The 54,313-nt window shown below is 60.0% G+C and carries 63 protein-coding genes (2 of these 63 only partly in view); 49 read left to right on the top strand and 14 right to left on the bottom strand.

Annotated features, from left to right (window positions below):
- The 4 genes in view from AB7M33_RS19285 to AB7M33_RS19270 are tightly spaced (at most 56 nt apart) and all read right to left on the bottom strand, a layout consistent with a single transcriptional unit that may run on beyond the window.
- Positions 1-360, bottom strand: the 5' end (the start) of a protein-coding gene (locus tag AB7M33_RS19285) for a 3-ketoacyl-ACP reductase (RefSeq protein WP_138736146.1). Its footprint begins 426 nt before the window's first position; the window shows 360 of its 786 coding nt (coding positions 1-360); the start codon lies at positions 358-360; the stop codon falls past the left edge of the window.
- A gap of 56 nt (positions 361-416) precedes the next feature.
- On the bottom strand, positions 417-2,015 hold the full coding sequence (locus AB7M33_RS19280; protein ID WP_454243338.1) for an aldehyde dehydrogenase family protein: 1,599 nt from the start codon (positions 2,013-2,015) through the stop codon (positions 417-419).
- Positions 1,930-2,712, bottom strand: a complete 783-nt coding sequence (locus AB7M33_RS19275; RefSeq protein WP_138736145.1) for an enoyl-CoA hydratase/isomerase family protein — start codon at positions 2,710-2,712, stop codon at positions 1,930-1,932. The genes AB7M33_RS19280 and AB7M33_RS19275 overlap by 86 nt, the downstream gene beginning before the upstream one ends.
- Positions 2,709-4,295, bottom strand: coding sequence for an acyl CoA:acetate/3-ketoacid CoA transferase (locus tag AB7M33_RS19270; protein WP_138736144.1), 1,587 nt, complete (start codon positions 4,293-4,295; stop codon positions 2,709-2,711). The genes AB7M33_RS19275 and AB7M33_RS19270 overlap by 4 nt, the downstream gene beginning before the upstream one ends.
- 247 nt (positions 4,296-4,542) lie before the next feature.
- Here AB7M33_RS19270 and AB7M33_RS19265 point away from each other — a divergent pair, with 247 nt between their 5' ends.
- A complete protein-coding gene (locus tag AB7M33_RS19265) occupies positions 4,543-5,820 on the top strand; it encodes a LacI family DNA-binding transcriptional regulator (protein ID WP_238341795.1) in 1,278 nt (425 codons plus the stop codon).
- 210 nt (positions 5,821-6,030) lie between these two features.
- Here AB7M33_RS19265 and AB7M33_RS19260 read toward each other — a convergent pair whose 3' ends face one another.
- A complete protein-coding gene (locus AB7M33_RS19260; RefSeq protein ID WP_138736143.1) occupies positions 6,031-6,900 on the bottom strand; it encodes a helix-turn-helix domain-containing protein in 870 nt (289 codons plus the stop codon).
- Between the two features lie 328 nt (positions 6,901-7,228).
- On the opposite strand from AB7M33_RS19260, the gene AB7M33_RS19255 reads away from it, so the two are divergent.
- The 9 genes from AB7M33_RS19255 to AB7M33_RS19215 all read left to right on the top strand — a co-directional run bounded on the left by AB7M33_RS19255 (position 7,229) and on the right by AB7M33_RS19215 (position 16,554).
- A complete protein-coding gene (locus AB7M33_RS19255; RefSeq protein WP_138736142.1) occupies positions 7,229-8,527 on the top strand; it encodes a sugar MFS transporter in 1,299 nt (432 codons plus the stop codon).
- Positions 8,528-8,549: 22 nt separating this feature from the next.
- Positions 8,550-9,542: a Gfo/Idh/MocA family protein gene (locus tag AB7M33_RS19250; protein WP_138736141.1), complete on the top strand. Its 993-nt coding sequence runs from the start codon at positions 8,550-8,552 to the stop codon at positions 9,540-9,542.
- Positions 9,543-9,557: 15 nt separating this feature from the next.
- Positions 9,558-11,099 carry a GMC oxidoreductase gene (locus tag AB7M33_RS19245; RefSeq protein ID WP_454243337.1) on the top strand — a complete coding sequence of 514 codons (1,542 nt, stop codon included), beginning with the start codon at positions 9,558-9,560 and terminating at the stop codon, positions 11,097-11,099.
- Positions 11,100-11,694: 595 nt separating this feature from the next.
- A complete protein-coding gene (locus tag AB7M33_RS19240; protein WP_138736139.1) occupies positions 11,695-12,432 on the top strand; it encodes a hypothetical protein in 738 nt (245 codons plus the stop codon).
- A 113-nt stretch (positions 12,433-12,545) separates the two neighbouring features.
- Positions 12,546-12,761 carry an AlpA family transcriptional regulator gene (locus AB7M33_RS19235; protein ID WP_138736138.1) on the top strand — a complete coding sequence of 72 codons (216 nt, stop codon included), beginning with the start codon at positions 12,546-12,548 and terminating at the stop codon, positions 12,759-12,761.
- Positions 12,762-12,764: 3 nt separating this feature from the next.
- Positions 12,765-13,640, top strand: coding sequence for a ParA family protein (locus AB7M33_RS19230; RefSeq protein ID WP_138736137.1), 876 nt, complete (start codon positions 12,765-12,767; stop codon positions 13,638-13,640).
- Positions 13,641-13,653: 13 nt separating this feature from the next.
- On the top strand, positions 13,654-15,192 hold the full coding sequence (locus AB7M33_RS19225; RefSeq protein WP_454243336.1) for a ParB family protein: 1,539 nt from the start codon (positions 13,654-13,656) through the stop codon (positions 15,190-15,192).
- A 16-nt stretch (positions 15,193-15,208) separates the two neighbouring features.
- Positions 15,209-15,760, top strand: a complete 552-nt coding sequence (locus tag AB7M33_RS19220; protein ID WP_138736135.1) for a DUF2857 domain-containing protein — start codon at positions 15,209-15,211, stop codon at positions 15,758-15,760.
- Entirely contained in the window at positions 15,754-16,554 is an 801-nt protein-coding gene (locus AB7M33_RS19215) for an STY4528 family pathogenicity island replication protein (RefSeq protein WP_454243335.1), read from the top strand. Before AB7M33_RS19220 ends, AB7M33_RS19215 begins: the two co-directional genes overlap by 7 nt.
- Before the next feature lie 86 nt (positions 16,555-16,640).
- Here AB7M33_RS19215 and AB7M33_RS19210 read toward each other — a convergent pair whose 3' ends face one another.
- Positions 16,641-17,135, bottom strand: a complete 495-nt coding sequence (locus AB7M33_RS19210; protein WP_454243334.1) for a hypothetical protein — start codon at positions 17,133-17,135, stop codon at positions 16,641-16,643.
- On the opposite strand from AB7M33_RS19210, the gene AB7M33_RS19205 reads away from it, so the two are divergent.
- Genes AB7M33_RS19205 through AB7M33_RS19195 form a run of 3 tightly spaced genes read left to right on the top strand, consistent with a single transcriptional unit; the run spans position 17,124 to position 18,803 of the window.
- Positions 17,124-17,879, top strand: coding sequence for a PFL_4669 family integrating conjugative element protein (locus AB7M33_RS19205; protein WP_454243333.1), 756 nt, complete (start codon positions 17,124-17,126; stop codon positions 17,877-17,879). The two genes, AB7M33_RS19210 and AB7M33_RS19205, sit on opposite strands and share 12 nt — an antisense overlap.
- Positions 17,876-18,370 (top strand): DUF3158 family protein, encoded by a 495-nt coding sequence (locus AB7M33_RS19200; RefSeq protein ID WP_454243332.1) that lies wholly within the window; start codon positions 17,876-17,878, stop codon positions 18,368-18,370. Before AB7M33_RS19205 ends, AB7M33_RS19200 begins: the two co-directional genes overlap by 4 nt.
- A 4-nt stretch (positions 18,371-18,374) precedes the next feature.
- Complete coding sequence (locus AB7M33_RS19195; RefSeq protein WP_454243331.1) at positions 18,375-18,803, top strand: single-stranded DNA-binding protein; 429 nt, start codon at positions 18,375-18,377, stop codon at positions 18,801-18,803.
- 94 nt (positions 18,804-18,897) lie between these two features.
- Here the strand turns inward: AB7M33_RS19195 and AB7M33_RS19190 are convergent, their stop codons facing one another.
- Positions 18,898-19,125 carry a hypothetical protein gene (locus tag AB7M33_RS19190; RefSeq protein ID WP_454243330.1) on the bottom strand — a complete coding sequence of 76 codons (228 nt, stop codon included), beginning with the start codon at positions 19,123-19,125 and terminating at the stop codon, positions 18,898-18,900.
- 140 nt (positions 19,126-19,265) lie between these two features.
- On the opposite strand from AB7M33_RS19190, the gene AB7M33_RS19185 reads away from it, so the two are divergent.
- From AB7M33_RS19185 to AB7M33_RS19120, 14 genes are all read left to right on the top strand, one after another.
- Positions 19,266-19,610 carry a helix-turn-helix domain-containing protein gene (locus AB7M33_RS19185; RefSeq protein ID WP_138736258.1) on the top strand — a complete coding sequence of 115 codons (345 nt, stop codon included), beginning with the start codon at positions 19,266-19,268 and terminating at the stop codon, positions 19,608-19,610.
- A 98-nt stretch (positions 19,611-19,708) separates the two neighbouring features.
- Positions 19,709-21,676 (top strand): DNA topoisomerase III, encoded by a 1,968-nt coding sequence (locus AB7M33_RS19180; protein ID WP_454243329.1) that lies wholly within the window; start codon positions 19,709-19,711, stop codon positions 21,674-21,676.
- 742 nt (positions 21,677-22,418) lie between these two features.
- Positions 22,419-22,946 carry an STY4534 family ICE replication protein gene (locus AB7M33_RS19175; RefSeq protein ID WP_454243328.1) on the top strand — a complete coding sequence of 176 codons (528 nt, stop codon included), beginning with the start codon at positions 22,419-22,421 and terminating at the stop codon, positions 22,944-22,946.
- 67 nt (positions 22,947-23,013) lie between these two features.
- On the top strand, positions 23,014-23,271 hold the full coding sequence (locus AB7M33_RS19170; RefSeq protein ID WP_454243327.1) for a hypothetical protein: 258 nt from the start codon (positions 23,014-23,016) through the stop codon (positions 23,269-23,271).
- Between the two features lie 68 nt (positions 23,272-23,339).
- Positions 23,340-23,834, top strand: a complete 495-nt coding sequence (locus AB7M33_RS19165) for a JAB domain-containing protein (RefSeq protein ID WP_454243326.1) — start codon at positions 23,340-23,342, stop codon at positions 23,832-23,834.
- A gap of 90 nt (positions 23,835-23,924) precedes the next feature.
- Positions 23,925-24,578 carry a DUF5983 family protein gene (locus AB7M33_RS19160; RefSeq protein ID WP_454243325.1) on the top strand — a complete coding sequence of 218 codons (654 nt, stop codon included), beginning with the start codon at positions 23,925-23,927 and terminating at the stop codon, positions 24,576-24,578.
- Between the two features lie 131 nt (positions 24,579-24,709).
- A complete protein-coding gene (pilL2, locus tag AB7M33_RS19155) occupies positions 24,710-25,219 on the top strand; it encodes a PFGI-1 class ICE element type IV pilus protein PilL2 (RefSeq protein WP_454243324.1) in 510 nt (169 codons plus the stop codon).
- Positions 25,216-25,884, top strand: coding sequence for a hypothetical protein (locus AB7M33_RS19150; RefSeq protein WP_454243323.1), 669 nt, complete (start codon positions 25,216-25,218; stop codon positions 25,882-25,884). The genes pilL2 and AB7M33_RS19150 overlap by 4 nt, the downstream gene beginning before the upstream one ends.
- A gap of 10 nt (positions 25,885-25,894) precedes the next feature.
- The gene (locus AB7M33_RS19145; protein WP_454243322.1) at positions 25,895-26,614 is read left to right on the top strand and encodes a TIGR03759 family integrating conjugative element protein; all 720 of its coding nucleotides are present in this window, start codon (positions 25,895-25,897) and stop codon (positions 26,612-26,614) included.
- On the top strand, positions 26,596-27,150 hold the full coding sequence (locus tag AB7M33_RS19140) for a transglycosylase (RefSeq protein WP_454243321.1): 555 nt from the start codon (positions 26,596-26,598) through the stop codon (positions 27,148-27,150). The genes AB7M33_RS19145 and AB7M33_RS19140 overlap by 19 nt, the downstream gene beginning before the upstream one ends.
- The gene (locus tag AB7M33_RS19135; RefSeq protein ID WP_454243320.1) at positions 27,147-27,566 is read left to right on the top strand and encodes an integrating conjugative element protein; all 420 of its coding nucleotides are present in this window, start codon (positions 27,147-27,149) and stop codon (positions 27,564-27,566) included. Before AB7M33_RS19140 ends, AB7M33_RS19135 begins: the two co-directional genes overlap by 4 nt.
- Positions 27,567-27,575: 9 nt before the next feature.
- A complete protein-coding gene (traD, locus tag AB7M33_RS19130; protein WP_454243319.1) occupies positions 27,576-29,702 on the top strand; it encodes a type IV conjugative transfer system coupling protein TraD in 2,127 nt (708 codons plus the stop codon).
- Between the two features lie 26 nt (positions 29,703-29,728).
- Positions 29,729-30,457 carry a TIGR03747 family integrating conjugative element membrane protein gene (locus AB7M33_RS19125; protein ID WP_454243318.1) on the top strand — a complete coding sequence of 243 codons (729 nt, stop codon included), beginning with the start codon at positions 29,729-29,731 and terminating at the stop codon, positions 30,455-30,457.
- Positions 30,458-30,825: 368 nt separating this feature from the next.
- Positions 30,826-31,812 carry a LysR family transcriptional regulator gene (locus AB7M33_RS19120; RefSeq protein ID WP_454243317.1) on the top strand — a complete coding sequence of 329 codons (987 nt, stop codon included), beginning with the start codon at positions 30,826-30,828 and terminating at the stop codon, positions 31,810-31,812.
- A gap of 19 nt (positions 31,813-31,831) precedes the next feature.
- On the opposite strand, the gene AB7M33_RS19115 is transcribed toward AB7M33_RS19120, so the two are convergent.
- The gene (locus AB7M33_RS19115) at positions 31,832-32,293 is read right to left on the bottom strand and encodes a RidA family protein (protein ID WP_003256717.1); all 462 of its coding nucleotides are present in this window, start codon (positions 32,291-32,293) and stop codon (positions 31,832-31,834) included.
- 206 nt (positions 32,294-32,499) lie between these two features.
- Between AB7M33_RS19115 and AB7M33_RS19110 the strand changes: the two genes are divergently transcribed.
- Together AB7M33_RS19110 and AB7M33_RS19105 are read left to right on the top strand one after the other, a co-directional pair.
- Positions 32,500-33,186, top strand: coding sequence for a hydrolase (locus tag AB7M33_RS19110; protein ID WP_454243316.1), 687 nt, complete (start codon positions 32,500-32,502; stop codon positions 33,184-33,186).
- A 160-nt stretch (positions 33,187-33,346) separates the two neighbouring features.
- The gene (locus AB7M33_RS19105) at positions 33,347-33,727 is read left to right on the top strand and encodes a helix-turn-helix domain-containing protein (protein WP_454243315.1); all 381 of its coding nucleotides are present in this window, start codon (positions 33,347-33,349) and stop codon (positions 33,725-33,727) included.
- Between the two features lie 14 nt (positions 33,728-33,741).
- Here AB7M33_RS19105 and AB7M33_RS19100 read toward each other — a convergent pair whose 3' ends face one another.
- Complete coding sequence (locus AB7M33_RS19100; protein WP_454243314.1) at positions 33,742-33,975, bottom strand: hypothetical protein; 234 nt, start codon at positions 33,973-33,975, stop codon at positions 33,742-33,744.
- 158 nt (positions 33,976-34,133) lie between these two features.
- On the opposite strand from AB7M33_RS19100, the gene AB7M33_RS19095 reads away from it, so the two are divergent.
- Together AB7M33_RS19095 and AB7M33_RS19090 are read left to right on the top strand one after the other, a co-directional pair.
- Entirely contained in the window at positions 34,134-34,475 is a 342-nt protein-coding gene (locus tag AB7M33_RS19095) for a hypothetical protein (RefSeq protein ID WP_454243313.1), read from the top strand.
- Positions 34,450-34,686, top strand: coding sequence for a hypothetical protein (locus tag AB7M33_RS19090; protein ID WP_454243312.1), 237 nt, complete (start codon positions 34,450-34,452; stop codon positions 34,684-34,686). Before AB7M33_RS19095 ends, AB7M33_RS19090 begins: the two co-directional genes overlap by 26 nt.
- A 27-nt stretch (positions 34,687-34,713) precedes the next feature.
- Here the strand turns inward: AB7M33_RS19090 and AB7M33_RS19085 are convergent, their stop codons facing one another.
- Entirely contained in the window at positions 34,714-35,004 is a 291-nt protein-coding gene (locus tag AB7M33_RS19085; protein ID WP_454243311.1) for a hypothetical protein, read from the bottom strand.
- 331 nt (positions 35,005-35,335) lie between these two features.
- On the opposite strand from AB7M33_RS19085, the gene AB7M33_RS19080 reads away from it, so the two are divergent.
- The 14 genes from AB7M33_RS19080 to AB7M33_RS19015 all read left to right on the top strand — a co-directional run bounded on the left by AB7M33_RS19080 (position 35,336) and on the right by AB7M33_RS19015 (position 47,783).
- A complete protein-coding gene (locus AB7M33_RS19080; protein ID WP_454243310.1) occupies positions 35,336-35,824 on the top strand; it encodes a helix-turn-helix domain-containing protein in 489 nt (162 codons plus the stop codon).
- Between the two features lie 128 nt (positions 35,825-35,952).
- A complete protein-coding gene (locus AB7M33_RS19075) occupies positions 35,953-36,288 on the top strand; it encodes an integrative conjugative element protein, RAQPRD family (protein WP_454243309.1) in 336 nt (111 codons plus the stop codon).
- Positions 36,275-36,514 carry a TIGR03758 family integrating conjugative element protein gene (locus AB7M33_RS19070; RefSeq protein WP_454243308.1) on the top strand — a complete coding sequence of 80 codons (240 nt, stop codon included), beginning with the start codon at positions 36,275-36,277 and terminating at the stop codon, positions 36,512-36,514. Before AB7M33_RS19075 ends, AB7M33_RS19070 begins: the two co-directional genes overlap by 14 nt.
- Positions 36,515-36,529: 15 nt before the next feature.
- Positions 36,530-36,907 carry a TIGR03745 family integrating conjugative element membrane protein gene (locus AB7M33_RS19065; protein ID WP_454243307.1) on the top strand — a complete coding sequence of 126 codons (378 nt, stop codon included), beginning with the start codon at positions 36,530-36,532 and terminating at the stop codon, positions 36,905-36,907.
- Positions 36,908-36,914: 7 nt separating this feature from the next.
- Entirely contained in the window at positions 36,915-37,316 is a 402-nt protein-coding gene (locus AB7M33_RS19060; RefSeq protein WP_454243306.1) for a TIGR03750 family conjugal transfer protein, read from the top strand.
- Positions 37,313-37,951, top strand: coding sequence for a PFL_4703 family integrating conjugative element protein (locus AB7M33_RS19055; RefSeq protein WP_454243305.1), 639 nt, complete (start codon positions 37,313-37,315; stop codon positions 37,949-37,951). The genes AB7M33_RS19060 and AB7M33_RS19055 overlap by 4 nt, the downstream gene beginning before the upstream one ends.
- A complete protein-coding gene (locus tag AB7M33_RS19050) occupies positions 37,951-38,757 on the top strand; it encodes a TIGR03749 family integrating conjugative element protein (protein WP_454243304.1) in 807 nt (268 codons plus the stop codon). The genes AB7M33_RS19055 and AB7M33_RS19050 overlap by 1 nt, the downstream gene beginning before the upstream one ends.
- Positions 38,747-40,255 (top strand): TIGR03752 family integrating conjugative element protein, encoded by a 1,509-nt coding sequence (locus tag AB7M33_RS19045; RefSeq protein ID WP_454243303.1) that lies wholly within the window; start codon positions 38,747-38,749, stop codon positions 40,253-40,255. Before AB7M33_RS19050 ends, AB7M33_RS19045 begins: the two co-directional genes overlap by 11 nt.
- Complete coding sequence (locus AB7M33_RS19040) at positions 40,218-40,637, top strand: TIGR03751 family conjugal transfer lipoprotein (protein WP_454243302.1); 420 nt, start codon at positions 40,218-40,220, stop codon at positions 40,635-40,637. The genes AB7M33_RS19045 and AB7M33_RS19040 overlap by 38 nt, the downstream gene beginning before the upstream one ends.
- Positions 40,637-43,378: a conjugative transfer ATPase gene (locus AB7M33_RS19035; protein WP_454243301.1), complete on the top strand. Its 2,742-nt coding sequence runs from the start codon at positions 40,637-40,639 to the stop codon at positions 43,376-43,378. The genes AB7M33_RS19040 and AB7M33_RS19035 overlap by 1 nt, the downstream gene beginning before the upstream one ends.
- A 222-nt stretch (positions 43,379-43,600) precedes the next feature.
- Positions 43,601-44,578, top strand: a complete 978-nt coding sequence (locus AB7M33_RS19030) for a TIGR03756 family integrating conjugative element protein (protein ID WP_454244236.1) — start codon at positions 43,601-43,603, stop codon at positions 44,576-44,578.
- Complete coding sequence (locus tag AB7M33_RS19025) at positions 44,578-45,933, top strand: integrating conjugative element protein (RefSeq protein ID WP_454243300.1); 1,356 nt, start codon at positions 44,578-44,580, stop codon at positions 45,931-45,933. Before AB7M33_RS19030 ends, AB7M33_RS19025 begins: the two co-directional genes overlap by 1 nt.
- Positions 45,930-46,235, top strand: a complete 306-nt coding sequence (locus AB7M33_RS19020; RefSeq protein WP_454243299.1) for a hypothetical protein — start codon at positions 45,930-45,932, stop codon at positions 46,233-46,235. The genes AB7M33_RS19025 and AB7M33_RS19020 overlap by 4 nt, the downstream gene beginning before the upstream one ends.
- A 9-nt stretch (positions 46,236-46,244) precedes the next feature.
- Positions 46,245-47,783, top strand: coding sequence for a conjugal transfer protein TraG N-terminal domain-containing protein (locus AB7M33_RS19015; protein WP_454243298.1), 1,539 nt, complete (start codon positions 46,245-46,247; stop codon positions 47,781-47,783).
- Between the two features lie 4 nt (positions 47,784-47,787).
- On the opposite strand, the gene AB7M33_RS19010 is transcribed toward AB7M33_RS19015, so the two are convergent.
- On the bottom strand, positions 47,788-48,150 hold the full coding sequence (locus tag AB7M33_RS19010) for a hypothetical protein (protein WP_429422664.1): 363 nt from the start codon (positions 48,148-48,150) through the stop codon (positions 47,788-47,790).
- A 462-nt stretch (positions 48,151-48,612) separates the two neighbouring features.
- Between AB7M33_RS19010 and AB7M33_RS19005 the strand changes: the two genes are divergently transcribed.
- From AB7M33_RS19005 to AB7M33_RS18995, 3 genes are all read left to right on the top strand, one after another.
- The gene (locus AB7M33_RS19005; protein ID WP_429422666.1) at positions 48,613-48,978 is read left to right on the top strand and encodes a DUF3085 domain-containing protein; all 366 of its coding nucleotides are present in this window, start codon (positions 48,613-48,615) and stop codon (positions 48,976-48,978) included.
- Between the two features lie 295 nt (positions 48,979-49,273).
- Positions 49,274-49,594 carry a hypothetical protein gene (locus tag AB7M33_RS19000; protein WP_429422669.1) on the top strand — a complete coding sequence of 107 codons (321 nt, stop codon included), beginning with the start codon at positions 49,274-49,276 and terminating at the stop codon, positions 49,592-49,594.
- An 88-nt stretch (positions 49,595-49,682) separates the two neighbouring features.
- Entirely contained in the window at positions 49,683-50,621 is a 939-nt protein-coding gene (locus tag AB7M33_RS18995; protein WP_454243297.1) for an ArdC family protein, read from the top strand.
- An 85-nt stretch (positions 50,622-50,706) separates the two neighbouring features.
- Here the strand turns inward: AB7M33_RS18995 and AB7M33_RS18990 are convergent, their stop codons facing one another.
- Entirely contained in the window at positions 50,707-51,069 is a 363-nt protein-coding gene (locus AB7M33_RS18990; protein ID WP_454243296.1) for a histone-like nucleoid-structuring protein, MvaT/MvaU family, read from the bottom strand.
- Positions 51,070-51,194: 125 nt separating this feature from the next.
- Entirely contained in the window at positions 51,195-51,389 is a 195-nt protein-coding gene (locus AB7M33_RS18985) for a DUF7740 domain-containing protein (RefSeq protein WP_258641862.1), read from the bottom strand.
- Positions 51,390-51,611: 222 nt separating this feature from the next.
- On the opposite strand from AB7M33_RS18985, the gene mobH reads away from it, so the two are divergent.
- Positions 51,612-53,336, top strand: coding sequence for a MobH family relaxase (gene mobH, locus AB7M33_RS18980; RefSeq protein WP_454243295.1), 1,725 nt, complete (start codon positions 51,612-51,614; stop codon positions 53,334-53,336).
- A 265-nt stretch (positions 53,337-53,601) separates the two neighbouring features.
- On the opposite strand, the gene AB7M33_RS18975 is transcribed toward mobH, so the two are convergent.
- Positions 53,602-54,313, bottom strand: the 3' portion of a protein-coding gene (locus AB7M33_RS18975) for a UvrD-helicase domain-containing protein (RefSeq protein WP_454243294.1). The gene runs 467 nt beyond the window's last position; only the last 712 of its 1,179 coding nucleotides appear in the window; the start codon falls outside the window, past its right edge — the gene reads right to left on this strand; its stop codon occupies positions 53,602-53,604.

Below are 54,313 nucleotides of genomic sequence, written 5' to 3'. Positions count from 1 at the left end.
AGTCTCGAGCACCAGGTCGAAAGCCTCCGGCTTCATGACCAGCAGATCGCCGCGGGAAGGCGAGCCGATGCCCGCGTTGTTGACCAGGCAGTCGATGCTGGCGCCCCATCCCTGAATCTGCTCCAGAAGATCGGTGTGAGCTTCGAGGCTCTGCAATTCGCTTGCTACTGCCAAGCCACGGCCACCGAGCGCTTCAATTTCAGCGCACAGCTCACGGGCAACTTCGTCTTCGTTACGGCAGGTGAACGCTACATCAAACCCGTCTTGAGCCAGGCGCAGAACAATCGCGGCACCAATGCCGCGACGTCCTCCAGTTACCAGCGCAATGGGTCGTTCTTTGCTTTTGTAGTTATTCGTCATGGCTGCATCACTCAGCGATTGGAACGTTCCAATTTTTAATCAAATGCTTCTCGCCGTTACTTCGGCAGCCACCAGTTTTGACGCTCACCGATGTGAAGCTGGATGGTTTTCTGCTCGGTATAGTCTTCGACTGCATGCAGGCCGAGCTCACGACCCAGGCCGGAATCACGGAAGCCACCGAACGGCAGTTCTGGGAAACCATCCAGGAAGGTGTTCACCCAGACCGTGCCGGCGTCGATGCGACGAGCAGCCTTCAGGCAGGTGTCGATATCCTTGCTCCACACAGCAGCCGACAGGCCGTAGCAGGTGTTGTTGGCCAGGTCGATGGCTTCATCAACGGTGTCAAAGGTCAGCACTGCCAGCACTGGGCCGAAGACTTCGTCGCGAGCGATGGCCATTTCTGGAGTAACGTCGGTGACGATGGTCGGCTGCAGATACAGGCCACGGTCGGTCTCATGACGACCGCCACCCAGGGCAATGGTCGCGCCGGCACTGAATGCGCTGTCGATTGCTGCCTGGATATCGCCCAGCTGGGTTTCGCTGATGATCGAGCCAACCTTGACTTCTGGGTGCAGTGGATCACCCACGGGTACCTGACGAGCACGCTCGATAACTGCTTCAGTGAAACGAGCAGCGATGTCCTTGTGAACCAGAATGCGACTGCCGCTGTTGCAGCATTCGCCGGCGTTGAAGTACACGCCGAAGACAACAGCATCGACTGCAGCCTCCCAGTCGCAATCAGGGAAGATGATCTGTGGGTTTTTGCCGCCCAGCTCCAAGGAGACTTTTTTCAGTGCAGCGCCCGCTTCGGAAGCGATCATGCGACCAACTTTGGTGGAACCAGTGAAGGACACCATGTCGACTTTCGGATGGGCAACCAGAGGACGGCCAACAACAGAACCTGGGCCGGTCACGATGTTGACGACGCCTTTCGGCAGGCCTGCTTCAACCAGGATCTCACCGAGAATGACGGTGGTGCCGGTGGTCAGCTCGCTTGGCTTGATGACCGCAGTACAGCCGGCAGCCAGAGCAAACGGCAGTTTCTGGCTCAGAATCCAGATCGGGAAGTTCCATGGAGTAATCATGGATACGACACCTACCGGCTGACGCAGCACCACGCCCAAGTGAGCATCGCCCAGGGTGTTGTAGCTCTCACCGTGAAGGGTACGAGCAAGGGAGGCAGCGTAGCGCCACAGATCGATGCAGCCGCTGACCTCACCACGTGCTTGGGTCAGTGGCTTGCCAGTTTCCAGGCTCTCGATCAGCGACATCTCTTCGACGCGAGCAGCGATACCATCTGCAACTTTCAGCAGGAAGTCAGCGCGCTCACGGCCGGACAGGTTCGACCAGGTGCCGGCGTCGAAAGCAGCACGGGCAGCTTCGACTGCGCGCTCTGCATCGCCCTGAGCTGCTTCGGGATAAACACCAACGAGCACATCGTGAGCCGGGCTGCGGCGTTCGCGTTTGCTGCCACTCGCTGCTTCACAAAAAACACCATCAATGAGCATCTTGCCGTGGTATGGCTTGCCGATGATTTCTGCTGCGTTGTCTACGGTCAAAAACTTCATATCAGACTCCGTTGTAATTCGCTGGACGACGTTCAGAAAAGCTGGCCAAGCCTTCTTTGGCGTCGAGAGTGGTGGCGGCCAGGGCACCTGCCATGCCTTCGAGTACGGCGGCAACGTTGATCCCCGTGCCGGCGTCGATCAGTTGTTTGGTGAGCTGCACCGAGATAGGTGCCTGCTTGCTGATCTGCTTCGCAATGTCCAAGGCATGCGCCAGTGCACCGCCTGCCTCACTGATGTCCTGAACCAGGCCAACACGTTGCGCCTCGAGCGCATCAATCCGGCGACCAGTCAGAGCCATGAGCTTGACCTGGCTTGGGCCGATCAACTTGACCAAACGCTGAGTGCCCGACCAACCTGGGCAAGTAGCGATTCCGGCCTCGGGGAGGGCGAATGTGGCAGCAGGCTCAGAGACGCGAATGTCCGCAGCCGCTAGCAGCTCCAAGCCGCCGCCGAACGCGTGGCCGTTGATGGCAGCGATAACAGGCAAGCGAAGATTGGCCCAGGCATCAAAGACTCGATGCCCATCGCGAACCCACTGACGCCACATATCAAGAGGCTGCAAGCCCGACCAAACCCGGATGTCTGCGCCAACGCAGAATGCGCGTTCGCCACTGGCGGTCAGCACTACAGCCCGCAGGTCAGTGCACTTGTCGAGATCACTCGCAACATTACCCAGCGCAGTGATCATTTCAGGTGTCAGGGCGTTCAGCTTCGCTGGACGCTCGAGGGTGACGATTGCCACGTGACCCTGGATCTCAAGGGAGACGATGCCTTCAGCACTCATGCTTGACGCTCCTTCAGTTGCAGGCCCATCAGGGCGTCGGTGAACAGGGCTGGGTGCATGACACCCACCTTCTCGGCGACCAGCAGTGGGAACTCGGCTTGGGCGAGTACATCCTTCTCAAGGTCGATACCGGGTGCGAGCTCAGTAACCATGAGGCCTTCAGCAGTGAGCTTCATTACGCAGCGTTCAGTCACGTAGGTCACATCCTGACCACGCTCAAGCGCCATGCGGCCGCTGAATGTGACGTGATCCACTGCCTCGACCAGTTTGCGCGACTTACCTGGCTGCAGAATTTGCAGTTCGCCGTTGCCCACTTCGAGCTTGGCGCCAGCAGTGAAGAAGCCGGAGAACACGATCCGCTTGGCGTGCGTGGTGATGTCCACGAAGCCACCACAACCTGCAGTGAGGTACGGTTTGCCCGGCAGCTTCGAAACGTTAACGTTTCCATGGCGGTCGATCTGCAGGAAAGACAGAAGCGTCATGTCGAAGCCGCCGCCCTGGAAATAGGTGAACTGAGCCGAAGACGGCATGATGGCGTCTGCGTTGGCTGCGCAACCGAAGGCGAAGCCCAGCAGAGGCATGCCGCCGACGGCACCCTGCTCGATGACCCATGTAGCAGCACCGTTGTGGCCTTCTTCTAGCAGGATCCGTGGTACGTTCGCAGAGATGCCGAAGCCGAGGTTGACGGCCATGCCCTTCTCCACCTGCATGGCTGCACGGCGAGCAATAACTTTTTCCGCGCCCCAGGCAGCGAAGTCGAACGAGGAGTCCGGCTGCTGGATCTCGCCGCTGATTGCCGGGTCGTAGACGACTTGAGTGGTTTGCATTTGATCCGCAGCCACAACAATGTGGTCGACCAGGTTGCATGGCACGTGGACATCGTGAGGTTTTAACGAACCAGCGCGGACAACCCGCTTCACTTGGGCGATGACAATACCGCCGTTGTTACGCACGGCCAGTGCCTGATCCAGTGCACCCAGCAGCCCGCCTTCATGCTCGTAGGAGAGATTGCCTCGTTCATCCGCGGTGGTTGCTCGGATGATGGCCACCTTCGGAACGATGGTTGGGAAGAACAGCCACTCTTCACCAGCGAAGTTCACCTTCTGGACGATGGGGCTCTCTGCACCCAGTGCGTTCATCGCACAGCCTTCACGAGCCGGATCAGCGAAGGTGTCCAGACCGACCTTGGTCAGAACGCCTGGGCGCTTGGCTGCTGCATCTTTGTGAAGGTCGAACAGAATGCCGCTAGGCACGTTGTATGCCGCGATCTCGTTGTCGGTGATCATCCGCCAGATCTCAGGCATTGGCAGCGACGACGGCCCACTCGGGTAAGAGCCAGCCATCACTTTGCTGATCAGCCCAGGCTGAGCCAGATGCTCGATACCTTTGATGCCGTACATGTCACCCGCGGCAATGGGATGAACCATCGTCAGCCCAGCGGGATGAGCAGTGTCATGATACCGCTGCCCCAAAGCCGCCAGTACCGAATCTGGGCAACCTAGGCCGCTGGAGGAACTGACGGTTACGGTATCACCGTCGTTGATCAGGGTTGCGGCTTGTTCCGCAGTGATGAGCTTTTTCATAAATCCTTACGCCGTGTTGGGTTCGAATTGCAGCTCCCGAGTCTGTGACTCAGTACCGGGGGCTGACGCTTGCGGGACTAGCCAGGAATGCCAAGCCCAAGGCGCCCGTGAAGGGGTCGGCCAATTCGAGACACTGGGCGGCGAGATCAGGCTTAGAAGATCCATCGGGGATCGAAGAGGGTGACGTGACGGTCGCGTCGAAACGCGAACGGAGCATGGCTAGCAGAGAGTGGAGAGTTTTCATGGCATGCACCATTTTTTGTTATTGGATCGTTCCATATTGTTTTTGGAACGTTCCAAAAATGTAAAACGTGCGATTTCTCATGTCAATACACTTCGTCAACACATCTCAGACCATGTAGGAATGACTGGCGGAGACATCCAAACGGATCCGCACAGGCCGCAAGGCTTGACTGACATCACATCCGACTGGCGGAACGGTCAGAAAAATTGGTATTTTTGGAACGTTCCTAGCCAATTACCGGGATTTTACGTGAGCAGCCCATCCAGCGACGACAAGGTCACCATCACCGATATCGCCAAGGCCAGTGGCGTGTCGAAATCCACGGTATCGCTGGTATTGAACAACAGCCCATTGGTACGCCCAACCACCGCCGAAAAGGTGAGAGCGACGGCTGAACAGCTCGGCTATGTCTACAACCGCAGTGCTGCGAATCTCCGGCAAGGGGTCACCAACGTCATTGGGATGGTGGTCAATGACCTTAGCAACTCCTTCTTCGTGGAGCTGCTGGTGGGCGCCGAGCGGAAGATGCTTGAGTCGAACTACATCACCCTACTGGCCCACACCGCCGAAGACCAGGAGGTACAGCGCCAGGTGCTCTGCTCAATGCGGGAGCAGAAGGCAGCTGGAATCATAATCTGCCCCACCTTTGGCACGCCTCCTGACTTGGTCGCTTCGCTGCGCCAGTGGGGCCTTCCGTTCGTAACGGTGATGCGTGCGTTTGAAGGCCAGGAGACCGACTTCGTCGGAGCAGACAACTACGAAGGGATCAGGCTTGCCACTCAGCATCTGGTCGACCTAGGCCATCAGCACATCGCTTTCATCGGACGCAACAGCACCTATGCAGTGAGCATGGAGCGCCTACACGGGTACATCGAGTGTTTAGAGAAAAGTGGGATCACGCCAAACCCCGAATGGATGATTGAAACCTCTATCAGCCTGGCCGGTGGCAAGGATGGCATGAGCCGACTGCTTGACATGGAGCGCCGTCCGACTGGCGTTGTATGCTACAACGACCTGATCGCGACTGGCGCACTCAGCGAACTGGGAAACCGCGGACTCAAAGCTGGTGAGGACATCGCCTTGATCGGCAGCGACGGGGTCGCCAGTTCAGCGTACTGCAACCCTCCCCTCACCACCGTGGCACTCGAGCCCGAGCGGCTTGGAGAGGTGGCGAGCGAAATGCTCATGACCCGGCTCAAGAACCCAGACGCTCCGGCGATGAAGTTTTTGCTCAAGCCGAAACTGATCGTGCGCAACAGCTGCGGAGGACACCGTCCCTAGTTGAGCCAGAAAGCCGTCCAACTCTGTCACTTTTACAAACGAGGATCTGGTGAACCTCATCAGAACTTGGTGGGACACACTGTGGCTGATAACAGTCCCATTGGGCCTGTCCCGTGACAACGGCCAGCTAGGTGACTACATCGGCGGTATTGGGGCGCAGTCGTTACCATAGCTTCCTTGATCGCTCTGGTCTTAACCCTGAACCTCAGATCACTTGAAGTGGTGACCGTGGAGCTTGCGGAATTCCGTTGGGGTCATCCCCTTCAGGGCCTTGAACTGCCGGTTAAAGAAGGCGACGGAAGTGTAGCCAACCTCTTCGGAAATGAGGGAGATGACCGCCCCACCCTCCATCAGCAGGGCGCAAGCGCGACCTACCCGGAGCTTGGCTATGTAGTCCAGAGCACTGCTGCGGGTATGTCGTCTGAACATCCGATGAAAGGCGGAGACGCTCACACAGGCCATGTCGGCAAGCTCGGGAATCGAGAGCTGTTGAGCAAAATTCGCATGGATGTAATCCAGCACCCGGTGAATTCTTGAATCGTCTGCAGTGGGTGCGGCAACCGAATCCTCATTGGCCACTATCCGCTGGGCATCCTCATCCTGGGTCAGGCGGATCAGGACGTGTAAAAGCGCCACCAGCCTTTCTGGGTCGTTCTGCTCCACCATCCGCTCAATCGTTGGTCGCAGCTCTTGAGCAACGTTGGGACTAAAAGACACGGCGCATTGGGCTGCCGCCAGAAGATTGCCAATCGGCGACATTTCTGGAAATAGTGAAACTAGGGAGGATGCCCAGGCTTCAGAGAACCAAATCACCAACGCATGGTGCGGTTTGTTGTCTTCAATCAGCTCAGCTGAGCACCAGCTGTGAGGGACATTAGGACCCACCAAGGTGAGATCGCAGTCGTCGTAAAGCTGCACATCGCTTCCGATGTAGCGGTGCCCGCGGCTGTTCAGCGTAAGGGTGAGCTCGTACTCCGGGTGGTGGTGCCACTCGAAGGGAATCTCGTCTCGAAGGCGGCGGTTGAGTAGCGTCCAAGAGGCGGTAGGGACGGTCGGAACCTTCTCATAGCTCGGCTTCATAGCGACTTGATCCAACTCCGGAGGAACATCTAGACGCCACAATCGTATCACTCAACGCTTCTGGACACACTCCCCTACCTGACTAAACGGGAGCATTCTGTCTTCACTCGCTCCTAACAATAAAAATCCTTAGAGGACTTTGCCATGCACACTAACTGCTCACCCTTCCTCCCTCGGCGCGTAAGCGCCTTCTGTCGTCCACGAACTCTTAGCCCAAGTAGACGCACTCTTTTTTGATAGCCCAAAAGACCTTCAAACAAGAAGTTCTGAAGAGTCGTATTACCTAAATTTCCTTTCCTACTACAAGAAGATATAGGGAGTGGATGCCATGCAAGCTGTTTATCCCGCCGACGCCGGAAGCACCACCATTACAAAAGGCAAAGTACAACGCCTGAGCTTTTTCGTGTTCACGCTATTTTTCATTTTTGGCAGTATCACTAGCCTTAACGACGTTCTGATACCAAAGCTTAAAAGCCTGTTCAGTCTAAGCTACACCGAAGCAATGCTCGTGCAATCAGCATTCTTCTTCGCCTATTTCATCGCATCAGTCCCTGCCGGTATTCTCATTTCGCGTATCGGCTATATGCGTGCTGCTGTGGTAGGGCTTCTGACAATGGCAGCGGGTTGCCTATTGTTTATCCCAGCGACAAAGGTTGGTCTCTTTGCCGCGTTTTTGGGTGCCCTTTTTATTCTTGCCGCTGGGGTTACCGTCGTTCAAGTTGTTACCAACCCGCTGATTAGCCTTCTTGGCCCAGCCAAAACTGCTCACAGCCGAGTAACCTTTGGCCATGCATTTAACTCGCTAGGCACTACCATCGCACCCTTCCTCGGCGCAATCTTGATTCTAGGAAGCCTGAACGCTGTTGATCCGGCGACCCTTGCACCAGAGGCGCTGAAAGCTTTCCTGGCTGAAGAGGCAGAGGTAATCAGTAATACCTACGCCGGCATCGCTGCAGCTCTGCTTGTCGTTGCCTGTGTCGTGTGGGCTCAACGCAAACAGATCCCTGCCAGCTCGAATCCCAAGCCATCGAATCCACTGGCTGCTTTGAATCTGCTCAAACGCCCACGCTTCGCATTCGGTGCCGCCTGCCTGTTCTTCTACGTCGGTGCTGAAGTAGCCATTGGAAGCCTGCTGACCAACTTCCTGATGCTCGACAGCACCTTCGGCTTTGATGCCGAGTTGGCTGGCAAGCATGTCGCCTACTACTGGGGCGGCGCGATGGTTGGTCGCTTCATCGGTGCCGTGCTGCTTCGCCGATTCGCTCCAGGCCTCATCCTCGCTGCTGCCGCTGGCACGGTAATTCTGCTGATCATGATCGCCGCCACCTCTACGGGAGCGACTGCAGGTTGGGCAATCCTGGCGGTTGGGCTGTTCAATTCCATCATGTTCCCTACCATCTTTGCCCTGGCATCGGAAGGTCTGGGTGCTCGAGCCGCCGAAGGTTCTGGGCTGATCTGCTGCGCCATCGTTGGAGGCGCCATTGTTCCTCCGCTGACCGGCTTTGCGGCTGACCTGAGCACGCTCGCCTTATCGCTGATGGTACCGGCTGTCTGCTACGCCGCCATCGCTCTCTACGGCTTCTATACCCGCCGTTCGGATGCATCCACTTCTCAGATTCGCCACTGATAAATACAACAGGAAGACAAGTATGAAATGGGGATTGATTGGTGCCAGCACCATCGCCAAAGAATGGGTGATCGAAGCAATTCGCTCTGTTGGTAACGACGTCGTCTCGGTGCTCAGCTCCGACGAAGGCCGGGCAAAGCAGTACGCTCAAGACAACGACATCACCCACTACACCAGCGACATCAATCAATTGCTGTCGAACCCCGCAGTAGAAGCTGTCTACATCTCGACCAAGAACAACCTGCACAAAGAGCAGGCGCTCCTGGCGATTGCAGCCGGCAAACATGTGATGTGCGAAAAGCCTCTCGCCTTGACCGTCGCAGATGCCAAGCACATGGTTGAGGCTGCGGAAAAGGCTGGCGTCGTATTCGCTACCAACCACCACCTGCGCAACGCTGCATCTCACACCGCGCTGCGCAGCGCCATCCAGGCAGGTGAAATCGGCAAACCGCTGGCTGCCCGAGTTTTCCACGCCGTATCTCTGCCGCCACACTTGCAGGGCTGGCGTATTGAACAAGCGGCGGACGGTGGCGGGGTCATTCTCGACATCACTGTGCATGACGCCGATACCCTGCGCTACGTGCTCGGAGACGATCCTGTCGAAGTCACGGCTCTATCCCAGACTGGTGAAATGAGCACGACTGGTGCACCAGATTCTGTCATGGGCGTCATGCGGTTCAAGTCCGGTTTGCTGGCTCAGTTCCACGATTCCTTTACCGCCAAGCACTGCCAAACCGGTCTCGAGATTATCGGTACCGAAGGCACTCTGGTTGCGCGTGACGTCATGACTCAACGACCGATTGGCCAGGTTCAGCTGATCAACGCTGAGGGCACCCGCCACCTGATTCTGGAACACCACAATCTCTATGAGGCAGGTTTCCGTCAGTTCAGCGAAGCAGTTGCTGGACGCACTCAGCCTGCAGCGTCTGGCCTGGATGGTATCTGGTCTCTGGCCACCGGCATCGCCGTGGTTGAGGCAGCTGCTACAGGCAAAGCCGTGCCTGTAAGCGTTTGAGGTTTGGAGGTAGATATGAATGAGTGCCCAGATATTTTGATCATCGGCTCCGGTATCGGTGGAGCAACCGTGGCCGCAGGCCTGGCGCCTACCGGTGCCCGCATCGTGATTCTCGAAGCAGGTGAGCGACTGACTCATCGTCCGGAGCACTGTGATCAGCGTGCCATTTTCCAGAAGCAGTTTTTCCGTCCGAAAGAGCTGTGGTACGAGGAAAATGGCAACAGCTTCAATCCAGGCAACTACTACAACGTGGGTGGCAATTCGAAATTCTACGGCGCGGTGCTCGCAAGGTATCGCAGGGAAGACTTCGCCGAGATGGTGCACCAGGAGGGCATCTCCCCTGCCTGGCCGTTCAGCTACGAAGAATTAGAGCCCTGGTACAGCCAAGCCGAAACACTTTACAAGGTGCGCGGTGATGCACAGCAGAACCCTACTGAACCCGTTCATTCTCGGCCCTACGACTTCCCTCCGGTTCCCGACGAACCGGCTATCGCCGAAGTCCGCAACCGCCTTGCTGCAAACGGCTTAAAGCCTTACTCGCTTCCACTAGGCGTGGACATTGATCGCTGGCTGGGTCATCGCGCCACTCCATGGGATGCCCACCCTCATTGCGACGAAGGCAAGTTCGACGCCGAGACTGCGGCGCTTAATGGCGCCCTTGAACACGAGAACGTCACCCTCATTACGGGCGCTCGTGTGACCGCACTGAAGGTGGATAAGAGGCATGGTCCGATCAGCGCTGTGGAGTTTATGAAGAACGGATCTCTCCAGCAGATCCGTGCCCGTACTGTGATCCTCAGCACCGGGGCAGTGCAGTCCGCCGTACTGCTGCTGCGCTCTGCCGATGCTAACCATCCAACCGGCCTGGCCAACAGTTCGGATCAGGTGGGCCGAAACTTCATGAACCACAACGCATCCGCGGTGATCGGTTTCAGCCCTAGCTACGTGAACGACTCTGTTTACCAGAAGACGTTTGCCTTGGACGATTTCTACTTATCCGATGGTAATGGCGGCTTCCCACTGGGCAACATTCAACTGTTGGGCCGGGTTTCGGGCAGTATCCTCAAGGGCAGCATGCCGCAGGTGCCCGAGTGGATATTGAGCAAGTTCAGTCGTCACTGCATCGATTTCTACGCGATGAGCGAAGACCTTCCCTCACCCGAGAACCGGGTAACAGTTCAAGGTGATCGCATCGTGCTGAAGTGGGAGCGGACGAACTGGGATGCTCACCTGGCATTGGTTGCGAAGTTCAAGAAGGTACTGAAAGCAGCCGGCTTCCCCGTGGTATTGGCACGCCCATTCGACAAGCGCACACCCTCCCATCAGTGCGGTACCGTGCGCATGGGTAGCGACCCTGCCACTTCACCGCTTGATACTTACTGCCGAGCCTATGACCACGAAAACCTCTTCGTCGTCGACGCCAGCTTCATGCCCACCTCGGCGGCAGTAAACCCATCCCTCACCATAGCCGCCCAGGCTCTTCGAGTAGCCGACCACATTGCCAAGGTCGATCTCAAGGCGAGAGCAAAGGTTGAGCCAGAATCGGCGCTTATCTAGCCCTAGTGGGGACCTGGCCTCAGATCTAAACTGTAGGCCATCTACCCTAACTCTCAACAGATGACTAGGGCTACATCAACTCAAAGCGCGTGAGAGACAAGGGTATCGAAAAATACTGAGCCAACTTTCCTGAAACAGTTCTCACATATGGCTGCGGGCACTCACCCCTACAGTTAAATGGTTATATTGCTACTGCATTGAGCACGTCAAACTAACCCTCGATATCGCCACAGTTGATCACCTCACGAATTTTTTATACTTTTAGCACCATGCATGAAGCATACGATCACCTACTTAGAATTTGCTTCCTCCCAGCCAATTCGTTACGCCGCTGCTTTTCAAACCCTAGTACCGATGATATCTCAGAAATTTCAGATATTGAGTGCAATGCATTACTAAACTTCTAAATGTGCAATTTATTGCGGCGCGGCGCGTCGAAACCTGTCGCACTCGCGTGATACATTTCGAACCAAACGATCAACGTATTGTCACCACCTTTGGATCATGAAATGGTCTATGGAAATCGGCTCGCTTGACAGAGGCCTGCGATGCCCCCGCCAGCGATTAGGACGAATAAAGCAGGAGGCTGTGCGCCATGCTCTCGATCAGAAGCTCCTATCATCCAATTGAAGCCGCGATTCTCTGGTGTGACCTTACTGACCACGAAGAAGAGATCCTGAGAGTCGATCTCTCCCCGCCTGGCAGCCTACTTAAACATTTCCCGCAATGGCCACTTCTGCATAAATCCATCGAGTGCATTCACGACGCCATTGGCTGCGGTGATCTGCCTGCAACATATCTGGGATGCCCAATCACCGCTGCCAATCAGCTCCACCGCGAGTTTTGCTGCATTCGGCGTGCCGATCTATTGGTCTGGTTCATACGCAACTTCCCAGATCAGAAGCCCGCCTTTCTCTTTTCCCCAAGTTTGGATCACTCGGAGTGCATCAGCCTGAACATGTACTTGGTAAAACAGGCCGAATTGGAGGCTTCTCAGCGCGCCATAGAAAAAATGCGTCAAGCACTTGCGGCCTCAACGGAAGAAATGGCCGAGCTTATGGCATTCAACACACAGCTATCTGAACGACTCGAGGCTTGCGGGATACCCTCCGAGACTTCCGAGGGGGCGCACAACACTCTAGTGGGCGCAGTGTTGGAAGCCACTCTGGGCAAATCGAAAAGCGGTCGGGTCCAGTCAATCTATCCAAGCCAAGCAGCCTTGGTAGACGAAATCACCCGCCGTTTCCCTGGGGTGAGCGGTCTCAGCAAAAGTACTCTTGATCGGAGATTTGCCGAGGCTCGCCGCCATTTCGCACAGGTTTTTCGGGCCTGACACTGCATTGTCAGGCGATGCCAGCCATTGCCTGACAATGTTTTTTCCATACAGCGAGCCTTCACTGACTGTCACATCCCACCACGCGCCACCTGGCGCTACGGAGTGACATCATGCAACCGACCAGCGCTGCATCTCTCCCTGTCGACCGCCACATCATGCGCCGCGATGAGGTGGAGCAGAAAACCGGCTTCAAACGTTCGCACATCTACAACCTCATGAAGGCCGGCCAATTCCCGCAATGCCGACGCATCGGTACCCGTGCCGTCGGTTGGGATTCGCTGGAAATAGAACAGTGGGTTCAAGACCGGCTGTCCAGCGGGGACTGAATAATGGACGTCCTTTCGCTGATCTCGACCAAGGGCGGCGCGGGCAAGACCACCGTCGCCGCTAACCTGGGTGGACTACTTGCCGATGCCGGCCTCCGTGTATTGCTGCTGGATCTAGACAGCCAGCCAACGCTGTCCAGTTACTACGGCCTGCGCGAACCTCGTGAAGCCGGCAGCTACGAACTCATCGCGCAGGGGCTCACGAGACCGGAGTCGGTGATCTCCACCACCGTCATTCCACACCTCGATCTGATCGTGTCCAACGACTGCGCTGGGCACATCAGCACCCTGCTCTTACACGCAGCCGATGGTCGGCTACGGCTGCGCAACCTGCTGTCCGCCTTCGAGGATCAATACGATGTGCTGATCATCGATACCCAGGGCGCCCGCAGCGTCGTGGTCGAGATGGTGATTCTTGCCACCGATTGCGCGCTGTGTCCTGTCCCGCCGGAAATGCTCGCCGCACGCGAACTTCGCCGTGGCACGTTGGGTCTTTTCGAGGAGTTGGAGCCCTACCGCTACCTAGGCGTCGCCTTGCCGTCGGTGAAGTTGCTGCTCAACCAGGTCAATACCAATCGCCGCGACACCCGCTTGATCATGCAGAGCCTGCAAGCTTCCTTCCAAACCGATCCGCATGTCACCGTTTGCACCACGACGATTCCCGATCGCGTGGCCTACACCAATGCGGCCTCGCTGGGGCTTCCCGTTCACCGGGTGGAACCGAGGTCACCCTCCGGCAGCCGCAGTCCTTGCGCTGCCCGGGTGATGCGCGCGCTGGCAGTGGAGCTCTTCCCTCAGTGGACCGAACAGCTATTTGCCTTGGGAGTGCACGTGCCAGGTCAACCGTCTGCTGGATACGAACTGGTCCGTCGCGGCTAACGGAGGATGGTTAATGAAGCCGCCAACATCCGAAGATATTACGCGTCAGCTGCAGCAGGCGCATTTTCCTCAAGCTCCCGACCGCGAGGTTTCGTCTTTACCGATAGCGGATACTCCGATGGTGGTCAGCCTTGAGCAATTGCGCCCGTATGAGCTGAACCCACGCGTGATTCGCAATCCGCTCTACGATGACATCAAGGCTTCAATCCGCGAACGCGGGCTGGATCAGCCACCTTCCATCACCCGCCGCCCGAACGAACCGCACTTCATCATCCGCAACGGTGGCAACACGCGCTTGAGTATCCTGGGTGAACTCTGGCAGGAAACCCGCGAAGAACGATTTTTCCGCATCCACTGCTTGTTTCGGCCCTGGCAATCCGAGGCCCATGCATTGCTCGGGCACCTGGCCGAAAGCGATCTGCATGGCCAGCTCACCTTCATTGAGCGGGCCCTGGCCGTGGCGCAACTGCAGGGCATGCTTCAGGGCGGTGATGAGTCACTGAGTCAGCGTGAACTCTCTTCACGCCTAAGCCAAGGCGGTTACCCGATATCACAATCGCAGATCAGCCGCATGTTCGACACGCTCGAGTACCTGCTGCCTGCCATTCCGCAGGTGCTGTACGCCGGCCTTGGTAAACCTACCATCGCAAGGCTCATTAGCTTGCGGCGCCGGGCGGAGTCAATCTGGAACCAGCATTTCGGCGACGCCTCACAGTTCATGCTGCTCTGGCTGGAAGTACTGTCGATGTATGATGGTAATAAGCCCGAACTGGACTCGGGCGAGTTACAGGACGAACTGCTGGCCAGGATGTCGGTGATCCTCAAGCAGACACCTCGACTGCTGGCTCTGGAGTTACACCAAGAGCACCAGCCCTCGCCGCTTCAGTCGAGTGCCGCCCCGCGCCTGCTCCAGGACCTACCCCCCGATGCAACGCCGGAGTCATTGGTCATGGAAGAGGTCCCCAAACCAGCGTCTGAATTTCCCAGCGCTGATCAGGACGCTAGCGGTGGCGACACCACCCCGTTGCATGAGCCACGTCTTCCCCACATCCGCCAGGCACTGAGTGACGAACCGCCGTTCGACGAAAGATCCGACGACCCTGAGTCAGTTCAGGCGCCGGTGGAATCGGCGCCACTCCAGCCTCTGCCAGAGGATGACCTCAGTGCCTTGCGCGTGAGATGCGCCGCGCTCGCGGCCGAACTCGCCGCGTACGCCGATGCCGGCACCATGGTCAATCCGCACTCGGATGGCCTGGGTTTCACGCTAGCACCCGAACACGGCGAACAGATGAGTGCCCGTCACACTGGCATTCAGCTGCTGCTATCAGCGTTGCTACGGCTGCAGGACGACGTGAGCTGGAAAGAACGTCAGCAGTTGCCAGCCGCGCTGTTCGGACAGCTGCTGATCGGTGCCTATGACCTGCCCTTTGCCGAGCGGCCTGCGCTCACGGTGGGTCTCGAGCGACTCCCTGACGCCCAGCTCGAGCAGGTGTTCACACTGATTCGCCACGCCCGGCAGCTGATTGAGCTGACGCTGTCGACCACTCGCTAACGTGAGGAGCCGCCTCATGAGCACGACCTTCAATCTCTTGAACCATGCCATGTTGAATCAGGTGCTGCATGAGCTGCGCCATGGCCGACTGCAGCGCTGCAAAGCCCTGGGCCTAGCCGATGAGGACATCGAGGTGTTGCAGTCGCTGCCGCCGACCACCCTCTCGCACCTGGCGCATTCGTCGATCGCCTGGGTGGAAGTCAAGGTTGATACCACGGTGCTGCGTCGCCTGATCACCCAGGCCGAACGTGACGAGCAGAACGAGCGGCTGATCAACCGGGCGCTCAAGCTGGGCGCGAGCTCCAACATCATGTACCGCTGCTTTGGTCTGGACCACTCGGAAACCGCCTTGCGCCGACGCGTGCTTAAGATCGAGACCCACCGCGGCCGACCGGTTCAACTTAGCGAGGCCCAAGAGCATGCGGTGTGGAACCGTTGGAGCCAACTGCGGGCGGAGGATCCCGACAACGATCCGTTGGACACGATGATGATGCTGGCCGAGGAGCAACACATCACCCTCACCCTTGTCTGGCAGCAGGTCGAACTGTACGGAGGTGCACCGTGCTGAGTTTCTACGAAGTCGACTGGCAGGACGTGGTGCGCCAGTGCTACGACGCACTGCGCCGGCGGAATGAATGGCAAGCGGCGCAGGCCAAGCTGGCTGAGTCTGAGGTGACTCCAGCGGTGCGCACCATCTACTACGGCGACAACAATCCGCTGCCGAAGGCGCTGCTGCTGGATCGCCGACTGACACCCCTTGAGCGCAATACCTGGCAGGTGCTGCGCTGGCTCATCACCGAGCGCAAGGTCAGAACCCCGCGCTACCAAGACCTGCAACCGTATCTGGCCACCAGTCCCTGCGGCACACAAGCCTCACGCGAGACCATTGCCCGCGCACTCAACGTCTTGCGCACCACCCGCTGGCTCAGCCTGGTCGACCGCTCACGTGATGCCAAGGGCTGCCTGCGTGGCTGTGTCTACGTGCTGCACGGCGATCCGTTGACCCCGGCCGAGCAGCTTGAACTCGACACTGGATACGCGGCGCTGCTGCAACAGAACCTCAGCCATGCCACCAAAGGCGTGCGGGATGTGACACTGCACGTCATTGAAGAAATCCAGGCCGACCAACAGGTGGCCCAGGTCGCCAAGGACCAGCTAGTCGCCGCAGTGCCGCCGGTGCGACAGCAGACGCTGCCGCTGACGTGTAGCGATACGGAAAATTCCGAACCCGGCGAGTGCCACCCCGTTCGAGATTCTTGCACTGCCCCCCGACCGATTCCGAACCTCGCGGCAAAGCATCGGTTTTGGCTGATGTTCGGAATGCCGACGCTGGCCGTACAGTACAGAAAGACAAAAGCATAAAAAGTACGGTACTGGGGCAAGTGGAATTTGGTCGAGCGCGATGGCCCGAAGACTTACCGCTGAACCCGACCGAGCGACGCATGGCCTCACAGGCAATGCGTCAGCTCGAGCCGGAACAGCAACAAGCGGTAATCAATGAAGCAGCGGTGCGCTGCGCCCGCGGAGAGATCCGCAAACCAGTCGCCTACCTGATGGGTTTGATCAAGCGAGCCTGCCAGGGCGAATTCACCTTGTGGGCCGCTCGCGCTGATACGTCGATCTCGGCGCTCCCCCCTTCGCGGGCGGCGAAGTCCGACCCCATGCCACAGCCACCCACCGAACCATCCCGCCGTGGCGGCCAGCGTACTGCCTCTCCCCTCGCCCTTTCCTGCCTCGAAGAACTCAAGCAACGCTGTCGCGGGGTCCGTGCGCCGACGTAGGCTGGCCGTCGGTGGAATCAATGCCTCTGCAATCATTTCCAGTGACGTCCACTGCCTGCAAAAAGCGACCTGATCATCTTCGTGTTGATGCTCGTAGGCCTTCACGGACCAGCCCATCGTCGGCGTCATTCCGACGGCGAGGTACTGACGATGGCCGATCACTACCAACTCAACCTGGGATCTCTGCGCAGCAGCATCACCCTGACCCTGCACACCCACCATGCGGCGCGGCTGTGGCAGGGTCGCTCCCGCCGCGAGGGCGTTCACCCCATCCTCGGCATGCCTGGCTACATCGCCGTCACCAATCTGCTCAAGCAAGCCAGCAGCCAGGATGACCCCTACGCCGACTGGTTCATGCTGCAGCTGGAGGAAAAGCTGCTGCAGACCAAGGCCGAGATACGCAATTTGGTCCACCAGGTCAGCCAGGTGGAGCGCGACCTGCCCACCCAGGTCGATGTCGGTGACAACCTAAATATCCACCCGGTGACGCTGCCGCTGTATATCGGCAGTCAGCTCGGTTTTCTCGCGGTCTACCTGCTCACCGATTACGACACCCTGGTCCGTCGTGTGCTGCTCGCCCACCACACCGCGCTGATCGGCCGGGTCGACATGGAAAGCTGGATCGATGGCGGCGCCCATCACCTGCGCAGCCTGCTCGGCCTGGCCCAGAACTCCCGCCTGGCGGGCGTCACTCGGGGTGATATGGCCGCCAACAACGCCCGGGCCCGTGAGGCCCTCGAGAAGTTTGGAATCCCACCGCAGGACATCCTCGAAGGTACCCGCCGCTCCCAGTTCGCGCCTCCGATTATGCGCACCAGCGAGGGCTCTGTAACTGAGCCGACTGAATCGCTGGAGGCCGAAGAGCCACCTCTACCGGACGTCTCAGGCGAAGGAGGTGACGCATGACCTTGGCTGAGGCGATTGCCCGACGCTTGTCGACGGATGCCTATCGCGGGTTCGCACAAGGTGCCTCCCTAAAAGGCCTTTTAAAGCCTTTTAAGGGTAAGGGGGAGCTGCAGCAGTTTGCCGACACGATCCTGCGCCTGCGGACTCAGGTCGCCGAACTGATGGGAGTGATGCTGGCGATCATGGCGCAACCGCCGTTCGTATTGCTGGACCTGCGACTGGTCATCCAGCACAGCGCGACGGGCACCGATTTTCTGCGCTGGCGCAGTCCTGACTTTCAGCGCATGGGCGTGCAGGTGTGGCAGACAGCGGTGGTTCATCCGCACCTGCACCCGGAACTGCGGCAGGCACTGTACCAACTGGAGACCAACCGCGTGGTGCTGAACCTGCAGATGAGCAGCCTGCAATCGCTGTATCGCCAAGCCAGCAGCGGTGTCAGCAAGCTCGAGGCCGCCGAACACGCCCTTTCCTGTTCCCCCACCGAGGAGTAGCCCCATGAGTACGTTATTTGTTGGCGAAGGCAACATCGGCAGCGTGCCGGAATATCAGGAGTTCAACACCAACCCGGATGAACCGCGGCGCTTGCTGCGGTTGAACGTCTACTTCGACAACCCGGTGCCGCGCGAAGGCGGTTACGAGGACCGCGGCGGCTACTGGGCCCCGGTCGAACTGTGGCACCGCGACGCCGAGCACTGGAGCACCTTGTACCAGAAAGGCATGCGCATCTTGGTTGAGGGCCGCACGGTCAAGGAGGAATGGGAGGACAGCGAGGACAACGCGCGGGTGACCTTCAAGGTGGAGGCTCGGCGCATCGGCATTCTGCCGCACCGCCTGGCGTCGGTGTCCATGCGTGAAAAAGCGCAGGAAAACGCCGGTTCCGGGCGCAAAGGGGGCGGCAAGAAAGCTCCACGCAAGGGCGATTGATCAGGTGGTACTTAATGGAACGAGCGCCCGCCGCGCGACACCACTGGAGTTCATACGGCCTGCCCGGCGGGCAATCCCGGCTATCGGCCGCTGTTCAGTTCCGCCGCGACCTCCCTTCCCCACCGCCGTGCAACACATGCGACACCTCTGCCAGGTACTGGTCCAGGGCAAGGAACGCCTGCCAGTGCTCCGGGCTTTCCTGAACCCAGGCGATCAGCGTGGCACGCGCCTCGGCATTGTCAGGTTCCAGATGGGTGGCCATGAACAACTCGTAGGCCTTGATCGCGAGCGCATCCGTCTGACGCTGGTTTGATCCGTGCAAGGGCTTTCCTCCGTAGTGACGGGCGGGTCTTACAGGTATTTTCGGTGATACGCCTCATAGGGTTGGCAGTCAACCTTTCAGGTCGTTCATATCTTTGGGTGGCTGGTCGACCATATGGGTCGAATTGGAGAGTGCCCCCGTTGCCAGTGAAAGAGCCTAGCCCACATCACATTGGTCGCCAGTTGGCGGAGTATCGTCGCGCCCGCGATCTGACCCAGGCGAAGGTGGGTGAGCACCTGGGGATCTCCGGTGAAGCCGTGTCGCGTCTCGAGCGTGGCGAGGTCGAGCTCTCGGTCAGTAAGCTGCTGCGATTGGCCGACCTGTATGGCTGCCCTGCCGATGAGTTGCTGTTGGCCATCAGTCCGCGCCCGCAGGATCAGGGTCAGCAGATCACCTCGATCATCAAGGAACTGAGCGAAGCGGATAAGCAGTTTGCCCTGCAGTTTCTACAAACGCTGGCCAGCCACCTCGCACAACGCAAGTAGCCCTGTCCCCGCCGATATGAGCGCGGCGCCATCGCATTTTCCCTAGCACTCCCGTAGCACCCCGCCACCCTGTCGGTACTCACCGAGAGGGCCAAGCCATGCGCCTGTTTATTTGCGAGAAACCATCCCAAGCCCGGGACATTGCCCGCGTCCTACAGGCCAACCGTCGCAGCGACGGCTGCCTGCTGGGGCAAGGTATCACCGTGACGTGGTGCGTCGGGCATCTGCTGGAAACCGCGCCGCCGGAAGCCTACGGCGATTACAAACGCTGGTCGCTCGAGCACCTACCTATCATCCCCGTGCGCTGGAAAGTGGTGGTCAAGCCCAAGGTCGCCAGCCAGCTCAAGGTAATCAACCAGCTGCTGCACACCTGCAGCGAGGTGATCATTGCCACAGACGCCGATCGCGAAGGCGAGATGATTGCCCGGGAGATTCTCGAACGCTGCCAGTACCAGGGGCCGATTCTGCGCCTATGGCTGTCCGCGCTCGACGATGTCTCGATCCGTCGCGCGTTGGCCACACTGCGTCCGGGTGAGCAGACGTTGCCGCTGTACCACTGCGCGTTGGCCCGTTCTCGAGCCGACTGGCTGGTGGGCATCAACCTGAGCCGGCTGTTCACCCTGCTCGGCCGCGGTGCCGGCTTCGAGGGTCTGCTGCCGGTGGGACGGGTGCAAACGCCGACCCTGCGCCTGGTAGTGGAACGCGACCGGGCGATCGCGAGCTTTGTGCCGCAGCCGTTCTGGAACGTCGATGCTCAGATCGAGGCGGAAGGCGTAACCTTCAAAGCCCGCTGGCAGCCACCGGAATCCGCCTGTGACGCCGCTGGCCACTGCACTCAAGAGGTCGCGGCGCAGCAAGCGGCTCGACGCTTGAACCAGCAGGCGACGGCGCGCGTTCAGCGCATCGATGTCGAGCACGTCCGCGAAGGACCGCCGCTACCGTTCGACCTGGGCACCTTACAGGAGATCTGCTCCGCCAAGCTGGGCCTAGGTGCGCAGGAGACCTTAACCACCGCTCAAGCCCTGTACGAAACCCACAAGGCAACGACCTATCCACGCACCGACTGCGGCTACCTGCCCGAAAGCATGCTCGACGAGGTGCCGCGCATCCTTCGCGCCTTGGCCGCCGCCAGCCCATCCCTGGGCAAGATACTGCAAGAGGTCGAACCCTGCCGCCGTTCTCGCGCCTGGAACAGCAGCAAGATCACCGCGCACCACGGCATCATTCCCACCGCCGTGGCCCTGGACCTGGCCCAGCTTACCGAGCGCGAAGAGGCGGTGTACGCGCTGATCCGCGCCCGCTACCTGGCGCAATTTCTGCCGGAGCACGAATACCTGAAATCGCAGGTACTGCTGCAGAGTGGGAGCGACCCGCTGCTGGCCCGCGGCAAGCAGATTCTGGTCCGTGGCTGGAAGGCGGTGATCGACGAAAGCCACGGCGACGAGGCCGGCGAACAGGCCCAGCGTTTGCCCACGCTACGCGAATCCGCCGTGGTGGCGTTGACGGACGCCACGGTGATCGCCCAGCGTACCCAGCCGCCCAAGGCTTACACGGAGGGCACGTTGGTCAAGGCCATGAAAACCATCGCCAACCAGGTCGCAGACCCGCGACTCAAGCAGAAGCTCAAAGATAGTTGCGGGCTGGGTACCGAGGCGACACGCGCGGCCATTATTCAGGGACTGATCGACCACGGGTATCTGACCAAGAAGAAACGCAGCCTGGCGGCGTCGGCCGCAGCCCACACCTTGATTGAAGCAGTGCCGCCGGAGGTGGCTGACCCGGTACTGACGGCACTGTGGGAGCAGGCGCTGGACCGCATCGAAGCGGGGCAATTGAGCGTCGACACCTTTCTTGCCAAGCAGGCGGAGTGGTTGATCCGCCTGGTCCGCTCACACGCCTCGCTGACCCTGCGCCCAACTCCCGTCAAAGGGCCGCACTGCCCGGTCTGCCGCAGCGCCATGCGCCAGCGCAAGGGCCGCACCGGCAGCTTCTGGTCGTGCACCCGCTACCCGGACTGCAAGGGCACCAAGCCGGTGGCCAAGCCCAAATGCTCGAAAGACGCATAACTTGACGCGGGCCAGCGGCGCTGGTGTAGTGATCAGGCCCCTCGCCGCTTGGCGACCAAAGACCGATTCGCTCCGGGCAGCTCGGTCGGACTCTTAGAGTTCGGAGCCACACTACACAGCGTCCTCGGATCGCTTCTCAGCGTTTTCAAGTGACCCAGGCGGATGACCTGTACGACTTATGCCAGGTCGTACAGGTCATCCGCTTCGGCGACGATGCTCAGCTCCGGTGCCCGCCGGCGAAACACTGGGCACCTTTTGTGCGCGGATGCGTGCCAGTTGATTCCGACCCAGGCCACGACAAGGGTCGGTTGATTCAGGTGGATCGATAGCGGGGGTTATGCGACGAGCCCCGGTGTCCGATTGCCGGGTCAAACGTGGTCCAACTCCTCCTAGCCTGACGACCGTCGGGCTATTTTTTCGACTCGAAGAATCCACTGAAAGCCACTCCCTTCCGCTTGCATAAATCACGCTAAATCCGCAGTTGACGGACCTTTCCCGAGGTTTTATAGATGGGCTGCACACCGCTGTCGTTGACAGCGCCCAGGTAGCCAGAACCTTCAAGGCTATGCCCGTTTCGGGTGGTTCTCCCCAAGTGCGATCCGCGTTCGGTAGCTCGCACGGTTACTGCCCCCGCAGTGATGAGCGCCCTCTAAACGATTACGTTTTTGTACGTCCCCTTGCGGAATTCACCAGCCGCCAGGGCCGGTGGCTGTCCGCGTTTCTGCTCACCAGGAGATCAATCATGACTACTGCAAGCAACAACGCCCCTACCACCTACTTCAACCTGCACACTCAAGGCATCGGTTACCTCAACCGTGTGCGCGAAGTCCCGGTCCGCCGTGGGCAAGCGTTCATGGCGTGTGACATCGCCGCCTTGCACGGTGCCGCTGACGACGTCGAGTACACCCGCTTCGACTGCAAGGTTGCCAGCGGTGAAGCCGACCGGCTAATCCGTGAGCACCTGGAAGACGTCCGCGCGGAACGCAAGGTGCTCATCGCGTTTCGCATTGGCGACCTTTGGGTTGATCCGTTCCTGTACGAGAAAGGCGAGCGCAAGGGGCAACCCGGCGCCAGCCTCAAAGGCCGGTTGATCTTTATCGAATGGATCAAGGTCGATGGCCAGTTCAGCTACCGCGCACCTGCTCGCACCGAGTCCGCTGCGGCCCCTGAGGCTGAAGCGGAAGTGGACGAGGCCGAAACTGATGCCGAACAGCCTCAGCCTGACTCGGCCGCTGCACGTAAATCCACCGCAGCTCGCCAGTCTGCCTAAGGCAGCTTGACCAGCAACCACAGGCGTTCTCCCGAACGCCTGTGGTTCATCTGTGTCGGAGGCCGCCATGGAAAGCTTCTGGCTATGCGAGGACTGCTTGCAGGCAGTCGCGTATGACGACTTCAGTGCACTGTCGCTGTACTACAGCGAGGCTGAGCTCGACCAACGCATCGCCCATCTGCGCAGCGAACTGCAAACCTTGTTGCCACTGAGTGCTGATTTCGATCCCTGCACTGGCACCGGCATCGAGGTCTTCTCCACCCGACCGTGCGAGGGCTGCCACAACCCACTGCACGGAGCTCGACATCGCTTTACGCGTCTGTGACTCACCACTCTCTCACCAGTCTGGGGCTCTCCCCCTGGGGGCGCTCCGTCTCCCACGAGGAATTGCCCATGAACACTGCCCAGAATCGGGTCGAGCGTCTCGACCCTGCATTGGCCCAGCGTGCCCGCGAGGATGCGTTGCTGACCGAAGCGCTGGAATTACTGGATCAACGTTACTTCCAGCGCGGCGAACAACTGATCACGCCGTGCGATGCCGCGTCGTATCTGAAGTTGCAGCTCGCACCCTACCACCATGAGGTGTTTGCCCTGCTCTGCCTGGACTCCCGGCACCGAGTGCTGAGTTTCGACATCCTCTTCACCGGCAGCATTGACGGTGCCTCCGTGTACCCGCGCCAAGTCGTCGTCAAGGCACTCGAGCACAACGCCGCTGCGGTGATTTTCAGCCACAACCATCCCTCTGGCTGCTCGGAGCCGAGCGGCGCCGACCGGGTGCTCACCCGCCGCCTGATCGAAGCCTTGGCCCTGGTTGAGGTGCGTGTGCTGGACCACATCATCGTGGGTGAAGGCACGCCGCTGTCGCTGGCCGATTACGGCTGGATCTGAGCATCCCCACCACTTGGAGGGTCACTGCCGGTACGGGGTGACCTTCGCCTTCTTGGAGCGCCCCATGTCCACTTTCCTTCGCAATCCCTTGTGCAGATCAGTTACGCCGACGATTGCCCACCCTGCTACCGATCCCTTCACCCTGCCCTGAATGATCTGCCGGATGACAGCATCAATTTCCAGCCGTGCCTGTTCGATGATGACTTTGCGGTGATCACCGATGGCGAAAGCGTGCCCGAGTTTGTCCGCATGCCATGTCCTGCCGACGGTACCGTCAGCCAGGTGCTATATCAGGTCACCGGGCTGCACCATGGCCGCCGGCAACACGTCAGCGACCTCCCCAGCGAAGAAGCTGCACAGCACTTGATCGACCAGCTGTCCTTCGCAACCGGGCACTACAGCCGCAGTTGGGAAATCAGCAGTGCGCACCTGCCTGCAGAAGAGTTCGAGTACCTGCAGGTGTGCGCCTGGTGTCGTTCACCGTCGGGCTTCTTCGAATGCTTCGCGCTGAGCAGCAACAACGCGGTGGGCTGCAAGCTGTACTCGACGCCTTGGCTCAGAAAAATTGCCGCGGGCGCCAGCTACTGCTGCATTGAGGAAGTGACTGCACGGCTGCGCGCAGATCATGTGCCACCGGTCCTGCTGCGCCTGCTCCTGATGGCCGGTGAAGCAGACACCCGTTTGCTGATCTTCGACCCTGATGCGCGGCCGCTCCCCGAACTGCCGTTGTTCACCGAAGATTGACCTCAAGGCGCCCTCCGGGCGCCATTTTCATGGTTGCGCCAGCGTAAATCGGCCGGCGAGATTCGATTTTTTAGTGGGGGCGCACTCTGGCTTTTCGACAAGGTGTCGGCATCTTTTGTCGAGATCTGGTCATGCATACTCTCACCCTCTTCACGCTTGGACTGATGCTCACGTTGCTGGGCTGCAGCACGCCGCCACCGGCGCCCACCCCTGCGCCACCTGCACCAGCCCCGACGGCAGTGGCCAAGCCAAAGTCCCCGGTACCCGCCTGGGTCCGACAGGACCGCTACACCCTCGCCAGCACCCGGCCAACGCTGGAGCAGCGCCAACCGCTGTATCAGTTGGTCAACGTCCAGATCGCCCCCGGGCTGCACGCGACGGTCGGTGAAGCACTGCGCCACGTGCTGAAGCATTCGGGCTACTCCCTCTGTCCCGACAGCCCTGCCGTGACGCGGTTGTTCCGCCGCCCCTTGCCGACCGTGCATCACGACCTCGGACCGATCTCGCTGCTGGATGCCTTGACCGTCATCGGTGGCCCCGCTTGGCGGCTCGACATTGACCCAGTCGAGCGGAGCGTGTGCTACGCCCTGCGCCTCCCCACGCCCGAACCACCCTTCTCGACACTGGAGACCGCACCATGAAGGTTCACCATTTTCAGGCCTTGGTGATCGGCGCCCTGTGCCTGGGTGCTGCCGTCCTCGCTGCCGAAAGCTACAACCAGCACCAGCAACTGGCTGAACTGCAGACCGCCGCACGCAATGCGCCGGCTGACCCTAGCCCGCCCCTGCGTCGCGATATCGGGGAATTGCGCACCACCCTCGCCACGCTGTCGCCACAAATCGCGGCGCTGAAAGACGCCCAACACCAGCACACCACTGCGCAGGCAACCCTCGGCCAACAACTTGACGAGCTTGCAGGTTCCGTCAGGATCCTGCAAGCGGTACCGCCAGGGCCGAGCAGCGCCGAACTGACCGCCCTGGCGCAACGCATGGGTGCGGCAGAAGTGGCACTCGAGAAACTATCGACCGCCGCTAAGGTGCCGGCCGCCACGGCGCCCCCAACGTCCCCCTTTCGCGATCAATCAAAAGCCAAAGCGGCGCAGCCGCCCTTCACCCTGCAGGGTATCGAAACGCGCGGCACCATCAGTTTCGTGGCCGCCCTGCCTGCCGGCGCTCACGCCCTGTCCACCGTGCACCTGCTCCAGCCCGGCGACAGCCTAAATGGCTGGCAACTAAGTGCGATTCGCGAGGACCAGGCCGTGTTCCACGGCCCGGGCCATGGCGATCGCACCCTGCCCATCCCGTGAGGAAGTGAACGTGCATAAGCTTTCCACTGTTGCGCTCATCCTGCTGCCGGCTTACGTGTTCGCCGATCAGGGCTTGAGCGTCCCGAAGCATGTCGACGCTCAGGTGCAGTTCAGTGAGCAGTCGCCACTGGCACGGCAGGAGTCTGCCGCAGACCAGGCCAAGGCCTGGGGCCTGACAGATGACGAATGGGCCGCGTTTGAACGCCTGCAGGCCGGCCCCCGCCATTACTGGTCGCCGCAACTTGACCCGCTCACCACCCTGGGTGTCGAGGCCAACTCGGATCAGGAGCGGCAGCGCTACGCCGAACTGCAGGTCCGTCTGGAAGCCAGGCGTGCCGAGCGTGAACTGGCCTACCAGAAAGCCTACACCGCTGCCTGGGCGCGGCTGTTTCCGGGTCTTCAGCCCGTGCAGGGCATGAGCGACGATGCCGGCCCCTCGAGCAGCAGCCGCACGGCACTTTTCGTGGAAGACCACTGCGCCGCCTGCGTGACCAGCCTCCAGCAATGGCTACAGGCCGGGGCGCGGCTGGACGTGTACCTGATCGGCAGCCAAGGCGACGATGCGCGACTGCGCCAATGGGCGCAGGGCGCAGGCATCACTGCCGCCCAAGTCAGCGGCGGCCAGGTCACCTTGAACCATGACCGCGGCCGCTGGTTTGCTCTGGGCGCCAGCCGTCCTTTGCCAGCCCGCTATCAGCAGGTGGACGGAAAATGGCAGCGCATCGATTGATTCTCGCCCTGGCAGTGGTCGGCGCCACCGCCGCTCACGCAGGTACCTTGCCGCCGCCGGCGTATCAGTTGGCGGCCGCGCGCGCCGGCATCCCCGCCTCGGTGCTGTTCGCTATTGCCTTGCAGGAAAGTGGCACGCCGCTACGCGGGCAGCTCATGCCCTGGCCGTGGACACTGAATGTTGCTGGTTCACCGCTGCGGTTTGCCAGGCGCGACCAGGCGTGTGCTGCGCTGAGGGAGGCGCTCAGCCGCCACGACCCCAAGCGCATTGATGTCGGGCTGGGACAAACCAACCTGGGTTATCACCCGGACCGCTACCCCAGCGCCTGCGAAGCCCTCGATCCGCGCGCCAACCTCGCTGTCACCGCCGAGCTGTTGCGCGTGCACTATGCCGACACCGGTGACTGGATTGTCGCCGCCGGCCGCTATCACCGGCCTGCCGGTGGTTCTCCTGCAGCGCGCTATCGCCGTCAGTTCACCCATCACTGGCAGCGCGTCCAGCCTGTCGCAACGGCAGCCGGACGGACACAGCCATGAACCGTTTGCACTGGGTAGCCCTGCTCCTCTGCTGCTGGCTGTCGCTTGCCGCGAACGCTGAGTCCACCAGTCCACCCGCCCCCACCACGTTGAATTGGGTGCTGCCGGTGCGCAGCGCTCGCCTTTCGCCAGGCGCGGTGCCGCCCAAGACGTTGAGCCTGCCCGGCATGACGCCGCTGTTCCTGGTTGGCCAGGACACTACTTCCCTGGAGTGGCTGTCGCGGCACGCCCAGGCGCTACAAGAGCTAGGTGCCAATGGGTTGGCGGTCGAGGTCGACGACGGGCGGGCGCTGCGTCGCATCCAGACGGCAGCGCCTGGGGTGAATATCTGGCCAGTCAGTGGTGACGACATCGCCGAGCGGTTGGAGCTGGAGCACTACCCGGTGCTGATCACGCCCACCGGCCTGGAACAGTGAGGGCACTTCATGAGCGAGCACGCGATGGAGTCCCTGCTGCGCCCGGCGGTGGAACTGTACACCGTGGGCATCTGCGCCGGCGCCGGTGCGCTGTGCCTGCACTCGCCCTGGGCCGTGGCACTGTCGCCTGAGGTAGGGACTGGCATGGCGCTGGCGTATACCGCCTTTGGCCTGAAGCGGCTCAACGAGGCGCGGATCGTCCTGCGCTATCGGCGCAATATCCGCCGCCTGCCGCGCTATTCGCTGACCAGCCGGCAGATTCCGGTGAGCAGTAAGCGCCTGTTCATGGGTCGCGGCTTCCGCTGGACTCGCCTGCACACGCAGCGCCTGCTCGAAGCTCAGGACCCGGCGCTGGCCCACTACGTCAACCAGTCGGCTGCCCACCAGTGGGCGCGACGGATGGAGCATCTCCTGGAGAAGGCCCCACCGGGGCTGTCGCTGCTGCCTCGCCTGACCGCGTGGGATAGCCCGTTCAATCCGGTGCGTCCATTACCGCCGGTGGGTGGTTCGCCATTGCTGCACGGCGTTGAGCCGAAGGAGCAGGAAGCCAGCCTACCGCTCGGCGAACGCGTTGGACATACCCTGGTGCTGGGCACCACACGGGTGGGCAAGACGCGACTGGCCGAGGTGTATATCACCCAGGACATCCATCGACCGAGCCGGGAAGTGGTCATCGTTTTCGACCCCAAGGGCGATGCCGACCTGCTCAAGCGTATGTACGTCGAGGCCCGGCGCGCCGGCCGTGAGCACGAACTCTACGTGTTCCACCTGGGCTGGCCAGAGATCTCCGCCCGCTACAACGCCATCGGCCGCTTCGGGCGTATTTCGGAAGTCGCCACGCGGATCGCCGGCCAGTTGAGCGGTGAAGGCAATTCGGCGGCGTTTCGCGAGTTTGCCTGGCGTTTCGTCAACATCATCGCCCGGGCGCTGATCGAGCTCGGCCGGCGCCCGGACTACCTGCAGATCCAACGGCACGTAGTGAACATCGATGCGCTGTTCATCGAGTACGCCCAGCACTTCTTCGCCCGCCATGATCCGCTGGCCTGGGAAGCGATCGTGCAGATCGAAGGCCGCTTGAACGAGAAGAACATCCCACGGCACATGGTTGGCCGGGAAAAGCGCGTCGTTGCCATTGAGCAGTACCTGACCGCCAAGCGCATTTTCGACCCCGTCATGGATGGCCTACGCTCGGCCGTGCGTTACGACCGCACCTATTTCGACAAGATTGTGGCCTCGCTCCTGCCGCTGCTGGAAAAACTCACCAGCGGCAAGACCGCGCAATTGCTGGCCCCAAACTATGCCGACCTGGACGACCCGCGGCCGATCTTCGACTGGCTGCAGGTCATCCGCAAACGCGGCATCGTCTATGTGGGCCTGGACGCGCTGTCCGATGCCGAAGTGGCCGCCGCTGTCGGTAACTCCATGTTCGCGGACTTGGTCTCCGTCGCCGGCCATATCTACAAACACGGCATCGACCATGGCCTGCCAGGCTCCTCCAGCGCAGCGGACAAGGTGCCGATCAACCTGCACGCCGACGAGTTCAACGAGTTGATGGGCGACGAGTTCATCCCGCTGATCAACAAGGGCGGCGGTGCCGGTATCCAGGTCACCGCCTACACCCAGACTTTGAGCGACATCGAGGCACGTATCGGCAACCGGGCCAAGGCCGGCCAGGTCATCGGCAACTTCAACACCCTGCAGATGCTGCGCGTACGGGAAACCGCCACGGCGGAACTTCTGACCAATCAGTTGCCCAAGGTCAACGTGCAGACACGCACCCTGGTGTCCGGGGCGACGGACACCGCTGATCCTGATGCCCACACAGACTTCACTTCCTCCTCACAGGATCGGGTCACCACCACCGCCGTGCCACTGATCGAGCCCGCGCATATCATCGCCCTACCCAAGGGGCAGATGTTCTCGTTTCAGGAAGGCGGACAACTGTGGAAGGTCCGCATGCCACTACCAAAACCGGCCAGCGATGATGCGATGCCAGTAGATTTGCAGACCCTGGCCGCGCGCATGCGTGAGTCGTATAACGCCAATGCGGGGAGTTGGTGGAGTAGCGCCGGAGGTGCACCCACGGTCGATTTTGATCCCGAGATCCCTCCACCAGGGCGCAGGCACGCGTCGTAAGCGACCGAGTACTGTGGAGATCCACTATGCCGACCACTCCAGCCAGCCAACCTCCTGCGCAACGACGTCCGGGGCTCATCTTCGGCACGCTTGAGCTTTGTCTGCGACTACTCGGTTTACTGTTCGCTTCGCTGATCTTCTCCATCGTCCTGGAGTTCGTGGGCATGCTGTGGTTCTGGCCCGAGCAGGGCTGGCATCACAGCCATGCCATGTGGCTCAGTGAGCTGGGATGGCTCAGCGATCACTTCAAAAACTCGCTGCTCGTGGAGGAACCCGCGCAAGCCACCGCCAAATTCCTTCAGCACCTGAATGAATGGGTCGTGGTCCGCTCTGGCTGGGCGCAATCAGACACTCAACTGAAACTCCTAAGTCACGAAATGTCAGTGCAGGGACAGTTCGCTCAAGCCTATGTCGTGCTGCAGGACTACCTTTTGGCCGCCCTGTTTACCATTTTCACCTTTGTCGTGCGCCTGGCCGTGCTCATCCTGGCTATGCCCCTATTCCTGCTGGCCGTGATCACCGGCGCTGTCGATGGTTTGATGCGCCGTGACATTCGCAAATTCAGTGCCGATCGCGAGAGCAGCTTTGTCTACCACCGAGCGAAGCGGACGTTGTTGCCATTGATGGTAACCCCTTGGATGATCTACCTCTCCCTTCCCACGTCAGTGAATCCCAATTGGGTGCTATTACCGTGCGCTGCGTTGCTCGGGTGGATGGTGGCGATCACCGCTGCAACCTTCAAAAAATACCTTTGAGTGTCCGCTAGCGACCCAAGCAGACATATGTCTTGGCTCGAATGCCCGCATGACTGTTGAGCACTCCACTTGAACGGGACAACCTCAATTGGTCATCACCACGCAGACGCCACGCCGGTCACATCGTGAAGACTTTTCCTTCACCCAATTTTCACAATGGACCAGCCACACTTAAGCTATCCCTACGTGATAGTACTTGCCCGCCTAGCAGCGGGCTTTCTTTTGCCTTTAAAAGTTGGCCCTCTGTTCGAGATGCAATGCCTCGTTCTAGCGGCAACAGCACATCAGCACCTTAGTGAGGGCTTAACGACGAACACTCCCTTGGTTGACCCTTTCCCTTCTCGTATCATTACTTGACCTTACCTGGAATGATTTTCGTGAAGCCGTCACCTGGAAGTGCCCAGCCCATCCCTGCAAATGCTAACGGCCCGAAGTGGGATGTCGGCGAAGCGGTCAGCCAGCTGTCTTGGGACGACCTGAGGATCATCAAAACGCTGAGTGACTGTAGCAACCGCGCCGCCACGGCGAAGAAGCTCGGCATCAATGTCTCCACCGTCTCGCGCCGGGTCGCGCAGGTGGAGAAGACGCTTGGCGTCGCGCTGTTCGATCATCGCAAGGCGGGGTATCTGTTGACAGCCGAAGGTGCAGAGCTCCGGGCACTGGCCGAGCGCGTTGAACTGGACATCGTCAGTGTCACTCGCAGGGTGTCCCGTGCCGGCCAAGGCCCGCTGGGGAAACTGCGAATCACCACCAGCGACTCCCTGCTACTGTACTTTCTCACGCCAATCATCGCGGACTTCAAAGCCCTTAATGAGGGCATCACGATTGAAGTGTTGGTTGGCAACCAGACGCTGAGTTTGGCGAGGGACGAGTCGGACATCGCGATTCGTGCGACCAAAAAACCGGCAGATACTCTCGTGGGTCGCAAGCTCTCCAATATCGCCTGGGCGCCATATGGCAGCGTCAAGCAGGCGCCGATTGCCGACCCCTTCGCTGCAGGACAGTCGTGGGTATCCTACTCAGGAGGCCTGTGCGGATTGAAGGCAACGAGCTACGTCGAATGTCGGGTGCCGCCGGAGCACATTTCTTACCGCACCGATTCTGTGGCGGCAGCGAGCGCTGCTATTGCGGCAGGCCTCGGTTTTGGCTTCCTCCCCTGTATGCTGGGCGACATTACCCCAGGATTGGTTAGGGCCGGCCCCGTATTGCATGAGCTTCAGGATGAGCTGTGGCTGCTTACCCACCAGGACATCAGAAAGTCATGGCGGGTGAAAGCATTCATGACGTTCTGCGCCGCTGCCGTGGCCGACCTCAAACCGCTAGTCGAAGGTCAGCAGCCCAACCCGGCTTCTTAGTCGAAACCGGGAAAGCCGGTCACTTGGCCTGGGCGCCGATCACAGCACGGCACACGATCTCGATCAGTTGGGGACGCTGGGCAAGCCGCGATACACCAATGATATTGCTGGCCGCCTGCGGGCGCTCGGTACCATAGGCCGCCTTGCGCACCTTGCCGACAACGGCAAAGGCTGCGTCCATGTCCAAGACATACAAGGTCTCTTCCACTACATCCTGCATCGTGGCGCCATAAAGGGCGAGCAACTTGGCAATGTTGTCGTAGGAAACACGCATCTGTTCGCCCATTGAAGAGAAATCACTCGGTCGACCGTCAGCATCCAGCGGCGCCGGCGCTACCAGGTTGCCCTCCTCGTCATGGTTGAACTGGCCCGAGATGAAGATCTCGTTCCCGACTCGCCGCGCTTGCGGATAGCCATACCCCTCTTCCCATGAAACGCCCCAGTAGGCGGTGTCGTCGTTGAAAGGTCGTGAAGCGGCCATTGGATTCTCCTCGGCGAAAAATGGATCGACGTGATCCGACTGGCCGAGATCCTAGCACCGGATTGGACGCTACCTGTGGCGCATTAATGCGCCCTAAAGAGCGCAAAAGTGCGCCACCATTTCACTGAGTGTTTCGCTATCTTGTGCTGGCACTCGGCGACGACCCGCCGAAAACTCTCGCCTCCTTTCAGCAAAAGGGAAGAACAATGAGCAATCCACACACTGAAGTCCTGACCCCGCTCAACAGCCAATTGATCTTCATTGATCAGCAACCGCAAATGGCTTTTGGCGTGCAGAGCATTGACCGGCAAACGCTGAAGAACAACACCGTAGGCCTGGCCAAAGCAGCCAAGATCTTCAATGTGCCAACCATCTTCACCACGGTAGAAACCGAGAGCTTCTCCGGGCATACCTACCCAGAACTACTCGCTGTCTTCCCTGACGCTCCATTGCTTGAGCGCACGTCCATGAACTCCTGGGACGATCAGAAGGTTCGTGATGCGCTGAAGAAGAACGGTCGGAACAAGATCATCGTTTCGGGCCTGTGGACTGAGGTCTGCAACACCACCTTCGCACTGTCCGCCATGCACGATGCAGGCTATGAGATCTACATGGTTGCCGACGCTTCCGGGGGCACGACCAAGGAGGCCCACGACTACGCCATGCAGCGCATGACCCAGGCAGGTGTGGTGCCGGTGACCTGGCAACAGGTGCTGCTGGAGTGGCAGCGCGACTGGAAGAACCGCGACACCTACAATGCTGTCATGGAACTGGTCAAAGAGCATTCGGGCGCCTACGGCATGGGCGTCGACTACGCCTACACCATGGTGCACAAAGCGCCGGAGCGCGTTCAGCACGGCCCCACCCTGGCACCCGTGGCCGCATCGATCTGAAACCTCATCAGCCCCAGAGGTGGTTTCTGATCAATACACGGGACTGGATCGAGCTGATCCGGGCTATCAATACCGAGTGTTCTGAAGCCTCAAAAAGACTTCACCGACTCGTGCTGCCCGGATCAAGCCATCTTCAGATTCTCCAGGATGAGTTGATCCCATGCACAGTGCTAACGTCATCCTTCTCGCCACCGTCGCGATTCAGTCGACGGGGCGGCTCAAACCCTGGCAAATCACAACGGCCAAGCAAATGATGTTGGATTACCTGGATACCGGTATATCGGTCACTGCACTTGCCGAAGCATGCGGGCTGTCGCGCAGCCATTTCTCGCGAATGTTCAAGGAATCCACACAGGTCTCTCCGCAGCAGTGGTTGCGTGAGCAGCGGCTCAGGAAGAGCAAAGAATTGCTGGAGGCTTCGACGATGATGCTCGCCGAGATCGCCCTAGAGTGCGGCTTCTACGACCAGCCGCATTTCTGTCGGACCTTTATGAGATCTGTAGGGATGACGCCCCAGGCATGGCAGCAGCAGGCCATTTAGCAGGGGCAGGTTTGCTATCCCTGTCCTACTAAGCAAGCGCCGCTAGCATCTTCCTGGCTATTCCGACTTGCACAGTCGTACTCCGCTTCCGCCCGGGTGGGGTAGTTCAAGGCCAATCTTGTTTTGCCATGGGTATCGTAGAGGTCGTACCCCGCACCAAGGGCAGCTGGTACGCCGATTCGGCGAGGGAGCTGCTCTCTCTCTTGGGGCATGGCGGGGATTACAACAAAGCGTGTCTGCATGACCATCCCTCTCCTTAGCAGTCTTTTAGTATTAGTCCCACTCTTTGAAAGCATCAAGGCAACTCGTAGTGGACAGGGCTTGAAATGTCCCGAGACGATTGAAGGCTCCCGTACAGACGAAACGGGCTAGGCTGTCCTGATGGAGATGTAATAAGGAGGCAAGGATGCGACATCGCGGAGCTGTATTTTGGGCGTGGGCCGATCCGAGCCTGAAACACCATTCCCATGAGGAGGTACTCGCGGACGGGGCACGACTGGATGTACAAGTCAGGCTTTCGCGCACCGACGACACGCAGTTATTCATTGGAGTTTATGAACGCTCAGGGTTGGCTCGGGTTGAAGAGGCTTATACAAAACGGCCTGGTGAGACAATTACACGGGCCATGGCGTGGGGCGCCGGCAGAGGACGCTCCCTGGCTGAAGCCGGCACAGAGGGCAGCGGTGCAAGTTCACGCCAGAAACTGAGAGAGGTCGATGTCCATGGCAAATCAGATCGCAGAGCTTGAGGCGAACTTGGAGCTCCTCGCCCAAGTAGCCGAAGAGCTTGAGCAGCAAGTGGCGCCCTGCCCCACTACTCGACTGATGCTGATCGCCTGGTTGACGGAGTGGATTCGAAGCCCTGAAGCATTGAGCGAAATCAGACGTGAGCTTCCCCGCCTTCCACAAGTGCTGAAGTCGGCGTCTAGCGAGTGGAATCATCTGGGTGGCGGCCACTAGTTCACCGCCACCTTCTGGCACGGAGCTTTACGCTACCTGCCGTTCAGCAGGCTGCTGATTGGTCGCAAGGCATCGAGCGTGTCCCACACCCCATGCCAGAGCTCGAGTCATCGACTCACCAGGACGCGAAGCGAAGGCTTCTTCATGCAGCGCCATTCCCGTTCCGGCATACACCCCGATGAACAATTGGGTATTGCCTGTCCTGGACAGTCGTACTTGGATATCCATTGTCGTGCCATCGTCCAGTGTTTCATCGTGAGACCTATGATGAAGCGTTGGGTCTGCCCATCTCCAGAAAACGTCACCGCGAATCCGCATGCCGACCGCTCCTACGACTTTAGTCTTGTTTGTGGGGTGCTCTCACCATAGCGCAGCGAAGCGGCTGCGCAATCACCTTCGGGCGGATTATGCAGGGTCATTTTGACAAAATGTGACGTGTAAACTCGACTGCACTCGCAATGATCCGCACCGCATCTGAACGGAAGTTCAGTGCCTAGAAATTGTGGCACCTCTACGGTGACCCTGGAGTAGCTCCCAACCGCTTACCAAAGCGGCTCCACTCGATCCATTTAACTCTTTGCAAGACCCAGCCGTACCAATTCCGCGAGCAACGCGACAACGTTGGCGAACACCCCTCTGGACAGATAGGATGTCTACTCATTCAGATGATGTTGCACTTCAATGCGGTTCAATGACCACACCCGCGGGTGACTTCATGACGCTCAAGTCGTCGTTTGCAAATGTGCTGCGGGCAATGCGCGGTATGCGAAATATCACTCAACGGGAATTTGCCGACACCACCAGCCGCACCTACCTGTCCAAATTGGAGGCCGGTCGGTCGAGTATCACCCTCGACAAGCTGGAACAGCTCAGCGAACGCTTGAACTTGAGTTCGCTGGCAATCCTCACACTGACCTTAAGCGAACACACAGGACAGTCAGCCAATGAGCTCATTGCAACGCTCCGAGATGAGATCAGGGACCTGGAACATGATGGCTGCATTCCAGGTCGTCGGGCTACGCTGGGCGATGAACCTATGACCGTTAGTAGGCCTCGCGTACTTCGGAGCTCCTCCGCCAGAGTACCAAGGGCCACGCACACAGGCGCGATTCAACCGGAGCTACCCTTTTCAGACTGAGGCATCTCGCCCCTGCTAGCGACCGCGCTGCAGGTGCCATTAAACCGAACCCTCTACATTCCCTTTAGCGCATGCCAACGCCAGCCTAATTGATCATGGTGAAACCAGTTACTCAGCTGGATTTCGCCATGATGCTTTCCCCCTATCCCTTACTCATAATCTGCTTGGTTACCCTCACGGCTGCCGCTCAGGACGTGCGTGAACGCTCGGATCTCGGCCTGATGCAGCGGCAGATCGATGTCATCGAGCTGTTGGCTGATCAGGCACGCAGCAGCGCTACCGGCACTGATCAGGTTCGTTATCGCTTCGACTATCGCAGGTTGACTGCAGACTTGGCGCGCGTGCGGCACGGCATCAACAACTATTTGTCGCCCTCACGCGCGCAGCCGGCTGACCTGGTTGAGCTGAGCGGCGATTACCGTGTTGAAGAGCCTCACTCGAGTCCCTCCGATGAGCATGACTGACGCCCAACTCAGCGCGTTCTTTGCCGTGGCCGGGTTTACCCCGCAGCTTAGCTCGGTGCTGTGGCGTTCATCGGTACTAGTGCTCGCATTGCTCTGGTGCACCTGGGCCCTGTGGACCGGTTACCGCGGCTGGGCGGCCGGCAACCTCAATTTCGGCGCGCTAGGCGGTAGCACGCTGCGGCTGGCCCTCGCCCTGATCGTGCTGATGTTTTTCATGCTGTCGTAACCCGGAGACCGTGCCATGAAACTCTCCCACCATTACCACCGCCCGCTTCTCCTGCTGCGGGATACCTGTTCAAAAGCACTGTTCGGCGGTCTGGTTTTGCTGAGCTCGACGTTCGCCTGGGCCGACCTGCCGACCATGGAGGCACCTTCTCGCGGCGAGGGCTCGGGCTTGATCGACACCATCAAGAACTACGCCTACGACGGCGGCATCCTGCTTGGCTTGTTGATCGCCACTCTCGCCTTCCTCGGCGTGGCCTGGCATTCGCTCACCGTCTACGCCGATGTGCAGAACCAGCGCAAGACCTGGAAGGATCTCGGCGCGGTGGTCGGCGTCGGCGCACTGCTGGTGGTGGTGATCCTGTGGTTCCTCACCAAAGCCGCGACGATCCTGTGAGGTCTCCATGTCCGACGCCCCAGCCACGCTGCCTGACGGCACATTGAGCTTCCTCCCGGAGCGCCTCAACCGAGCCCCGGCCGTTCTTCGTGGGCTCACCAACGACGAGATGTGGGTCGCCCTGATCGTCGGTGCCGCCCTGGGCGTAATCATCGGCGCGCCGCTGGCGCTGGCCACCGCCTCCATCGCGACTCTACCCACCTGCATGTTCTTGTGCATGCCGTTGGTGTTGCTCGGCGGCGGCAAGCTGCTGCGCCGGGCCAAGCGTGCCCGCCCCGAAACCTGGTTGTACCGGCGCCTGCAGTGGCACCTAGCGGTGCACTGGGGCATCGGTACCCACCAACTGATTCTCCATTCGGGGCCGTGGACCGTGCGCCGTACGTGCCGGCATAGGAGAGCCAACCCATGAGCCGCTTCCGCAACAAGGTGGATGCGCAGCAGGCGCATATTTTCAGCCTGCGTCTGGCCGTTTCGATTCTGGCACTGCTGTGCTCCGGGCTGTGGTATGGCTGGCAGTCCGCGCCTTCCGAGCTGACCATCCATGTGCCGCCCGATCTACGTACCGGCAGCACACGTAAATGGTGGGATGTACCGCCAGAGAACATCTACGCCTTCGCGCTGTACATCTTCGGCCAGCTCAACCGCTGGCCCACCGACGGCGAGGTCGATTACCACCGCGCCATCTTTGCCCTGCAGCCCTACCTGACACCGGCGTGCAAGACCTTCTTCGACGGCGACTTCGAGTACCGCAAGGCTGCCGGTGAACTGCGCGGCCGCGTGCGCGGCGTATACGAGGTGCTGGGCCGCGGTTACAGCGACGATCCCGACCTGCGGGTGAAGCAGCTGGATAAGCACAGTTGGCTGGTCAAGCTCGACCTCAACGCCGACGAGTACTACGCCGCGGAGCCGGTGAAACGCGTGGTGGTGCGCTATCCGCTGCGAGTGGTGCGCTTCGACGTCGACCCCGAGCGCAACAAATGGGGCCTGGCCCTGGACTGCTACGAAGGCACACCGCAGAAGCTGACACTGCCGGGAGGTGCGTGATGATGCGTGTCTTGATCCTGATTCTGGCGATGGCCAGCAGCTGGTGTTCAGCGGTCGGCGCCGTCGAAGTCAAATACTGGGACCGCCTGCCCTTGGCCGTTCCGCTCACGGTGGGCCAGGAGCGGGTCCTGATGCTCGATGAAGACGTTCGCGTCGGACTGCCCAGCGTGATCGCCGGCAAACTGCGCGTGCAGTCGGTCGACGGGACGGTGTACCTGCGCGCTGCGGAAGCGCTCCCCCCTACTCGGTTGCAGCTGCAGTCCGTGAAGTCCGGCGACATCATCCTGATCGACATCGAAGCGCTTGAGGGCAGCGAGGCGCTGGAGCCGGTCAAGATCGTGGCCCAGACTCAGTCGCCGGACATGGAAGTCGCGAAGGATGCCGCACCCGCGGCAACGCCAGTACCGGTGGTGCTGACCCGTTATGCCGCGCAGAATCTCTATGCGCCTCTGCGTACCGTGGCGCCATTACCCGGCGTACGGCGTGTGCCGCTGAGCGACTCCATCGCATTCAGCACTTTGCTCCCCACCGAGCGGGTTTCGATCAAGGCCCTTGCTGCGTGGCGGTTGGGTGATTACTGGGTAACGGCGGTAAAGATTGTGAACCGCGGCCCCGGCAAGGTCGTGCTGGACCCGCGTCACCTGCAGGCCACGCTGTACGCCGCAACGTTCCAACATGCGGATCTCGGCCTCGCCGGTACGCCTGAAGACACCACCGTGGCCTATCTCGTCACCCGCGGAAGCGATCTGAAGCACGCGCTGCTGTTGCCCCCGCCAACATCGGAGGCTGCCGATCATGAAAGCTAACGGCCTGCTGAAGTGGCTGGTACCCGGAGTCCTGCTGGGCATCGTGCTGATCATCGGCAAATCCTGGATAGCCTCGCCGGAAAGCCAGACCGCGCACGATCCGGACAAGACCACACTCAGTGCGGAACAAGCCAAGGCCCTGGGCATCGCGGGCGATACCCCGCGCGACACCGTGGCTACTTTGATCGGCCAGGTCAAGGCGATGCGCAGCGAGATGCAGACGCTGAAGAAAGGCAACGATGCGCTACAAACCGAGAACAACCGGCTGCGTTCGCGCGAAGGCAATATCGACACGCGCATCCAGAGCACCTTGAGCAGCGTCACCCAGCAGGTTACCGAACAGCGCCAGCAGGCCAACGATGCCCGGCAGAAGGCCGAACAGCAGCACCGCGAAACTCAGGGCCTGCTGTCTAGGCTCAAGGACCAGCTCACCAGCAAGCCGGCCGCGAAGTCGGATCTGCCCGCAGGCTTTGGTCTTGAACCCGGCGACGAGCAACAGTTTTCCGGTGCGCAATCAGCGCCTGACGCAGTGCAGTGGATCGAGCCGTCGAATGCGCGCGCCGGCCAGGACGACGCGAGCAAAGCTGACGGTCCGCTGTCATCGCTGACGTCGACGTTCAAGGACCTGCACGGCCTGGACAACAACGCCATTGATAGAGGCCAGGACCGTTTGCGTGCCGTCGCCAAAGGCGAGCGTGATCTGGAGAACGCTCAGGACCGCGCCGAGGGCGCCAGGCGCGTCTACACCCTCCCTGAAAACTCGACACTGATGGGCTCGATCGCCATGACTGCGCTGATTGGCCGGGCACCGGTAGACGGCACGGTGAACGACCCCTATCCGTTCAAGGTGCTGGTGGGCCCGGACAACCTCACCGCCAACGGCATCGACCTGCCGGATGTGGTCGGCGCAGTCATGAGCGGCACCGCCGCTGGCGACTGGACGTTGTCCTGCGTGCGCGGCCAGGTCGAGTCGATCACCTTTGTCTTCAGCGACGGGACCGTCCGCACGGTGCCACAGCCGCAGACGGTCGTCAGCCGCAATCGCAGCAGCACCCAGACCTCGGACACCGAGAAAATCCGCGGCGGGCTGGGCTACATCTCCGACCCCTATGGCATTCCCTGCATTTCTGGGGAGCGCCGCTCCAACGCCCAGCAATACCTGGGCAGCCAGAGCCTGATCACCGCGGCCGGCGCCGGTTTCACCGCGGCCCTGGGCAGCGAGCAGACCAACACCTCGTTCATCAACTCGGCCAGCGGCAGCCTGGGCATGACCCAGAACAACGGCAACAGCGCACTGAACTCAGTCATCAGCAGTGGTATTGGCGATATCCGGGAGTGGATTAACAAGCTCTATGGTGAAGCCTTTGCCGCCATCTACGTGCCGCCGGGGGCCAAGGTTGCCCTGCACCTGGATCACGAAATCAGCATCGACTACGAGCCGAAAGGCCGGAGAGTGAACCATGAAAGCCCATCCGTTTCGGTACTGGATCTGGATTAGTCTGATGCTCGCCCTGCACCTGAGCGGCTGCTCCACCAGCAAGGAGGAAATGCTGCCCCACGGCGATCAAACCATGCTGGACATCTGGAATGGCGGTGGCTCCGTCGGTTCCCAACAGCAGTTGCAGGAAGCGCGTGGCGAATTGCGCCGTCCAGTGCTCGACCCTGAGCGCCTGATAGGCGACCAGAGCGCTTACACGCGCACCGCCTCCAACGAAATCCGCGCCCAGTTTCCGCGCCTGCCTAATCCGGACCTGGTCATGTACGTGTACCCGCACCTGGCCGGTACCCAGCAGACCCCGGTACCTGGCTACTCAACCGTGTTCCCGCTGTACGAGAAGGTGCAGTACGCGCTGCCCGGCGAACGCCTGGACGATCTGTGATGACCGATGATGCAAGTCGCGACCCGCCACGCTGGAAGCCTTGGCGCGCCGCACAGCGCCGGCGCGCGACGCTTGCCGACGAGGCCTCCCAGTACGCGCACAATCCCAGCTTCACCGATCACCTGCCCTGGGTCGAATACCTCGAGGAGGAGCAGTGCTTTCTGCTCGACGACAACCGCTCCGTGGGCGCGGTGTTCGAGCTACAGCCGATCGGGACCGAGGGTCGTGAGCCCGAGTGGTTGATGGCGGCCCGCGATGCCCTAGAAGATGCGCTGCAGGACAGCTTCGACGAACTGGACCAGGCGCCTTGGGTGGTGCAGTTCTTTTGCCAGGACGACAGTGACTTTGCCCCATACCTCGAACGCCTGGAGCGCTATATTGCGCCGAGGGCTCGCGGCACACCGTTTACCCAAGCCTTCCTCGCGTCGATGCAGCGTCACCTCGACGCCATCGCTAAACCGGGCGGGCTGTTCGACGACCACATCGTGTCCCACCTGCCCTGGTGCGGCAGCAATCGGCGGATTCGTCTGGTGGTCTACCGCTGGCTCGGGGAGCAGGCCGATGATGATGGGCAGAGCCCGACTCAGTTGCTGAGCCGCACCTGCGAGCGCCTGGTAGCGTCGCTGCAGGCATGCGGGGTCAGCCCTCGACGATTGACCGGACGCGACTTCTACGCCTGGTTGCTTCCTTGGTTCAACCCGTCCCCTGCCCTCACCGACGAATCCCCCGCGGCGTTCTATCGACGCGTGCCCTATCCGGAGACGGACAACGGCGACGAGCTGCCGCTGCCATTCGACCACGATTTTGCCGAGCGGCTGTTCTTCCAGGAACCGCGCTCCGATAGCGAACAGGGCTTATGGTACTTCGATCAACAGCCCCATGCGGTGATGGTGGTCGACAAGCTGCGCAGGCCGCCGCATATCGGCCAGCTGACCGGCGAAACGCGCAAAGGCGAGGCGTTGAACGCCCTGTTCGATCAACTGCCCGAGCAGGCGGTGATGAGCCTGACCCTGGTGATCACGCCCCAGGATGTGCTCGAGGAGCAGCTCAACCGCCTCGCGCGAAAGGCCATCGGCGAGAATCTCGCTTCGACCCAGACCCGCCAAGATGTGGAAGAAGCGCGGGCGTTAATTGGACGCCAGCACAAGCTGTACCGCGGCACCTTGGCGTTGTATCTGCGCGGTGCGGATGAACAACAGCTGCGCCAGCGCTCGATTCAGGCCGCCAACGTATTGCTCGGCGCTGGCCTGCAGCCGGTGCGCGAGGGCGATGAAGTTGGGGCGTGCAGCAGCTACTTGCGCTGGCTGCCGATGGTGTACAACCCGGCTCGAGATACGCGCAACTGGTACACCCGGCTGTTGTTTGCCCAACATGTCGCCAACCTGCTGCCGCTTTGGGGCCGCAGCGTCGGCACCAACAATCCAGGTATCACCTTCTTCAACCGTGGAGGTGCACCGCTGTCGTTTGACCCATTGTCACGTTTCGACCGCTCGATGAATGGTCACCTGCTGCTGTTCGGGCCGACCGGCGCTGGCAAGTCGGCCACCCTGATCTCGATCCTGATGCAGGTCATGGCCGTGTACCGGCCGCGGCTGTTTATTGTCGAAGCGGGCAACTCCTTTGGCCTGCAGGGCGACTACTTCGCCACGCTCGGGCTGTCCGTCAACAAGGTCCAGCTCAAACCCGGCAGTGGCTTGAGCCTGGCGCCATTCGCCGATGCTCGTCGGCTGATCGAGCACCCGGACCAGGTGGCCAGCCTGTCGACCGAGGACCTGGATGAAACGGCGCCGGACAGTGATGAGCAGCGTGACGTGCTGGGCGAATTGGAGATCACCGCGCGGCTGATGATCACCGGCGGTGAAGCCAAGGAAGAAGCGCGCCTGACCCGCGCAGACCGCAGCCTGATCCGCGAGTGCATCCTTGATGCCGCCCGGCACTGCGCAGCGACCGAACAACAGGTGCTGACGAGACATGTCCGCGATGCCCTGCGCCAGGTCGCCAGCGACGCCCATTTGCCTGACAAACGCCGGGAGCGCGCCCAGGAGATGGCCGAGTCCATCGACCTGTTCTGCCAGGGTTTTGAGGGCGCCCTGTTTGACCGGCCCGGCACGCCCTGGCCAGAGAGCGATGTGACGATCGTCGACCTCGCCACCTATGCCCGTGAGGGTTACGAGGCGCAGATGTCGATCAGCTATATCAGCCTGATGAACACGGTGAACAACCTCGCCGAGCGCGACCAGTATCTCGGCCGGCCGATCATCATGGTCACGGACGAAGGCCACATCATCACCAAGAATCCGCTGCTGGCACCCTTTGTGGTTAAAGGCACGAAGATGTGGCGCAAGCTGGGCGCCTGGTTCTGGCTGGCCACACAGAACCTGGCCGACTTCCCCGACGCAGCACAGACCATGCTCAACATGATCGAGTGGTGGATCTGCCTGAACATGCCGCCGGCGGAAATCGAGGAAATCGCTCGCTTCAAGAAACTCACGCCGGCGCAGAAGGCGCTGCTGCTCTCCGCGAGCAAGGCCTCGGGCAAGTACACCGAGGGCGTGGTCCTGTCCAAGAACCTGGAGACGCTGTTCCGCGCGGTGCCGCCGAGCCTATACCTCGCACTGGCCATGACCGAGCCCGAGGAAAAAGCCCAGCGCTGGCGATTGATGGAGGAGCACCATCAGTCCGAGCTGGAGGCCGCCCTGCAGGTCGCAGCGGAGATCGATCGCCTGCGCGGCATGGTGTGACCGATACCTCCAGGACTTTTCGCAACCCCTTAGTTCAGCAGAAAATCGACAAGAGCACATTTGTACTCTTTCGGTATTTTGCCTGACTCGCTCTGCCAAATCAGCCGCCAGGCGAAATCGATAAACCCGGGCTCAGTTTGTCTCCCCTTCTCCAGTGCCGGATCCGGGATGCTGAAACTTGACGCATGGATGCAAACCGCTGCCACCTGCCGAGCGTTGCCCATGAACGTGACCGCCTCTACCGCCTGCATATCACCGAAGCCCGGAAAGAGCGGCCGAAGTCGTGCGCTCGTTGCGGCGGTTCTGCTTGTCGCCACCGAGCAGTGTCTGGCACTCACCACTCCGGCCATCATCGCCTCCGTCACTTCTCTGCAGTGCCTGGAGTACCGGGTCGTCGGCATCTGCTACTGGCTGCTGTGCACGCCGTTCGGCTGCACGGTGCGCACCTCGCCGAAGGTCCGTCACTTCATTCCCGAGCTGGTGATATCGAGCTACGCCGATACCGGCGGCAATCCCTGGAGCGAGATGTCCGCACTGTCGATGCCGACGTCAGCATCCCAAGGCGGTGGCAACCTCATCACGCCTTCGCTGCATCGCGATAACCTGCCTCGGTTCAAAAATGTCGACGGCATCGGGCACCCCGGCGGGGCTGCCCTGACGGGATTGGCGCACACGTTCGGCTATGCGTGCCCAAGCGGTGCCGTGCCGTTTGCGCCCTACTACCTGAGTACCCTCGACCCGCTGGCGTGGCGCCAGGCCATTCCCGAATCCGTCTACCCGCAAGCACTGGCTCCGGGAGTACGCGAGATCGGCAATCAGGCACTCGGCGACATGTGGGGTAGCGTCTACCCACGCCACGGTTTTCTGGTGCAGCCCGACGATTTCAAGACGGGTGCAGTGATGGCTCAACGCGCCAGTGACTTCATTACTCGCGTTGGCCAGCCGCATGTCTATCGACCGTTGCAGCCAATGCCTGCGCCCGGCTACTGGCCGCCGCAGCCGGTGCTGGAGAACAACGTCAACAACCACCGCTGGCAATTGCTCACGCCGGTGATCCAGAACACCTGCGCCATCTTCCCCAGCCCAACGATCCAGAGCGCCGACGGCGCCTATGCCTGGTCGCTGTGGCGGCCCTACCGCTGCTGCCAGCGCATGGGCCAGACCTTCCTGTTCAGCATCGATTTTGACGGAGGCCAATGATGAATACCCTCTCGCTCGGTTTGCTGTGCATCCTCGTCTATGCCGTGGGCCACGCCGCCGAGAACGGCTACCACCTTGGTGACCAGGCTCCGGTGCTGGACGACCGGGTGATGTACACCATCGGCGGCGGTTCGGCGGCAGGAGCGCCCTCGTCGCTCTACCGACCCAATGGCCTTGGCGTGGGCATGTCATGGCGCGCCAACATGATGTGCGGAAACATGAACCTATCGAACACCCTGCAGAATCAGCTCAATGGTGCCACCCAGGGTTTCCAGCAGATCATGGGCAACGTCATCCAGAACGCCACCCAGGCGGTGATGTCGCTGCCAGCGATGATCATCCAGCGGGCCAACCCCGGGCTCTATGAGCTGCTGAGCAATGGTGTTCTGCAGGGACGGATTGACTTTGATCGCTCCAAGCTCACCTGCCAGGCAATGGCGGCGAAGATGGCCGACAAGGTCGACCAGGCCGGCTGGGGAGCGCTGGCGCAGAACCAGGAGATGCAGCACAACCTCGAGCAGTCTGGCGGTGATGCCGTGACGGCGGTGAAGGACACCGAATCCAACAACGGCAACAACGGCGTCAGTTGGGTCGGCGGGCAGAAAGCCGGTGGCAATGGCCAGCAACCCATCCGGGTGACATCGGACGTGGTCAAAGCCGGGTACAACCTGCTTCACAACCGAGCGGTCGGGGATACCTCAGCTCTTGGTTCGGGTTGCCAGAATGGTGCCATCTGCCAAGCCTGGTCGAGTCCCGAGGAGGCCTCCGAGTGGGCGACGCGTGTGCTCGGGGAAACCGAGGTGGAGACCTGCGACGACTGCGAGACGCTGCGGGTAACTGCCGGTACCGGCCTGTCGCCGCTGATCCAGGAAACCTACACGGAAAACCTGGAAGGTTTGCAACGCATGGTTTCTGGCGCCGAGCAGCCAACACCGGAGAACTTGGGCAAGGTCTCCAGCCCGTTGTTGCAGGTCTCCCGCGGTGTCATCGAGGGGTTACGCGACGACCCCGATCAGAACCTGCTCGCCCGACGCCTGGCCAGCGAGACCGCGCTGTCGAGCGTGATCTACAAAGCGATGCTGCTGCAGCGCACGCTGTTTGCCGGCAGCCACGAGCCCAACGTGGCTTCGGCGCAGCCCGCCACCAACGCCCTCAACAGCAACGTCGAAACGCTGGAGCGCGAGATCCGCCTGCTGCAAACCGAGCTACAGGTACGCCAGTCGCTGGCCACCAATACCGCCAGCCTGGTCCTCGATCGCCACGCCGGCGGTGCCGACGCCTCGCGTAGCATCGATCAGCGTGATCCGGAGCCGGACCGACTGCGCCGGGCCGAACAGGAGAGGAGCACGCAATGATCTTGTTTTCGGTGAGGTCCACGCTCGCACGTGTGCTGATGATCCTCGGCACCATGCTGGGCATGTTGCTGATGGCCTGGACTGCCCTGCACCTGTCCGTGGCGCAGATGGACTGGCTCGAACCACCGCGAGGGACAACGCCCTACTTCGCATACTGGCGCGCTCTCTTGTACACCCTGATTTTTGCCGGTTGGGCCGCAGCGTTGCGCAGGCGGCCCACGCCTGCAGATCAACAACGGCTGAAGCGCCTGGGATTGATCTGCTTCAGCTCGATCATCCTGGTCGAACTGTCCCGCGTGTGAGGTGCAACCATGAACATGAGCACCAACAGCTACCTCGAGTATTACCTTTCGCTGCTGGCCTGGATCATCAACAACGGCATCTGGAACACATTGGCGGACACTGGGCTGTTCGCCGCTCCGTTTGGCGCGATCATCCTGCAGGAATGGCTGTCGGCCCGTCAGCAAGGCGCCGACGAGGGCAACAAGGGGCTATTGTCGATCCCTCGCGTCGAGAACCGGCTGTGGATGAGCTACGTGGTCATTATGTTTGGCTGCATGCCGTTCTTTCCGATCAACCTGTCCTCCGTGAGCTTTGACGATGCGGCGAGCCAGCGCTGCGGGATTTCCGTGGCCAAACCTGCGGATACGGCTTGGGGCATAACCTTCAACACCATCGGAGAGAAATCCGCGAACGTGCCGGTGTGGTGGTTCCTGGTGCATGCCATGAGCAAAGGCATCACCGCCGCCGCGACTGCATCGATTCCCTGCGCACCCGACATACGCGCAATGCGGATGGAGATCGACAGCTCGCGGATCAATGACCAGGTGCTATTGCAGGAGGTCGCCGACTTCACCCGAGACTGCTACGGTTTTTCGCGCTCACGGCTGTTTACCAATCGACCCGAACTCGACGAAGCGCAGAGCTACGACGCGTCCTGGATCGGCTCGACCTACCTGCTCGATACACCGGGTTACTACGATACCGATCGCTCGCGAATGCCCAGGGTCGATTGGCCATACGACGAGACGAGAGATACCTCTCTGCCTCAGCTCGACAACGGTGCCGGTTATCCCACCTGCAAGCAGTGGTGGAGCGATGGCACCATCGGATTACGTGATCGCTTGGTGGCCGAGGTCGATCCATCGCTGATGTCGCAACTGCGAGGTTGGCTGACCGGGCGTACGTCCACAGAGATCGAAGACGCCACCTTGCGCGAGCTGGTGAGCCCACGGCAGCAGTCCTTGAGTATGGCCCCTGGGCAGGTATTCCAGGACTACGGCAGCAGTGCCCGGGGCGGATCACTGACGCAAGGGCTCAACAACCTGGCCACCAACACCGGCCTGGCCTTGGGTTCTTTCAGCAACTTCCCAGCGATGAATGCCTTGCGTGCCGCCTTACCCATGGTTCAGGCCTTCCTGATCATGGGCACCATCATCAGCTTGCCCCTGGTGCTGCTGATCAGCACCTACCAGTTGAAGGCGCTCATGACGATCACGTTCGCGCTGTTCACCCTGCACATGCTGACGTTCTGGTGGGAGCTTGCGCGCTGGGTCGATTCGAGCATGCTGGAAACGCTATACAACCAGGTCTCAGCCACAGACCAGGCACTGTTGTCGTTGCCGACAGCAGGGTTCATGGACGGAACGGTAACCGCGCAGGTCATCGAGTACGTGATGGGGGCGATGTTTGTGTTGTTACCAATGTTTGTTATAGGTGCGATGAGTTGGGCGGGATACAACGTTGGAGGTGGTATGCAAACACTTCTTACTCGTGGAACAGAGGCCGCTCAGACACAAGCTGCAAGAGGCACTTCACAGATTATGAGCGGCGTCCAGAAGTTTAAATAAAACATTATCTTAGCGACCCATATTCGTCATACAGCTCTGGATATTTGTGCTGATGTTGAGGGTGACTAACCTCATGCACTCCGGGCTCCTCGTTATCGGGTGCACTGATAGGCAGCGCCGCCATGATCCACAGAGCAACGATTCCCATCGCCAGGACAAGCGCGACAGACGCAACTGCAAGCACGAAGGCTAGCTTGAACAGTCGCATACCAACCAAGCGGTACTTGAAAGGGACGGATGCCAGAACTCTGGATTCCAAAACTGTCGCTTCGAGCCGGCGTACCATCCGCCCGGCCCCTACAGCGGCGTAAATAAAAAATCTGCCGATGCGGGTCCGGCCGGAAGTGGCAGAATGTAGAGTCGACATTTGATCACCTCCCTAGCCGTAACTTCGCCCGGAACAGAGCCGCTACAGCTAATTTGGATCCAAGCCTTAGCTTACTCCTTTGCCGCTGATTTCAATGACCGTTGATCACTTGGCAGTCGCCAATTATCGCCGGTGGCACTCAATGGACCTAGACCTGAAACTCATGCGAAAAGCACCATTGACGCTATGTCGGTTCGCTTGTTAAACCAGTTGTGCAATCGCTGGTTCTCCAGCATCCCAGGTAGCCATAACCTTTGAGGCTACGTCACGTATGTGATGGTTATCCCCAAATGCGATTCGCGTTCGGCAGCTCGCATGGTCACCGTTCCCCGGTGATGAACGCCCTCTAATCCCCAAAGCTCACAGAGCCCGCGTCTTCGACGCACCCAACCCAATCCATTCCAGTGCTGGGAATTCTCCCGCATGGGTGGCATTCCTCCGCACCTTCTGGAGGATCTCATCATGCTGCGTTTCACAGGCACTGAACTTCATGCCGTGTTGGCAGAGGCCGGTATCAATGGTTGCAGAGTGATATTGGTCAAAGACCACGGCGTCTACCTCATGTCAGAGGTTGGCGAAAGCAAACCAGATGGCGGTGGGCGTAAACGCGTGGCCTATGCCACCGGTTGCAACCCCGACGTCGACGACTTCGACACCTGGTGGAATCGCGCCCGCGATGAATTCGGCGGCGATGATTTTGCCGAGTACTTTGAAATTGACGATCCCGTTCTCGCCAGCCTTCGTGGCACTGCAGGATCGCTGGTGGTGGAGGCCACCTCCACCCACCTGTACCTGGCCGCCGAAGTTGATCCTGCGGGAAAAGCTTGAACGTAAAAGCGAGCACTTCGCGCTTCCCGAGAGGCACCTAGCGGGCCTTTCGGGAGGCATTACACACTACGTTCAGACTGACTGGAGATCGCCGCTGGTCAGGAATTCAAGGCCGATAGTCTTCCTTGGAACGCCCTGGATAGAGCCGTTCAAAAGAGGTCAGGATGGGAGATTGACCCCACGTTCAGGCGCGTTTTAATGGACGGACGCTCCCTGCTTGGCAGGTTGATCGGATCGGGCAAATCCATACCAAACCTCAGAAAGGTGACGCGGAATCTACTAACCGGAGGCCACCATGTCTAGCATGAACCACCTCTCCACTGCCATTGTGCTGAGCCCAGGTGTCTGGCGGCAGTTCATTGAACCTGCCACAGGCGAGGAGCCAGTTGGACAGTCCGCACTGCGCTTGGCAGAACTACTCAATAGCGCGCTGACTTCTGCACCGCTTGCCCTGCACCGTCCCATAGAACTGCAACTCGACCTGCTGAGCAACGGAACTTCAGAAGTTGCCCATCTGCCGCAGCTTCAGCTGGCTCGTGTCATACCAAGCAGCGGCCCGGCTTTTTTGCTTGTCCGACTGCCTGATGAGAGCACGGTAGACATCGCCGCCCTCTGACCCATTCAGCACCGCCGCAGCCTCCTCTACCCCCACCGGGAACGCTTCCCGGCCGGGCAGCGTTCCCCCTTCACGAACGGAGAACGCCATGTCCGACATCTACCTGGACGTCACCAACAAGATCGTCAGTGCCCTGAGCCAAGGCGTGATCCCTTGGATTAAACCTTGGACCACCGCAGGTTCGAGCGCTGACTCCCCATTCCCCATCAACGCCATTACCCGCCGGCCCTACGCTGGCATCAACGTTCCACTCTTGTGGGCTGAGGCCCGCCTGCGAGGGTTCACCCAGGATCGCTGGCTGACCTTCAATCAGGCACGCAAGGCTGGCGGCCATGTGCGCAAGGGCGAGCAATCCACCCTCGCGGTACTGTACAAACCGATGAGCAAGGAGGCACGTGACGAGGACGGCCAAGTCGTTCGCGATGAACAGGGCAACATCAAGTTGGTGCAGTTCGCACTCCTGCGCACGCACTGCCTGTTCAACATTGAGCAGACCGAAGGCTTGTCTGACGACGAGCCAGCCCCCACCGAGCACACTGAGCCGTCGACCTTCATTGATCATAAACCAGCAGAGCAACTGCTGGTCGCCAGCGGTGCGCGCATCGAGCATCGATACAGCGATGACGCGTTCTATCAGCCTATTCGTGATCTGATCCAACTACCTACGAAGGCGCAGTTCGAAGACGTCGGCAGCTACTACGCAACGGCGCTGCATGAGCTGACACACTGGTCGGGCCACCGCTCGCGTCTGAACCGTGAAGGTATCACCGGCGGGCATGCATTCGGCTCCACGGCGTATGCCTTTGAGGAGCTGGTCGCAGAAATGGGCGCCGCGTTTCTCTGCGCACTCACCGGTACCACGGGTGAGTTGCGTCACGAGGAATACCTGGCGTCCTGGCTGAAGATACTTAAGGAGGACAAACGAGCCATTTTCCGCGCCAGTGGTCAGGCTCGGGAAGCCTCTGAGTACCTGTTGGCCTTGCAGTCTGACCAAGCCACGGATACGCCAGCTCGACTCACCGCGTGATTCCACTCACCCAGCAAAAAGGCCCCTATCCGGGGCCTTTATTTTGTCTGCAGCGCGACTTTTGCCGCTATCAGCAAGCCAGTGATTACTGTACCCAGCTCTCAACGGTGTCCGAACCGTGCTCCTGCTTCCACTGTTTGAGGATCTTGTGGTTGCCGCCCTTGGTTTCCACAACCTCACCGCTCTGTGGATGCTTGTAGCGTTTCACCTCGCGAGGCTTGCGCTGGCTGCTGGACGCACTCGCGGTCGGTACGCTCAGGCCCTTGGACGGATCCAGAATGCTGATCACCTGGCGCAGGCCCATGCCGTACTGTTCCAGCAACGCTTTCAGTTTCTGTTCAAACTCGATTTCCTGCTTCAAACCGGAGTCGTTTTTCATGGCATCCAGCTGTTGCAGCTGCGCGGCCAGTTGCGCTTCCAGTGCTTTGAACTCGGCAAGTTTGGACATGAACAATATTCCTAAGCGTGGGACAAGTGCAGGGATAATAACTGAGACCGCGACTTTAGCCGAGGGTTTACTTGAAGCGCACGCGCTCCTGCACAACGCCGGTTAAAACCACCTCGCCTGGTCGCTCAATCAGACAAGTGCTGACACAGGTGAGCCACAAGTTGCCGCGGGTTTGCGCTGTTCCCGATCTTAAACACGATATCGCGCTGACTGCGGGGCAGTTTTTTCGCACAGCGCTTGGCCGCAGATCGGATGGCCGCATCCGTGCCATGAATCCGATCAGCCAATAACACGACCAATACCGCATCACTCAACGTCATCAGCGCCCCTGCTCTAGAAATCATGCCGGGCAGTCTACGCCCTGAACAAAGGGACCGCTATTCCGAGCGGCCGCCGATCCCGATGGACCTGGATTCGAATTATCACACATGCGAAAAAGGCCAAGGCGGTAAAGGGTAACGGCGGCAATGGAAGGGGGCGCAAGGGTAAGAGCTCTATCCGAAAAGGCAAAAGGACCTCCCGAACGAACAGCAGGTCATGCGATGAAACGCTGGTGGCTAATATTTCAAAAAGGTGAGGCGGCAGAGCCCCCTCCCACGCCCATCGCCGAGGGCTTCATGCTCCCCCGGTCGGCCGAATCTCTACTCGCCGCCGATCACCGGAGAAAGCTGCTCGAACGCATTTGGCAGTACACGGCCCTCTCCGAAGCGCAGTTTGATCGGCTCTACCTCGAGCCCATCCGCCGCTACGCCAGCTTCGTACAGCAACTCCCGGCGAGCGAAAGCCATCATCACGCCTATCCCGGGGGCATGCTCGATCATGGGTTGGAACTGGTGGCCTGCAGCTTGAAGCTCCGTCAATCCTATCTACTTCCCAGCGGTGCTGCACCGGAAGACCAAGCCGCTCAGGCCGATGCCTGGAGCGCCGCGATTGCCTATGGTGCTCTGCTCCATGATATCGGCAAAATCGCCGTAGACCTGCAGGTCGAGTGTCAGAATGCCGAACATTGGCACCCCTGGCACGGACCGCTGAGCCAGCCCTACCGTTTCCGCTACCACCCAGGCCGCGATTACAAGCTGCACGGTGCCGCGGCGGGGTTGCTCTATACGCAGATCCTGTCGCCCGCCCTCCTCGACTGGCTCAGCGATTACCCCGAATTGTGGAGTCAATTGCTGTTTCTGCTCGCCGACCACTACGAGCACGCTGGGACCCTCGGGGAATTGGTGCTGCAGGCTGACCGGGTGTCCACCGCGCAAAACATCGGTGGCAATCCCGCGAAGGCTTTGCAGGCACCCAAGCACTCGCTGCAGCATCATCTGCTGACAGGACTGCGCCACTTGCTCAAGAACGAGTTCAAACTCAACCAGCCCGGCGCGGCCGGCTGGCTCACCGAAGACCACCTGTGGCTGGTCAGCAAGACCATGATCGACAAGCTGCGGGCGCATCTGTTGGCTCAGGCCGTGGACGGTATCCCCTCTTCCAACATTACCTTGTTCGATGAGCTGCAGTCCCATGGATTAGTAGAAGCTACACCGGAAGGCAAAGCGGTTTGGAACGCCACTGTCACGGACGGTGACTGGCAGCACCGCTTCACCTTCCTCCGTCTGCAGCCGAGCCTGATCTGGGCCGATGAGTCCAGGCCAGACTGCTTTAGCGGCAAGGTTGAACCGATGACGGTCGCCCCCCTGCCAACTAGTGAAACCAGCGAATCGAGTACAGCTGGGCCGCAAACTGCCGCGGATAAGACGCGGCCGGCCGCCGCTCCCCAGAGTCAGGATTTCGATTACCTCGACGATCTGATGAATATGTTGGAGGAGCCGCGTCAGCCTGAGACCAACCCAAGCACTAGAAGCGAGCAGTCTGCAACTGCACCGCCCCAGGATACCATCGGAGTGGCCTTTCTAGAGTGGCTGCGCGACGGTCTACGCAGTCATCGATTGGTGATTAACGACAGCAAGGCCAAAGTCCACACCGTGGAGGGTACTTTTTTCCTGGTCACTCCGGGCATTTTTCAACGCTACGCCGCGGAGCATCCGGAGCAGGCGAAAACGGACGATGAGATTGCACCTTGGCGCCACATTCAACGTCACTTTGAGAGGCTGGGTATTCATCAGAAACGAGCTAACGGACAGAACATATGGACCTGCACGGTAAGAGGCCCTCGCAAAACAAGCCTCCTAAATGGCTACCTTATTCTCGAAGCAGCAAGCATTGCCGATGTCACTCCAACTGCAAACCCATTCCTTTCATTGCAAATATCTGGGTAGTTACGCAACCCTGCGATGGAAGCTAGTTGCGCTCGTATTTACCCTAACCGCGATAATTCACGCCATTGAGCTTCCGATGCCCATGATCGCTCGGTTATCGATAATAGCATTGCTAAGTCACGCGGATTATGGCAAGGCCATGGGAACCTGTCTGCACTCTGGGCCAGTGAGGGGCACCGTGCGTTCGAGACCGTGATCTTCACTCCCGGATTCAATGAAGCCACAGTCGAGCCGCCATCAAAGGGAGGCCCGTCTTCGTCCATGACTAAAACACCAGCTCAGCAACGGCTTGCCCCATACCATTCCAAAGCGGCAACTGAATATTTTCCAGATGCTCATCTTCGACCACGAATGCAACACTGTACCTCGCGCGGGTGATAGCCACGTACAGCTTGTTCCTGGACTCCTCCGTTTTGTCCTTATCGAAAACCTGAAGGTCACCGCCTAAATACTTGAGATGTTTGTCCGGAGAGATAATCAGAACGCGATCAAACCCAAGACCTTTGCTGGAGCCGAAGGTGTGACAGGCCAGGCTAGGCGGCAAATAGCTTTTGCCCATAGACGACGACCATCGCAAGACCTGAGGCTTGAACGCAGCGAGATACTCGCTCACCTGTGAGCGTTTGATGACGAAGGCGCCGTAGTGGTGGGCCACTTCATCAGGAACGCTCTCTACTTCTGACAGAGTCTTGTCGTAAAGACCGGGGTGAATCGTGTCGGACAGATCACAGATGTCCTGGATGCATCGACGGTTCTTCGGCAGCGAGCGCTGTTCAAACTTCAAGCGCTGGAAGTATTGGATCTTCTGCAGCGGCGTTTCCGGCGCCTTGTGGCCGAACGTAGTCGTGTAAATGGTTTGACGAAAATCACCGACACAGCAAATCGAGTCAGGCATGACCTTACTCAGCGCCTTGATGACGTCGTAATCCCAGCCCACCAGATCCTGAACCTCATCGAAAAAGACCCGCTGATAAATT

The organism is Pseudomonas sp. Y3 TE3536 (assembly GCF_053629175.1).
This window is presented reverse-complemented; position numbering and strand designations above follow the sequence as displayed.

What these genes read in the sequence shown, in the direction of transcription:
- AB7M33_RS19275 (WP_138736145.1), bottom strand. Translation starts at nt 2,712, where the DNA reads ATGAGTGCTGAAGGCATCGTCTCCCTTGAGATCCAGGGTCACGTGGCA.
- AB7M33_RS19270 (WP_138736144.1), bottom strand. Translation starts at nt 4,295, where the DNA reads ATGAAAAAGCTCATCACTGCGGAACAAGCCGCAACCCTGATCAACGAC.
- AB7M33_RS19265 (WP_238341795.1), top strand. Translation starts at nt 4,543, where the DNA reads ATGCACCATTTTTTGTTATTGGATCGTTCCATATTGTTTTTGGAACGT.
- AB7M33_RS19260 (WP_138736143.1), bottom strand. Translation starts at nt 6,900, where the DNA reads ATGAAGCCGAGCTATGAGAAGGTTCCGACCGTCCCTACCGCCTCTTGG.
- AB7M33_RS19255 (WP_138736142.1), top strand. Translation starts at nt 7,229, where the DNA reads ATGCAAGCTGTTTATCCCGCCGACGCCGGAAGCACCACCATTACAAAA.
- AB7M33_RS19250 (WP_138736141.1), top strand. Translation starts at nt 8,550, where the DNA reads ATGAAATGGGGATTGATTGGTGCCAGCACCATCGCCAAAGAATGGGTG.
- AB7M33_RS19245 (WP_454243337.1), top strand. Translation starts at nt 9,558, where the DNA reads ATGAATGAGTGCCCAGATATTTTGATCATCGGCTCCGGTATCGGTGGA.
- AB7M33_RS19240 (WP_138736139.1), top strand. Translation starts at nt 11,695, where the DNA reads ATGCTCTCGATCAGAAGCTCCTATCATCCAATTGAAGCCGCGATTCTC.
- AB7M33_RS19235 (WP_138736138.1), top strand. Translation starts at nt 12,546, where the DNA reads ATGCAACCGACCAGCGCTGCATCTCTCCCTGTCGACCGCCACATCATG.
- AB7M33_RS19230 (WP_138736137.1), top strand. Translation starts at nt 12,765, where the DNA reads ATGGACGTCCTTTCGCTGATCTCGACCAAGGGCGGCGCGGGCAAGACC.
- AB7M33_RS19225 (WP_454243336.1), top strand. Translation starts at nt 13,654, where the DNA reads ATGAAGCCGCCAACATCCGAAGATATTACGCGTCAGCTGCAGCAGGCG.
- AB7M33_RS19220 (WP_138736135.1), top strand. Translation starts at nt 15,209, where the DNA reads ATGAGCACGACCTTCAATCTCTTGAACCATGCCATGTTGAATCAGGTG.
- AB7M33_RS19205 (WP_454243333.1), top strand. Translation starts at nt 17,124, where the DNA reads ATGGCCGATCACTACCAACTCAACCTGGGATCTCTGCGCAGCAGCATC.
- AB7M33_RS19200 (WP_454243332.1), top strand. Translation starts at nt 17,876, where the DNA reads ATGACCTTGGCTGAGGCGATTGCCCGACGCTTGTCGACGGATGCCTAT.
- AB7M33_RS19195 (WP_454243331.1), top strand. Translation starts at nt 18,375, where the DNA reads ATGAGTACGTTATTTGTTGGCGAAGGCAACATCGGCAGCGTGCCGGAA.
- AB7M33_RS19180 (WP_454243329.1), top strand. Translation starts at nt 19,709, where the DNA reads ATGCGCCTGTTTATTTGCGAGAAACCATCCCAAGCCCGGGACATTGCC.
- AB7M33_RS19175 (WP_454243328.1), top strand. Translation starts at nt 22,419, where the DNA reads ATGACTACTGCAAGCAACAACGCCCCTACCACCTACTTCAACCTGCAC.
- AB7M33_RS19170 (WP_454243327.1), top strand. Translation starts at nt 23,014, where the DNA reads ATGGAAAGCTTCTGGCTATGCGAGGACTGCTTGCAGGCAGTCGCGTAT.
- AB7M33_RS19165 (WP_454243326.1), top strand. Translation starts at nt 23,340, where the DNA reads ATGAACACTGCCCAGAATCGGGTCGAGCGTCTCGACCCTGCATTGGCC.
- pilL2 (WP_454243324.1), top strand. Translation starts at nt 24,710, where the DNA reads ATGCATACTCTCACCCTCTTCACGCTTGGACTGATGCTCACGTTGCTG.
- AB7M33_RS19150 (WP_454243323.1), top strand. Translation starts at nt 25,216, where the DNA reads ATGAAGGTTCACCATTTTCAGGCCTTGGTGATCGGCGCCCTGTGCCTG.
- AB7M33_RS19140 (WP_454243321.1), top strand. Translation starts at nt 26,596, where the DNA reads ATGGCAGCGCATCGATTGATTCTCGCCCTGGCAGTGGTCGGCGCCACC.
- AB7M33_RS19135 (WP_454243320.1), top strand. Translation starts at nt 27,147, where the DNA reads ATGAACCGTTTGCACTGGGTAGCCCTGCTCCTCTGCTGCTGGCTGTCG.
- traD (WP_454243319.1), top strand. Translation starts at nt 27,576, where the DNA reads ATGAGCGAGCACGCGATGGAGTCCCTGCTGCGCCCGGCGGTGGAACTG.
- AB7M33_RS19125 (WP_454243318.1), top strand. Translation starts at nt 29,729, where the DNA reads ATGCCGACCACTCCAGCCAGCCAACCTCCTGCGCAACGACGTCCGGGG.
- AB7M33_RS19120 (WP_454243317.1), top strand. Translation starts at nt 30,826, where the DNA reads ATGATTTTCGTGAAGCCGTCACCTGGAAGTGCCCAGCCCATCCCTGCA.
- AB7M33_RS19115 (WP_003256717.1), bottom strand. Translation starts at nt 32,293, where the DNA reads ATGGCCGCTTCACGACCTTTCAACGACGACACCGCCTACTGGGGCGTT.
- AB7M33_RS19110 (WP_454243316.1), top strand. Translation starts at nt 32,500, where the DNA reads ATGAGCAATCCACACACTGAAGTCCTGACCCCGCTCAACAGCCAATTG.
- AB7M33_RS19105 (WP_454243315.1), top strand. Translation starts at nt 33,347, where the DNA reads ATGCACAGTGCTAACGTCATCCTTCTCGCCACCGTCGCGATTCAGTCG.
- AB7M33_RS19100 (WP_454243314.1), bottom strand. Translation starts at nt 33,975, where the DNA reads ATGGTCATGCAGACACGCTTTGTTGTAATCCCCGCCATGCCCCAAGAG.
- AB7M33_RS19095 (WP_454243313.1), top strand. Translation starts at nt 34,134, where the DNA reads ATGCGACATCGCGGAGCTGTATTTTGGGCGTGGGCCGATCCGAGCCTG.
- AB7M33_RS19090 (WP_454243312.1), top strand. Translation starts at nt 34,450, where the DNA reads ATGGCAAATCAGATCGCAGAGCTTGAGGCGAACTTGGAGCTCCTCGCC.
- AB7M33_RS19085 (WP_454243311.1), bottom strand. Translation starts at nt 35,004, where the DNA reads ATGCGGATTCGCGGTGACGTTTTCTGGAGATGGGCAGACCCAACGCTT.
- AB7M33_RS19080 (WP_454243310.1), top strand. Translation starts at nt 35,336, where the DNA reads ATGTCTACTCATTCAGATGATGTTGCACTTCAATGCGGTTCAATGACC.
- AB7M33_RS19075 (WP_454243309.1), top strand. Translation starts at nt 35,953, where the DNA reads ATGATGCTTTCCCCCTATCCCTTACTCATAATCTGCTTGGTTACCCTC.
- AB7M33_RS19070 (WP_454243308.1), top strand. Translation starts at nt 36,275, where the DNA reads ATGAGCATGACTGACGCCCAACTCAGCGCGTTCTTTGCCGTGGCCGGG.
- AB7M33_RS19065 (WP_454243307.1), top strand. Translation starts at nt 36,530, where the DNA reads ATGAAACTCTCCCACCATTACCACCGCCCGCTTCTCCTGCTGCGGGAT.
- AB7M33_RS19060 (WP_454243306.1), top strand. Translation starts at nt 36,915, where the DNA reads ATGTCCGACGCCCCAGCCACGCTGCCTGACGGCACATTGAGCTTCCTC.
- AB7M33_RS19055 (WP_454243305.1), top strand. Translation starts at nt 37,313, where the DNA reads ATGAGCCGCTTCCGCAACAAGGTGGATGCGCAGCAGGCGCATATTTTC.
- AB7M33_RS19050 (WP_454243304.1), top strand. Translation starts at nt 37,951, where the DNA reads ATGATGCGTGTCTTGATCCTGATTCTGGCGATGGCCAGCAGCTGGTGT.
- AB7M33_RS19045 (WP_454243303.1), top strand. Translation starts at nt 38,747, where the DNA reads ATGAAAGCTAACGGCCTGCTGAAGTGGCTGGTACCCGGAGTCCTGCTG.
- AB7M33_RS19040 (WP_454243302.1), top strand. Translation starts at nt 40,218, where the DNA reads ATGAAAGCCCATCCGTTTCGGTACTGGATCTGGATTAGTCTGATGCTC.
- AB7M33_RS19035 (WP_454243301.1), top strand. Translation starts at nt 40,637, where the DNA reads ATGACCGATGATGCAAGTCGCGACCCGCCACGCTGGAAGCCTTGGCGC.
- AB7M33_RS19030 (WP_454244236.1), top strand. Translation starts at nt 43,601, where the DNA reads ATGAACGTGACCGCCTCTACCGCCTGCATATCACCGAAGCCCGGAAAG.
- AB7M33_RS19025 (WP_454243300.1), top strand. Translation starts at nt 44,578, where the DNA reads ATGAATACCCTCTCGCTCGGTTTGCTGTGCATCCTCGTCTATGCCGTG.
- AB7M33_RS19020 (WP_454243299.1), top strand. Translation starts at nt 45,930, where the DNA reads ATGATCTTGTTTTCGGTGAGGTCCACGCTCGCACGTGTGCTGATGATC.
- AB7M33_RS19015 (WP_454243298.1), top strand. Translation starts at nt 46,245, where the DNA reads ATGAACATGAGCACCAACAGCTACCTCGAGTATTACCTTTCGCTGCTG.
- AB7M33_RS19010 (WP_429422664.1), bottom strand. Translation starts at nt 48,150, where the DNA reads ATGTCGACTCTACATTCTGCCACTTCCGGCCGGACCCGCATCGGCAGA.
- AB7M33_RS19005 (WP_429422666.1), top strand. Translation starts at nt 48,613, where the DNA reads ATGCTGCGTTTCACAGGCACTGAACTTCATGCCGTGTTGGCAGAGGCC.
- AB7M33_RS19000 (WP_429422669.1), top strand. Translation starts at nt 49,274, where the DNA reads ATGTCTAGCATGAACCACCTCTCCACTGCCATTGTGCTGAGCCCAGGT.
- AB7M33_RS18995 (WP_454243297.1), top strand. Translation starts at nt 49,683, where the DNA reads ATGTCCGACATCTACCTGGACGTCACCAACAAGATCGTCAGTGCCCTG.
- AB7M33_RS18990 (WP_454243296.1), bottom strand. Translation starts at nt 51,069, where the DNA reads ATGTCCAAACTTGCCGAGTTCAAAGCACTGGAAGCGCAACTGGCCGCG.
- AB7M33_RS18985 (WP_258641862.1), bottom strand. Translation starts at nt 51,389, where the DNA reads ATGACGTTGAGTGATGCGGTATTGGTCGTGTTATTGGCTGATCGGATT.
- mobH (WP_454243295.1), top strand. Translation starts at nt 51,612, where the DNA reads ATGAAACGCTGGTGGCTAATATTTCAAAAAGGTGAGGCGGCAGAGCCC.